This is a genomic window from Teichococcus globiformis (assembly GCF_042646265.1).
In the GTDB taxonomy this organism is placed as follows: Bacteria; Pseudomonadota; Alphaproteobacteria; order Acetobacterales; family Acetobacteraceae; genus Pseudoroseomonas; species Pseudoroseomonas globiformis.
Map to the genome: position 1 here is coordinate 220,429 of NZ_JBHRTN010000008.1, position 54,091 is coordinate 274,519.

Genomic DNA, 54,091 nt, shown 5'->3' on the forward strand with positions numbered 1-54,091 from the left:
GCGGGCGCCGGGGTTGCTGCGCATGGCGGCATCCAGCGCCTTGGCCAGCGCCTTCTTCACCGTGTAGTCCACCATGCCCTGTGCCGCCGAGGGCAGGCGCTTGCGCAGCGCCTCGATCGGCGTGCCGGCCATGTTGGCCAGCCGCACCGCGATCGAGGTCTCGTCGAGCACGCGCCGCGCCTCGGACAACTCCGCTTCCGCCTCGGCGGGCAAGGGCAGGGTGGCCGGCAGGGCGGCTGCGGGTTCGGTCTCGCTCATGGCGCGGCGGGCTCCTGGTTTGTTCGGTAGCCTGCGGATCCGCCGCAGGACGCTCAGAGGATGAAGCGGCTGAGGTCGGCGCTGGCGGCCAGCGGCGCGACCTTCTCCTTCACATAGGCCGCATCCACCGTCACGGTTTCGCCAGAACGGTCGCTGGCGGTGAAGGACACCTCCTCCAGCAGCTTCTCCAGCACCGTGGCCAGCCGCCGGGCGCCGATGTTCTCGACCCTCGCATTGATGTCGGCGGCGAGGTCGGCGATCGCCTCGATGGCGTCCTCTGTCAGCGCCAGGGTCACCCCTTCGGTGCTCAGCAGCGCAACATACTGCTTGGCCAGCGAATGCTCGGGCTCGGTCAGGATGCGGCGGAAATCGTCCCGCGTCAGCGCGCCCAGCTCCACTCGGATCGGCAGACGGCCTTGCAGCTCCGGCAGCAGGTCGGAAGGCTTGGCGATATGGAACGCACCGGAAGCGATAAACAGGACGTGGTCGGTTTTCACCGGCCCGTGCTTGGTCGCAACCGTGGTGCCTTCGATCAGCGGCAGAAGGTCGCGCTGCACGCCCTCGCGGCTCACATCGCCGCTGCGCCCGCCGCCCTCGGCCGAGCGGCCACAGACCTTGTCGATCTCGTCGATAAAGACGATGCCGTTGTTTTCGGCATTGTGGATGGCATCGCGGGTCAGCTTCTCCTGGTCCAGCAGCCTGTCGGCCTCGTCCTGGGTCAGGGCGATGCGCGCCTCGGCGACCGACATCTTCCGCGCCTTCGCCTGGCGGCCGAACATCTTGCCCATCATGTCCTGGATGCCGGCCATCTGCTGCGGCGGCATGCCTGGCACGTCCATCATGCCGATCGGGGTGGAGCCGCCCTGGTCGGACACCTGCACCTCGACTTCCTTGGATTCCAGCGAGCCCTCGCGCAGCATGCGACGGAACTTCATCCGCGTCTCGCCGGAGGCGCCCTCACCCACCAGGGCGGTGATCAACCGTTCCTCGGCCGACAGCTCGGCCTTGGCCTGGACTTCCTTGCGGCTGGCTTCCCGCGTGCGGGTGATGGAGACCTCCACCAGGTCGCGGACAATGCTTTCCACGTCGCGGCCGACATAGCCGACCTCGGTGAACTTGGTGGCTTCCACCTTCATGAAGGGAGCATCGGCCAGCTTGGCCAGCCGGCGGGCAATCTCGGTCTTGCCGCAACCGGTCGGTCCGATCATCAGGATGTTCTTCGGCACCACCTCGTCGCGCATCGCATCCGGCAGCTGCTGCCGGCGCCAGCGGTTGCGCAGGGCAATGGCGACGGCACGCTTGGCGTCGTTCTGGCCGATGATGAAGCGGTCGAGTTCGGAAACGATTTCACGCGGGGAAAGATTAACGGCGTCCATTCTCTTGTCCTGGAGGGCCCTTTCGGGCCTGTCGTTCGACCTGTCAGGTCGGGGGGCGGGAGGCAGGGTTCAATCCCCCGGCCTCGGCCAAGGCTGCGGCATTGCCCACCGGGCACGCCGCCACCCTCCCCTCAAAGCGTTTCGAGCACGTACCGGCCATTGGTGTAGACGCAGATCTCGGCAGCAATGCCCATGGATTTCCTGGCAATGTCCTCGGCCGTCATGCCGTCCACATCGATCAGCGCGCGGGCGGCGGCCAGCGCGTAATTGCCGCCCGAGCCGATGCCGATGATCTGGTCCTCGGGCTCCAGCACGTCGCCATTGCCGGTGATCAACAGGGAGCGGTCCTTGTCCGCCACCGCCAGCAGGGCTTCCAGCCGGCGCAGGTAACGATCGGTGCGCCAATCCTTCGCCAGTTCCACGGCTGCGCGCTCCAGCTGGTCGGGAAAGCGCTCCAGCTTGGCTTCCAGCCGCTCCAGCAGCGTGAAGGCGTCGGCGGTGGCACCGGCAAAGCCGGTGATCACCTTGCCATTGGCGATGCGGCGCACCTTGCGGGCATTGTTCTTGACCACGGTCTGGCCCATGGAGACCTGGCCGTCGCCGGCCATGGCCACTTGCCCGTTCTTGCGGACGCAGAGAATGGTGGTGCCGTGCCAGCCCAGCGGGTCATGGCCAGACACGGACGGGGAGAAATTCGCGTTCATGCGGCGGAGATGGCATCGCATCCGCGCCGCAACAAGCCGGGCCACCAGCCGTGACGCTGCCATATGTGGGGCCATGCTCGGTGCGGTGGCGCTCGATGCTTGACCCGTGCCCCTGCGCCCCGCCATTGATGCCCGCAGCATGAGCGAGCCCCCACGCAATCTGGATCACGACCTGCTGGCAGATCGCCGACGGATGAAGCGGCGGTTGTCGCTGTGGCGCGGCATGGCCGTGCTGCTGGCACTGGGCGGGTTGTTCCTGTTGGCAGGGCCGCGCTGGATGGGCGGCGGCGTACCCGGTGCCGGCCATGTGCTGCGCCTGTCTGTCGAGGGCACCATCAGCGACGACCGCAAGCTGACCGAGGCGATCGACGCCGCGTCCCGTGATCCCTTGGTGCGCGGCATGATCCTGTCCATCGACAGTCCCGGCGGGTCGGTGGCGGGCGGCGAGGGGCTGCACGCCTCCCTGGCCCGCTTCCGGGCCGAGAAGCCTCTCGCCGCAGTGATGCGCGGCACGGCAGCCTCCGCCGGCTACATGATCGCCATGCCGGCCGAACGTGTTTTCGCCCGCGAATCGACCCTCACCGGTTCCATCGGCGTCATCCTGCAGAGCTTCGATGTCAGCGAGCTGCTGGCGACGCTTGGCGTCCAGGCGGAGCTGCTCACCTCCGGGCCGTTGAAGGGCGTGCCGAGCCCCTTCCGCCCCCTGGAGGCGCAAGGGCGGGACGCTTTGCAGAGGGTGGTGGCCGACATGCATGCGCAGTTCATCGACATGGTGGCCGTGGGCCGTGACCTGCCGCGGGATCAGGTGGCGCAGCTGGCCGACGGGCGGGTTTACACGGGCCGGCAAGCACTGGAACTCAAGCTTGTGGACGCCATCGGCGCGGAGCCCGAGGCCCGGGCGTGGCTTGCCGCCTCGCACCAGATCCCGCAGACGGTGCCAGTGCGTGACCTGGACCCGCGCGGTGCGGCGGAGCGGTGGCTGGGCGTTTCGGTCAGGGCCGTTGTGAAAACCGTGATTTCAGAATGGCTTGCGATTGACGGCGCCCGGGCCGTTTGGCAGCTTCCGCGTTAGCGGCACAGGAAAGGCGGGGCATGACCAAATCCGAACTGATCGCGCAGCTGGCGGCCGCCAATCCGCATTTGCGCCAGCCCGATGTGGAATTGATCGTCGGCACCATCTTCGACGAGATCACCGAGGCGCTGGCGCGTGGCGACCGGGTGGAGCTGCGCGGCTTCGGCGCCTTTTCCGCCAAGCAGCGCGACCCGCGAACCGGGCGCAATCCGCGCACCGGAGAGGCGGTGCAGGTGGAGGGCAAGGCCGTGCCGTATTTCAAGCCGGGCAAGGAACTGCGGGAGCGCGTGAATGGCGGCCCGCTGCAGGCCCCGAAGCGCCAGGCGGCGGCAGCATCATGAGGCTGATCGGCCTGCTGCTGACGGCGCTGCTGCTGCTGCTTTTGGTGCTGTTCGCCATTTCCAACCCAGCGCCCGTGGCGCTGCAGCTCTGGCCCTTCGACCTCAGCTGGGAGGTGCCGCTCGCGGGCGCCGTGCTGGGTGCGGCGGCGCTGTTCTTCGCGCTGGGAGCTTTGCTGGCCTGGGGCGGCGCGCTGCGCTACCGGCTGCGGGCCCGCAAGATGCAGCGTGCCGCGCAGTTGCTGGAAGCCGAGCTGGCCGACCTGCGCAAGAAGCAGGACGCCCGCCCGGCGGCCTCGGCCTCCACCGCGCTGGCGCCCACTCCGTGACTGGGCAGTCCTGACGTGCTCGGCAAGCCGAACCGCGCCGGCATCATCGCTGCCCTGGATACGCCCGAGGTGGCTCGGGCCGAGGGCTGGGCGCGGACCGTCGCGCCGCATGTCGGCATGGTCAAGGTCGGGCTGGAGCTGTTCTGTGCCGAGGGGGGCAACGCGGTGCGCCGGGTGGCGGCGCATCGCCCGGTCTTTCTGGACCTGAAGTTCCACGACATCCCCAACACCGTGGCAGGCGCCGTGCGCTCGGTCTGCGCGCTCCGCCCGGCTATGCTCACCCTGCATGGCGGGGGCGGCTCGACAATGATCGCCGCCGCCCGCCGGGCTGCGGAGGACGCGCTGGGCGAGGCGCGTCCCGCTATCCTGGCGGTCACCGTGCTGACCAGCTTCAGCACGGAAGGGCTGGCCGAAACAGGAGTCAATGGCGGCCCGGCCCAGCAGGTACTGCGGCTCGCAAGGCTGGCGCTGGATGCAGGCGCGGACGGGCTGGTGTGCTCGCCGCACGAGGTTTCCCGGCTGCGCGACGCCTTCGGTGATGGCCCGCTGCTGGTGGTGCCGGGGGTGCGGCCCGTGGGGGCCGAGCGGGGCGACCAGGCCCGCATCGCCACGCCGGAGGATACGGTCGCTGCCGGCGCCGACTGGCTGGTGATCGGCCGCCCGATCACTGCTGCGCCCGATCCAGGCGCCGCCGCCGCCGCCATTGCCGCCAGCCTCGCCGGACGCTGAGATGCCGGGCAGTCAGAACCGCCCCCAGGTCAAGATCTGCGGCATCAATGACGGTGAAGCCTTTGATGCCGCCTGCCGCGCAGGGGCGGAGTATGTCGGCTTTGTCTTCTACCCGCCCTCGCCCCGTTCAGTGGTGCCCGAGCACGCGGCGGCACTGGCCGCGCGTGCCGGCACCGGGCGCCGGCCGCTGAATGTGGGGCTGCTGGTCGATGCCTCGGATGACGAGATCGCCACGGTGCTGGAAGGCATGCCGCTCAGCCTGCTGCAGTTGCACGGTCAGGAAAGCCCCGAACGTTGCGCGGCGATCCGGACGCGTTTTGGCCTGCCGGTGATGAAGGCGCTGGGCATCGCTTCCCAGGCGGATCTGGCCTTGCTGGACCGTTACGCCGGAGCGGTGGACCGCTTCCTTCTGGATGCCAAGCCGCCCGCCGGGGCCAGTCTTCCGGGCGGCAATGCCAGCAGCTTCGACTGGAGCCTGCTGACAGGCCGCACCATCCCGCATCCCTGGATGCTGGCGGGCGGGTTGACCACCGTGAACGTCGCCTCGGCAATTCGCACGACCGGCGCGCCGGCCGTGGATGTTTCCTCGGGCGTTGAGCGGATGCGGGGGGTCAAGGATCCGGTGCTGGTTTCCGCCTTCATTGCCGCGGCCCATGCCGCCCGCATGTGACGGGAGCGACAGGATCTTTCCGCCGCGCTCCTGATTTTGGAATGGTCGGGCCATGCAGGTCGTTCCACTCGCACGGATATTCCTCTAAGCCTCCCGGACGACCGCCTCTCGGGAAGGAAACGCCATGAACCGCCGCGCCCTGCTTGGCGCCGCCGCGACCGCGGCCCCGGCTACCCTGCTTGCCGCCCCCGCCATCGCGCAGTCCGCGCCCGAGATCCGGTGGCGCCTGACCAGCAGCTTTCCGCGCAACCTGGACATCCTGTACGGCACGCCGGAGATGATCGCCCGCCGGGTGGCGGCCATCACCGACAACCGGTTCCAGATCCGTGTCTTCCCGGCCGGCGAGATCGTGGGTGGCCTGCAGGCGCTGGACGCGGTGCAGGCCGGCACGGTGGAGTGCGCCCACTCCGCCTCCTACTACTACACCGGCAAGGATCCCTCCTTCTCCTTCTTCACCGCCCTGCCCTTTGGGCTGAACAGCCGGATGTACAATGGCTGGTACCGGCATGGCGGCGGCGCGGCCCTCGCGGCGGAACTCTTCGCCGGCTACAACACGGTGGCGATCCCGGCCGGCGACACGGGCGCGCAGATGGGCGGCTGGTTCCGCAAGGAGGTCAGGACGGTGGCCGACCTCCAGGGGCTGAAGTTCCGCATTGCAGGCCTGGCCGGGCAGGTCTTCGCCAAGATGGGCGCGGTGCCGACCCAGGTTGCGGCGGCCGACATTTACCCCTCGCTGGAGCGCGGCACTCTGGACGCGGTGGAATTCGTCGGGCCCTACGATGACGAGAAGCTGGGCTTTGCCCGCGTCGCGCCGAACTACTACTTCCCGGGCTTCTGGGAGCCCGGCGCGCGGCTGCAGTTCATGGCCAACCGGGATGCCTGGAACGCCCTTCCCACTGCCTACAAGGCGGCGATCGAGGCGGCCTGTGCAGAGGCTGAGATCGACATGACCGCCCGCTACGATGCCGGCAACCCGCAGGCGCTGCGCCGGCTGATCGCCGCCGGCGCGCAGCTTCGCCCCTGGTCGCGCGAGATCCTTTCGGCCGGGTGGAAGGCGGCGCACGAGCTCTATGACGAGATCGGCGCGCGCAACGAACGCTTCAAGGCAATCTGGGACTCCTACCGCCGCTTCCGCGAGGACGAGTTCGCCTGGTTCCGCGTCGCCGAGAATTCCTACGACAACTTCGCCTTCACCGCGGCACAAACGGTGAAGTGATGCGCGGTTGCCCCGGCCGATTTAGTTCCGGGCCGGGGCAATGACTTGGAATTCACGAGGATTCGGGCGCGAGCATGGCGGTCCAGCGGTGACAGGGCCAGCCGCGCGGGGTATCCGGGGCCGCTGATCAGCCCAGGATGTGACCATGGACTTTGCTTCCTTCTTCTCCGCCGTGCTGATGGGCATTGTGGAGGGCGTGACCGAGTTCCTCCCGATTTCTTCCACCGGCCACCTGATCCTGCTGGGCGAAGCGATCGGATTCCAGGGACCGCCGGGCAAGGCCTTCGAGATCAGCATCCAGTTCGGCGCGATCCTCGCCGTGATGTGGCTGTTCAGGGAAACGCTGATTTCCGTGCTGAAAGGCATGTGGAAAGTCGGCAGCCGGGAATTCTACTACGCGCTGAATATCCTGCTCGCCTTCATCCCCGCCATGATCTTCGGGGCCACGCTTTACGGCACCATCACCCAGTTGCTCTACACGCCCTTTGTGGTGGCGTTGGCGCTGATCCTGGGTGGCGTCGCGATCATCATCATCGAGAAGTTCCGCCCCGCCCCGACCATCCATTCCGTTCCGGAGATGGGACCCTTGGCGGCGTTGCTGGTAGGGTTCGCCCAGGCGCTGGCGATGATCCCGGGCACCAGCCGCTCGGGCGCCACGATCATCGGCGCGCTTCTGGTCGGCGTGGACCGAAAGGTCGCGGCGGAATTCTCCTTCCTGCTGGCGGTGCCCACCATGTGGGCCGCCACGGTGTTTAGCCTGTGGAAGAACTGGGATGTGCTGGATGCCTCGGCGATGGGGCAGATCGGCGTGGGCTTCGTGGTCACCTTCATTGTCGCGCTGTTTGTTGTGCGCTGGCTGATGGCGGTGATCGGGCGGATCGGCTTCACACCCTTCGCGTATTACCGCATCGTGCTGGGCGGGCTGATCCTGGTCTGGCTTGCGCTGAGCTGAGCCAGCACGAAGCGCTTGAACGGCTGGAGGAACTTCGTCATTTTGGCGAAGTTCCTCCCGGTGGATTCAGCCATGTCGTTCACGGGCCGTGCCGTTTTCCTTGCCGCCCTTCTTCTCGCCAATCCCGTGCTTGCGCAGAGCTGGCCCAATGAAACCGGGCTGGGGGGCGACCTGATGAGCAATTCCGGCCGGCAGTTCGACCGGATGCGCGCCTTGGCTCCCGCCCAGTCCACAGGCGGCTTCGCGATGGCCGCGGTTCCCGTGCCCTTGCTGGACTGGACCCCGCCGCCTTCCCTCGCTGCCCCTGCCCCGACATCCCGCCCGGCGCAGCCCCGCCGCGCAGTGCGCCGCGCCGCGTCGCGCCCGGCGGCACCCGCCGCGGCTTCTGTCACCGCCATGCCGCGGCAGGATGAGTGGGAGCGCAGCCTGGCGGAGCGCGAGCGGGAACTGGACGCGGTGCGCCGCAAGCTGGAGGAGGATCGGCGCCGCTTCGAGGCGAGCCGCCGGCCCGATGCCTCTGCGCCGGTCCGGGCCACCCCTGCCGTGGCGCCGATCAGCCCCGCAGCAGGCGCGGCGCGGTAAGCAGCCCCATGGCGGCCGGCAGTGCCGCCATCAGCAGCAGCGGTGCGGTCCAGCCGAACACCGCCGCCAGGGCCGCGAAAGCCAGTGGCGCCAGGAAGTAGCAGAGAAAGGTGATCACCGTGCTGCCGGAGGTGGCATCGGCGATCCGGTGCTGCGGCGCGTAGCGCGCGACTTCGGCGAGCGCGATGCCATTCCAGCTCGCGGCAACAAAGCCGCAGGCGGCCGCCAGGGCCCCCAGAATCGGCCCCGCCGTGCCCACGGGCATCAGCGCCAGCGAGGCCGCCAGGGCCGAACCCGCGAAAGCCTGCACCGCAAGGATCAGGCTCGGCTTTCCGCTGCGGTCGGCAAGCCAGCCCAGCGTCATTCGGGCGGTGACGCCGGCCCCCTGCATCACCGCGAAAATGGCGCCGGCCTGCGGCAGGGACAGGCCGTGCTTGCCCACCAGCCAGGTGACGATGAAAGCGAAGAGCGAGCCTTGAAGGCAGGCGAAGGCGCCGCTCAGCGCGGTAAGCGGCCAGAGCATCGGGTGCAGGCGCAGCGCGGCGAAAGGTGCGGCCAGGTTGCCAGAGCTGAATAGGACGGCCGGGTGGATCGCTCGCCCCTGATCACGCCCGGCATCGAGCACACGCCGCCAGGGCTGCACCGCCAGCGCCACGCCGCAGGCCAGAACCAGCCCGGCGAGGCACACCGCTTCCCAGCCCCACCGCAGGGCGATCGCCGGTCCGGCCAGCCCCGCCAGCACTGCGCCCAGCGGGGCGCCTGCCTGTTTGACCGAAAAGATCAGGGTGCGGTGACGTGCCGGGGCAGTGGCCGCCAGGATGCGGCTGCCGGCCGGTGGCGTCGGCCCGTAGCCGAGGCCCAGAAACAGCGCGGCCAGAAACAGCACCGGCGGCCAGCCGAGCGCCGCCAGCGCGATGGAACAGCCGGACACCAGAACGCCGAGCTGCAGCATGCGCACCGCTCCCAGCCTTTCCAGAACAGGCCCGCCGCAGGCCAGGAACAGCACCGTGCCGAGCGACGTGAAGCCGGCCAGATAGCCGATGCTTTCCGGATCCAGACCGATGGAGCCTGTCATCACCGGAGCGACCACGGGCATGGTCTGGCCCAGCGCGGCGGCGGCGGTCTGCATCGCCAGGGTGACGCCCAGGGCGGATTGCCAGCTCGGAGCCGGGAGCGGTGCAGCGGTCACGGATCAAGGGCAGAGGGCGGGGCGGGAACAAGGCGGGGATTCGGCATCAACCCAGCTTCCCGCGCCACGGGTCGGGCGACAAGCGCCGGAGCGGCGCGCTCCTGCGATGCGGACGTCGAACGGCCTGGCGGCTTTGGACCCCCGCCTGTGGGCAAGGTGCGTGCCGGCCGCCGCGATGACCCCCGGTGCCACGCCGGGTCAAAGCTCGTCAGCGTTGCAGCGCCAGGATGTCGAATCGGGATTCCTGACGTGGCAGGGGCAGTTCGAGGCGCATACGGCCTTGGGACACCGGCACCAGGTAGCCGACCTGATCCCGCGCCGGGTCCTGGCCATAGCGGCGCGGCGCCTCGTCGGCTCCCCAGGCTTCGGCACCCGCATAACCGAGCCGTGCCTCGCCAAGATCGTAAAGGGTGCCGCTGGTCCGCTGTGACCCGGTCAGCTTTTCCAGGCGCAGCCCCGCCGCGTCGTCGGTGATGCGGCAGCGGAACTCGGCATATACCACCAGCACCGGCTTGCCGCCGAGCTTAAGGGTCCGGCAGCGCCAGTTCCCGGCCATTCCGCCTGGTGGCAAGGCGGCGGCCTCGCCCTCCAGCACGCGGTCCAGCACGGCCCTGTCAGCCGCGGCCCCACCAGCGCGGGCGGCGGCGATGGTCGCGGCGCGCACCTCGTCGAAGCTTTGCAGCCGCTCCCGGTCAGCGGGCTTGAGCCCGGAGGGAAACGTGCCATCGGCCAGGGCGGCGGCGGACAGCAGGACCAGCAGCCCCGCCAGCCACCCTGCCCTGGTCACGCGTTGAGCGCCTCGGGCACCGCGAACTCCGCCTCCGTCTTCTCGCGGATTTCCTCCAGCGTCACGCCGGGGGCGATCTCCACCAGCGCCATCCGCCCCTCGGCGCGATCGATGGAAAAGACACCGAGTTCCGTCACCACCATGTCCACCACGCCCTTACCGGTCAAAGGCAGCGTGCATTCGCGCAGCAGCTTGGGTTTGCCGCCGGCGGTGTGCTCCATCAGCACCACCACCTTCTTCACGCCGGCGACGAGGTCCATCGCCCCGCCCATCCCCTTCACCATCTTGCCGGGGATCATCCAGTTGGCCAGGTCGCCGTTGCCGGCCACCTGCAGAGCGCCGAGGATGGAGATGTCCACATGCCCGCCGCGGATCATGGCGAAGCTGTCGGCGGAGGAGAAGAAGGAGGTGGTCGGCAGTTCCGTCACCGTCTGCTTGCCGGCGTTGATCAGGTCCGGGTCCTCATCCCCTTCGTAGGGGAAGGGACCCATGCCCAGCATGCCGTTCTCGGATTGCAGCTGCACCGAGACGCCGTCTGGGATGTGGTTCGCCACCAGGGTCGGGATGCCGATACCGAGATTGACGTAGAAGCCGTCCTCCAGCTCCTGCGCGGCGCGGGCAGCCATTTCGTCGCGGGTCCATGCCATGATTCTTGCCCTCCCTCAGGCGACGTTGCTGTTGGCGGGGTTCAGGTCGGTGACGCGCTTACGCGTGGTGCGCTGCTCGATCTTCTTCTCGTAGCCTTCAGGCAGCTTGACGATGCGCTGCACGTAGATCCCCGGGGTGTGGATATGGTCGGGGTCGATCTGCCCGGCTTCCACCAGATGCTCCACCTGCACCACGGTCACCTTGGCGGCGGTCGCCATCATCGGATTGAAGTTGCGCGCGGTCTTGCGGAAGACGAGGTTGCCTTCGGTGTCCGCCTTCCAGGCATGGATCAGCGCGACATCGGCGAAGAGCCCGCGCTCCATGACGTAGTGCTCGCCGTCGAATTCGCGGGTTTCCTTGCCCTCCGCCACCTGGGTGCCGAAGCCGGTCTTGGTGAAGAAGGCGGGAATGCCGGCGCCGCCGGCGCGGATCCGCTCGGCCAGAGTACCTTGCGGGTTGAACTCGATCTCCAGCTCTCCGGCGAGGAATTGCTGAGCGAAGGTCTTGTTCTCGCCGACATAGGAGGAGATCATCTTGCGGATCTGCCGCGTTTCCAACAGCAGGCCCAGGCCGGCGCCATCGATGCCGGCATTGTTCGAGACGACGGTGAGCTCCTTCACCCCCGCATCGCGCACCGCTTCGATCAGCGCGGAAGGAATGCCGCAGAGGCCGAAGCCGCCGGAATGGATCAGCATGCCGTCCTGCAACAGCCCGTCCAGCGCCGCCTTGGCGTCCGGGTAGATTTTGCGCATCGCGAGTGACGCTCCCCAATGTAAACGTTCTGGACCGAGGCTAGACGCCAGGGCGTGCGCCGAAAAGAGGGGTGCGGAGGCATGTCAAAAAACCGCCATTCCGCCGCTTGCGCGGTGCGGGCCAGACCGTTATACCGCGCCCACTCCACTGGGGGGCCATAGCTCAGTTGGGAGAGCGCTTGAATGGCATTCAAGAGGTCGTCGGTTCGATTCCGATTGGCTCCACCATTTCCCTAAGGGCCTGATCGCTGATGCGATCAGGCCCTTAGTGCATTTTGGGATAGCGCCTGGTGTCCCGAAATCGACCGCGCCCCAGAGTGTCGGGGAACCAGCGGGACACCACCAAAATGTTGTCAAGAATGGATTGGGCGTGGCTTGGCGCCGCGGAACACGGCAGCCCGGCACCACCGGCTTCCGCCATGGCATGCGCCCTGGCACGATGAGACGCCGGGCCCCGCCGCGCTAAGTTGACATGGTGGCGGGCAGGCACCGAAGCTGGACAGGATGATGCCTGCCAGTCCCATCTGCATGCGGCCGGTGCTGCGGATTGAGCGCTCCTGATCATGTCAACAAATATGGGGCGTGGGCACTCAGGACTCATGCAGGCATCCGGCTCGAGGCGGTGCGCCTGCAGACGTGCGGGAACGAGCACCGCCCTCGCTGAAGGGGTACGAGGCGGCGGTGGCTGGGTGCCCGCGCTTGGAGCCGCCTGTTAGCGTCGTCCCAGCGCCTGAGCAAAGTTGGAAACCCTGGGCTTGGTTGGGAGGGCCTTCGTGGCCACCCTGAATGCCGCGCTGGAACTCAAGCACGGTCGCGGCAGGAAACGCTTCACAAGGCTCTGTTGCCGAGTGGGCCGCGGTTGCGGCGAAGCGAAGCGGGATCGCGCTGCTGCAGGATTGAGAAGTGCCTGCGGCGCAGCGGCTGGCGAGCGAATGGCCGAAGGAGGACATGGAATGGTCGGCCAAGCTGTTCGCCGTGATCCGGGACCGCCTGGAACTGCTCCGCCGGTGAGCGATGGCCACGGAGTCCAGGGCAGACGCGCTCCGGACAACCGCCAAGCCCAGGCGACCAAATCGCGGCCAATGGTGGTGACCCAGGTCTGACCCGCCTATATCGGAGTTGCCTGAATCTGCGGATCTTCCGCCGACGTGGGTAGCAGCCGGAAGGGCGAGAGCGACATCTGGGACGCCCGATGGCTGCCCGGAGGCACACCTTTGCGAGACCGGCATTGAAAGTCAGGTAGCACGGTGCTACCTCGTGGAGGTGTCAACGGGTGAAGCCAGGTAATGACCTCGAACTGGTTCGCAGGCTTGCCGCCGATGAAAGCAGCTGCGCCTTCTTCGACGTCGTCATCGCGGAGCTGCATAGCCACAAGATGGACTCGGACGACCTCCGCGACATCATCGCCACCGAGCTCGGCGAGGCGCACTGCTACGACAGCCAGGAGACCCGAAAGCACCGCGTGCCCAGCACATCGGACTACTACTCCATATGGGTGGACGAGTGCGGTGCGCACATGTTCCTGAAGCTGTTGGTCGACGCCGAAGGCGTCCTCTGGGTTACGTCGTTCAAGAAGGACAACCGCCATGACTGACACCTGCGTCAACTGCGGTCAGGCAGCCGTCTGCGAGCGGACGGTGCCCTTCGATGTCGAGCGCGATGGCCAACGGGTTACGATCCAAGACCGCCAGACCTACTGCGCCGCCTGCGGTCAGGTGAGCTACCGCGGGAACCAGATCTCCGAACACGAGCGCGCCGTCGCGGCCGCCACCCGGCAGATGCTGGGGCTGCTCACGTCGGACGAGTTGCAGGCGATACGGAAGAAGTACTTCCTGCTGCAGCGGGAGATGGAGGAGATGCTGTCCATCGGTCCCAAGACTTGGGTCCGTTGGGAGCGCGGCAAGGTCGTCCAAAGCAAGTCGGTCGACAAGCTCATCCGGAGCATCGCTGAGGATCCTGCCCTCGCTCAGAAACTGATGCACGATGCCTGCATCGACAACCCGGAGGCCGAGGCGGCCTTCCAACGCTTCCACGAGCAGGCCCGTAGCCGAGCCGCCGAGGTCATGCAGTCGCGGCTCGGGCATGTGGCGGGGGCGGACTACGGTGCCGTTGCCGAGGACGTCATCCGCGCCATCCATCTCTCCGCTTCCGGGCGCCGCGCCGCATGAGCGAGGCGGAGGCGAACGGGAAGGTCGTTCACCTTCCCCGCAGGCGCGCCCGCCCGGCGGTTGATGCGGCGGTGCAGGAGGTGGAACTCCGCATCGTGGCGCACTTCCGGGAGCAGAATGATCTGCTCCGGCAGATGAACGCCAACTTGAGCGCGCAGGTCCAACGCCTCACCAGCGGCATCGAGCGCCTGCTCGGCGAGGTGAGCGACGTGCGGACCGGCCGCAAGGAGGAGGCGTTTGCCAAGGTCGGTCCGGCCGACGCGTCGCCGGACCTGCCGACCGTTGGGGCCGTCGACGCCGCGCTCCTCTACACCATGACTTCGGCCAAGATCGGGGTGGCCCTCGACTTCAACGCGACCGAAATCGGTCACCTTCTCGGTCCCAAGGGACTCAAGTGGTCGGGCGACAGCACGTACCAGGAGGTGGGCCGCTGGGAAGCCGGGCACATGAAGTACTGGCACCACGACGTGCCCGAGCGCCTCAAGCGCATCCTGACCGACAAGACGCCGGAGGAACTGGGCATCACCAGCAAAGTGGCCATCTCGATGTTCGCACGTTGGAAGGCCCGCATCGAGAAGGCGGCCCCTGCGGCGGAGAAGCTCGCCTCCTGAACCTCCCGGCCTGGGCTTCCGGAGCGCTGGGCCTTGGATGTCCCTTCCTCTCCGCCGCCCGCCAGGACGCTTGGACAATGCGGTTCAGCGGCGTTTGTCGAGGTCCGAGACGTTCGAGCTAGGCTTGCGGCCTGAGGAGGACTGCCCATGCTACCCTACCCTGTCGATCCAGAATACAGGGCCGTGGGATAAGCAGCTGCCGATGATCAACCCTGCAGCCATCTGTGGCGGATCAGTGAGCGGTCCTGCCGGTATGCCAGGTACGCGACACGGTACTGGTCGAAAAACGCAGCGACCTCGCGGGGGATCCGGCGCGGCGCCACAACACCAAGGTGCCGGGCAGCCTTGCAGGCGGCCACCCATTCGCGGTCGGCGGCCGGATCCACTACCCGCGGCGGCACCGCTTCCGGGTCTGCGACGTCGTGCCCGAGCAGGAGCTCGAAGGCCACCCAAGCCTCCTCGCCTTCCACAGGGATGTCCTCCAGCGCGATCTGGCGCCCCAGTTCATACAGGCGCCCGCTCCTCGTCCTGGCGCGCCCCCCAACCGCGTCGAGTTCCTCGATCTCGGTCGACGACACCCACGACAGACCACCGGTAGCCGGGTGGCGCACGGCGTAGCCGAAGAGAACCTCGGCGCCGTCTTGGAGCGGCACCGCACACCACGGATCCATCCGAGCGTCGGGCGCTCCGTCAGCTAGGCTCACGACGCCCCAAATCCGGGTTCGCTCTTCTTCAGCATCGCTTTGTTCCTCATCAGCCAGACCGGAGCTGGGACACTGCCACGAATCATCTCGGCCCGCTCGCGGAAGCTACCGAGCTGCCGACAGGCTTCGGCAAACGAGTACCTGAGCCAGCCATGAGGCTGCCGAGTAGCCACTCTCGAACAGGCGTGCTCGCCCAACAGTGAACCGCCGAGCCTGCCTCAGACATAACTTGTAAAACTGTGTCGGGCATCAGCCGCTAAACCTGCGCCGCGTGCCTGGCTTCAGGCACAGCCACTTGCCGGAAGCATGTCAGCATGGACCCCAAGAAGCATCCCAGCGCCGTACGCACCGCCACTGCCACCACCCAAGCGGAATCCGCGCGCACCCAGCGGTGGGACTTCCTGGACCAGCTCCGGGCCATCCTGATGCTGATCGGCATCCCGTACCATGTCGGCCTCGTCTACGCGGCGCATGCCGTCTGGATCGTGGAGTCGCCGGAGAATTCACTCCCGGTGACCTGGGCGCTCCAGTTCAGCCACACCTTCCGCATGCCCGTGTTCTTTCTCATCGCGGGCTTCTTTGCCGCGCTGATGATCCGCAGGCGCGGTGCGGGACACTGGCTGGCCGGGCGGGGACGGCGCATTGGCATCCCTCTGCTGACGTCCCTGGTCCTGGTCAGCCCGCTGATGGTGCTCGCCAGCGGTGTCGCCGCCGGAGGCGTGGGCAACGCCCTTCCCGCCCTGCTGGCGGAAATGAGCAGCCCCAGCGCCGCCTGGACCGTGCACCTCTGGTTCCTCATCTACCTGCTGATCTACTGCGTGCTCTTCGCGGGGCTTTGGCTCCTGGGCAGCAGGTGCGGTCTCGGCGCCGTCGTCGGCCGTGCCCAGGACCGGCTGGAACAGGATCCGTGGCTGGGCTGGCTCGGCCTTGCGGCGCTGGGTCTGGTGGTCCTTGCCTGTGCCGTGGTGGCTGCGAAGCTGGAGATGGCCTACCTGATGGGCGGCATCTTCGTGGCGGGCCAGTTCGTGGCCGACGGCGTGATGTTCCTGGTCGGCGCCCTGATAGCGTCCCGCCCGGCTTGGTTCGAAGCCTTCACACGCCCCCGTTGGCCGATTTGGGGGGCCGCCCTCGCCGCGGCCGTCACCATGGCCGTGTACCAGGACGACGAGGGCGACATGAGCCGGGCCATCACCTACTTCCTGATGCCTGTGGTGGGCGTTCTGTTCGCGCACCTGCTGCTGTCGGCCGCCCGGCTCTGGCTGGACCGCCGGACGCGGCTGTCCACGGCCATGGTCGAGGCGGCGATGACCATGTACCTGGTTCACGTCCCTATCGTCCTCTGGCTGGCCGTCGGTTTTCTGGCCGTGGGATGGCCTGCTGAAGTCGAGTTCGTGCTGATCACCGTCCTCTCGGTGGCAGGCTCCTACGGCTTCCACCGCCTGGTGACCCGCCACCCGACCCTGAGCCTCCTCTTCAACGGCCAGGCCGCCCCGGCGCGCTCCAAGGCGCCCGCCATCGGCAAGGCGGAGCCGAGCAGTACGCGGGCGTAAGCAGACGCGCTCACTGCTTTCGGAGCGGCTCCGACGGCGGAACCTGCACCTGCTAGGACTGCCCCTGAACAAGTTTCAGGAAGACTTCCTCGAGGTCAGGTTGCCGTGTCGTGATGCCGCTGATGCGGAGGTCTGCCGCGTGCATGGCGCCCAGGATCCGCCGCACGCTGTTGCCGTCCTGCGCATACCGGAACACCAACCGGTGCGGCGAGGTGAGATCCGGCCCGAAGACACGGAGCCCGTCCGGCACCGACGCCAGCGGCTCCGCGAGGTCGACGAGCAACTCCTGGTCCTCCAGCCCGCGCAGCAACGCCGCCGTCGTATCGTTCGCGACGACCTGCCCGTCGGCGAGGATGGCGATGCGGTCGCACAGCGCCTCCGCCTCCTGGAGATAATGCGTCGTGAGGAGGATGGTGGTGCCATTGCGGTTCAGGAGCCGGACGTAGTCCCAGAGTTGCTGCCGCAGCGTGACGTCGACGCCTGCCGTCGGCTCATCCAGGACGAGGACTGGCGGGTTGTGGACCAGGGCCTTGCCGACCATGAGGCGGCGCCGCATGCCTCCGGACAGGCTGCGGGCAGGAGCCGTCGCCTTATCAGCCAGCCCCAGGATCTCGAGCAGTTCATCCGTGCGCCGGGCGGCCTTGGGGATGCCAAATAGTCCGGCCTGCACCTCGAGCGCGGCACGCGCCGGAAAATAGGGGTCGAGGGTGAGTTCCTGCGGGACCACGCCCAGCACCGCACGCGCCGCCCGTGGATCGCGGTCGACATCGACACCCCAGACCCTGGCGTGGCCGCCCGACTTCCGCACCAGCCCGGCCAGGATGTTGATGAGGGTCGACTTCCCAGCGCCGTTTGGGCCCAGCAGGCCGAAGATACTGCCTCGGGGAATGGCGAGGTTCACGCCCTTGAGGGCCTGCTTGCCCCTGCGGCCGCCGGTTCCCTGGTAGATCTTCTCGAGGCCCTCGACCTCGACGGCCATCAGCGGCTCATGCTGGGTCATGGCGGGCCGCGTCACTGCCGCAGGCGCCAGCCCGAGGCGAGCAGCCGGTGGCAGAGGATGCCGAGCACGGCATTGGCGAACAGGATGACGAGCACCCCCGTCAGAAGCGGCGCCTCCGTCACGCCGGTGATGCCGTGCCGGAACCCGTCCACGATGTAGAAGACGGGGTCGACGTAGGCGATGGAGCGGAACGGCTCCGGCAGGGAGCTGACGGCGTAGAAGGTGCCGGATAGCAACGTCAGGGGGGCGATGACGAAGTTCGTGATCGCCGCCTGCTGGTCCATCTTCTGCGCCCAGAGTCCGCCCAGCACGCCGAGCAACGAGAACACCAGAGCGCCCCCGGCCGCGTAGAACAGGCAAAGCGCCGGATTGGCCAACGGCATCGGCACGACCAGCCAAGCGGCGCAAGCCGTCAACGCGCCGACCATGAGACCGCGCGTCAGGCCACCGAGTACCAGGCCCGCCAGGAACTCGCCCGGTCCGAGCGGAGCCAGCAGCAGGTCGACAATGTTGCCTTGCACCTTGGCGACCAGCAGGGAGGACGAGGTGTTGGCATAGGCATTCTGCGCGATCGCCATCATGATCAGCCCGGGGACGATGAAGGCCAGGTAGGGAACGCCTCCCGGCGCAGGCGCGTGGCGGCCCAGTGCCACGCCGAAGACGACGAGGAACAGCAAGGTACTCACGACCGGGCCGCCGACAGTCTGCGCGGCGACGGCAAGGAAGCGCTGAACCTCGCGCCGGTAGAGGGTGGCAACCCCGATCCAGTTCACGCCCTCCATGCGGCGTTTGGACATCGTCAGCTTCGTCTCCCCGGCCATGCTGCTTGCCCTGCAATGGGTACGTGGTGCACTGGCGAAGTCGTCGCGCCGGGAACATTGGTCGCGTCGGCTTCGCGGAAGGTCAAGCGGCCGGTGCCCGCGAGCACCGGCCGCAGCGGAGCGGGCGAGTCTGGCCGGAAAGCCCCCACCGGTGTCAGGCGATGGGGCCGCCGCTCTCCGGGAAGATGTACCAGGAGCCGAAGTCGCCGATGCCCTCCACGAAGCCTGGCGCCTCGGCGAACATGAAGTCGCTCTGCCGCAGGTCGTCCTTGGCCACACCTTCGAGAAGGATGGACCCCATGAAAGTGCCGTCCCCGACCATGCCCCAGCCGACCAGGGCGCCCTCGGCGGTGTCCCGCACCACGACATCCGAGGGCTGGATGCCCTCCATGAAGGCGATGTGGTCGAAGGCGCCCTGGGCATCGCCGGTCGCCTCGAAGTCCAGGACCACGTCGCGGCCGCTGTCCATCCCCACCATGAAGGCGTCGGCGCCGCTGCCGCCGACCAGGGTGTCGTCGCCCATGCCGCCGTTCAGCATGCCGTGCGCGGCGCCCTCGTCGAGGTAGTCGTCGCCATCGCCGCCCATGAGCTCGTCGGACTCCGCCCCGCCCGAGAGCCTGTCATCGCCAGCCTCACCCATCAGGCGATCCATGCCGCCGTCGCCCGTCACGGTGTCATTGCCACCGCCGCTCTGGAGATGGTCATCCCCGGCTAGGCCCAGGATGGTGTCGTTGCCAGCCAGCCCGAAGATCGTGTCCGACTCCGCCGAGCCCGTCAGGGCGTCGGCACAGGCGGTGCCACGGAGAATGGCGTTTCCTTCGATGTCGAAGCTCAAGGTGCGGCCATTGAACAGGTGGTCGGCCAGGACGTCGAACACCGCGCCAGCCTGCGGCTCACCGGCAATCTCGGGTCCTTCGACGCTGGGCGTGGGTGCCTCGTCAGCGGGGCCCGCGGGCTCCCGCAGGCCGGGCGGCAACTCGGCCGCGTCGCCGAACATGAAGTCGTCCTGGGCGAGGTCCGACCTGGACACGCCCTCCAGCAGGACGGAACCGCCGTCCCAGGTGACCTGAACCCCGTCCGCGGTGTCCGCGAAGGCGAGGTCCGTCCACTGGAGGCCGTCCATCACCGCCAGGTGGTCGAAGATGCCGGGACCGGCGGTGAAGTCCTTGATGACGTCATGGCCGTTCATGCGACCGATCATGAAAGCGTCCGGACCACCTCCGCCGATCAGGGTGTCGTCGCCCATGCCACCGTCAACGGTGCTGTGCCCGTCACCCTCATCCAGGTGGTCGTTCCCGGCCCCGCCGAGCAGCGTGTCGGCGCCCGCGCCGCCGTAGAGGGTGTCGTCGCCGTCGCCGCCCTCGGCCCCATCGTCGCCCATGTTGCCAGAGACGAGGTCGGCACCAGGACCGCCATGGAGGACGTCGTCCATGGCGCCTCCGCCGATCCGGTCGTCGCCTCCCAGGCCCCAGGTGAGGTCGGCTCCCTTGCTGCCGCCCAGGACGTCGCCGCGATCGCCGCCGAAGGTGACGTTGTGGACGTGGCCACCAGCCGTGAAGTCGAAGTGAAGTCCGTCCAGCGCGCTGTGCAGGGTGTCAGCCACCCGGTCGGTGAGGTCCGGGAGCAGGCTGCTGAAATGCTGGTTTCTGCTCATGTTGAAGCTCCATCAGAATGGTTTGGTGTACCCCGGAAGCTTTGCTCCCGATGGAGATGCTGCGAGCCGGGTTCCGCATGCCCGGCCCGCGAAGGCGCGTCAGGCGCTCATCTCGCGGCAGGACGCGGCGCATTTCCGACACTGTGCGGCGCAGTCCTCCATGCCGCCCACCGCCTCACAGCTCTTGGCGCACTCCTCGCAGATCTCTGCGCATTCGGCGCAGGTGTGCTTGTGGTGGTGCGTGCCGATCAGCATCATGTCGGCCGACGTCTGGCAGATCGTCGCGCACGCCATCATCAGCCTGAAATGCTGCGGGTCCAGATGCTTGCCGCCCGCTTCGAGGCAGTGGTTCATGGCCATGCCCAGGCAGGTGGAGTGGCAGCGCAGGCATTCCTCGATGCAGGCCTGCATGGCCGGGGTCATCTGATGCATCTTGCTTCTCCAAGGAAGGGTGTCTTCGTGGCGGGGGCGGCCTGCGCGGCAGGTCGACGTCCCGAGCCGGGCGGATCGCGATGGCGCAGCTCCGCGCACGCAGCAGCGGTCCGGCCAAGCTCCGCCTTCCGCAGGCCCTGGGGCTCTGCGGCGCCTCAGAGCGCCCTATCGGGGTGGTGGAGAAGGAAGGTCTGGGGTGATGCCCGCAGCCGATGCGGTCGGCATGGCGAAGTAGTCGCTACCACCGACCACGAGTGCGGCCTGGAGCCTCGTTGTTGGCAGCAGCGCCATACCGGTTCCGCAATGTCCCAGCGTGCAGCAGCCGGGCCGCATCGTGTCGCCGTCACAGCCAGGGCAGCACTTCTTCCCGGCGTTTCTGCCTTTCATCGCGGGACCGGCCGATCGCATGACCTGAGACGCGGGCACGCCCTGGCCTGCATCAAACGACGCTTGCGTGACGACGGATGCGGCGGACAGCACTTGAGCTCCGCCATGGGCCGATGCGGGCACGGCGAACAGGGACACACACAGGGTGAGCGCCAGAACAAGTACAGCTTGGATTGCGCTCGCCGTCAGGCGCATCGGTTCGTCCGCTTCGCTGGTCCTCCAGTAAGCCGATAATCCGGACGGGGTTGCGACCTTCGCAGCATCAGGCGGCGGGCTGGGCCACGCTTTCGCGGCTCGCACCTTCGGGTGCCGGGACGTTCGCCGGAACTCAGCCGAGTGCGGCTGACGAGATCCTCGTCAACCGCGACCGGCACTTGGCAACTAGGTCGGGCCGCGCTCCGCCCTTGGCCGCAGCTCGTCACTGGCCTCTCCATGCCCGGCGTGCCCGCCATGGCCGTGGTGCATGAACAGGTGCATCAGCGGGCAGGCCAGCAGGAGCAGGTACGGCAGTGCGCCGAAGACATGCGCGTAATGCTCCCGCAGGACGTAGAACGCGACGATCAAGGCAAAGCCGATGACGACGACGCCCATCCGGCTGCGCCACCAGGACGTTTCCGCATGGTCATGCATTCTGGTTCTCCTTCCCACGCCTGGATCGTAGACGGCCGCCACGCGCCTCGGCCTTGATGTGGCTCAAGGCGCCGGAGGTAAGCTGCTGGACCGCTCGAACGGAGCGGCGGCCCATGCATCGGCGCGCCGGGCGCCACACGGGACACCGTAGTCTATACTCCCTCGGGGCGCGGGCTGGTCGAGGTCATCTCGGCGACAGCCCAGAGCACCAGCACCATCACGACGATCTCCCACCGGATGGAAGCCGCCAGCCGTGCCCCGGACCCCGGCGCGCCTGCCGCCAGGGCCGGTGTCAACCGGAAGCGGTGCCAGGCGGCAAAGCCCAGAAGGGTGCCGACCAGCGCCACCTTGGTGAGCAGAGACCAACCGTAGGCGGTGGTCACAAGCAGGTCCAGTTGACCGACCAGCAGCCACGCCAGCGCCGCACCAGCCAGGACGAGGCCAGCGACGACCCAGGAGGCCGCCCGCGCCCACGCCTCGACCATGCTGGCGGCCCGTGGCCCCGCCCGCCGGGAGGCAATTGCGAGGGGCCACAGGCTGCCTGCCCAGAAGGCCGCCGCCAGCAGGTGCACCACCAACGCCGTGGCCAGCAGCCAGCGCGGCTGGTGCTGGGTCGTGTGGCCGACCTGCGTGAAGCTCGCGGTCACCGCCAGCACGCCGACGGCCCCCAGCACCAGTCCTGCGCGCCCGACCTGGGTTGCCACCGCAACGGCAATCAGGCCCGCCCAGGTGACCAGCACGGACGTGCCGGGACCCGAACCCAGCATGATCTCCCAGATCTCGGCATCGAACGGATCGTCGCCCGATGCCAGGGCGACCTGGGCCACCAGCCAGGCGAGGCTCGAGACCAGCCCCGCCGCCACCATGGCAAGGGTCAGGCGGCGGCAGGCGGCGGCGTCACCGGCCTCCTGCATACGCCCGAAGCCCATGGCGAAGATGGCGAGGCCAGCGGCGCTGAGGCAGGAGACGTACTGGACCAGGCGCAGCAGCACGGAGAAGGCGCGCAGCGGATCCGGCTCGGGCCCCAGGAGCTCGAGGATCACCGGGCGGCGGTCACCGCGAAGCGCACCGCCCCGCTCATGACGTGACCATCGCTGCCCAGGGCGCGCCATTCGAGCCGATAGGCGCCAGGGCGCAAGGGTCCAGCCAACGTCGCGGTCACCCGGCTGGACGCGGCCCGGCCACCCTCGCGGCGCACCTCCTGCTCGCGGCCGCCCTCGTCGAGCAGGCGCAGCGCTGTCACGCGGCACTCCTCGCTGAACGCCAGGTTGAGCGTGCGCGGGGAGGCATCCAGCGTCGCGCCGTCGGGTGGGTCAGACGAGTGCAGCATCGCGTGCGCGGAGGCGGCACCAGATACCAGGATGCCGAGGGCGGCGGCGAGGATGCCATGGCGGAGGAAGGCGGAGCGGGAAAGCATGAGACCTCCTGTTTGTGCTCGCCGCGGCCTGCCGCCGGGCGAAGGTCCAACTCCATCAGCAAGCAGGCAGTGGACACCCTGACCGCCACGGTTTCCCAGCATTTTGTCGCTGCCTGCGACTTGGGCCGGGATCCGCTTCGTGGCTATGGCCGTTCGGTTGAACCGGGTTCTCCCGGCCTCGCCATTCAGATGCGCGTGGTCCGCAGGCGCAAGGCGTTGCCGATCACCGACACCGAGCTCAGTGCCATGGCCAGCGCCGCGACGATCGGGCTGAGCAGCAGGCCAAGGAACGGGTAGAGCACGCCCGCCGCCAACGGCACCCCGGCGGCGTTGTAGACGAAGGCGAAGAACAGGTTCTGCCGGATGTTGCGCATCACCGCGTGCGACAGGCGTCGTGCCCGCGCAATGCCCGCCAGGTCACCCTTCACCAGCGTCACACCCGCGCTCTGCATGGCGACGTCAGTCCCGGTGCCCATGGCGATGCCAACATCGGCCTCCGCCAGCGCCGGGGCATCGTTGACGCCGTCCCCCGCCATGGCGACGACCTTGCCCTTGGCCCGGAGCTCCCGAACGATGCGGTGCTTGTCCTCGGGCAGCACGTCGCCCTGGAACTCGTCGATGCCGAGCTTCTTGGCCACCGCCTCCGCCGTCGTGCGGTTGTCGCCCGTCAGCATGACGATGTGGATGCCTTCGCCGCGCAGGCTCTCCAGTGCCGCAGGCGTGCTCTGCTTGACCGGGTCGGCCACCGCGATGATGCCGCCCGGCTGGCCATCCACCGCCAGGAACAACGCCGTGCCGCCTTCGCGCCGCAGTTCGTCGGCCTTGGCGGCAAGGCCGCCGAGGTCGACGCCGAGCTCCTGCATCAGCCGCGCGTTGCCCAACGCGACCTGGCGCCCGCCAACGATGCCGGTCACGCCCTTGCCGGTGACGGAGGCGAAGTCGGCAGGCTCGCCGAAGGCCACGCCGCGCTCCTTGGCCGCAGCCACGACGGCGGCCGCCAACGGATGCTCGCTGGACCGCTCCAGGCTGGCGGCGAGCGGCAGCACCACGGCCTCGGTCAGGCCCGGCGCCGGAACCACGGCCACGACCTTCGGCCTGCCCTCGGTCAGGGTGCCGGTCTTGTCCACCACCAGGGTGTCGACCTTCTCCATGTGCTCGAGCGCCTCGGCGTTCTTGATGAGCACGCCCGCGGACGCGCCCTTGCCGACGCCGACCATGATGCTCATGGGCGTGGCCAGGCCCAGCGCGCAAGGGCAGGCGATGATGAGCACCGAGACGGCGGCGATCAGCCCGTAGGAGAGTGCCGGGCTCGGACCCCAGACCGCCCAGACTACGAAGGCAGCGGCGGCAATGGCGATGACCGCCGGGACGAAGTAGCCGGACACGGTGTCGGCCATGCGCTGGATGGGCGCCCGGCTGCGCTGCGCCTCGGCGACCATGGCGACGATGCGCGACAGCATGGTGTCGGAGCCCACCTTGTCCGCCCGCATCACCAATGCGCCGGTGCCGTTCACCGTGCCACCGATGACCTTGGCGCCGGGCGCCTTCTCCACCGGCAAGGATTCCCCGGTGACCATGGACTCGTCCACGGCGCCGCTGCCTTCCAGCACCTCGCCGTCCACCGGCACGCTGTCGCCGGGCCGCACGCGCAGCCAGTCGCCGACATGCACCTCGGCCAGCGGGATCTCCTCGTCGTCGCCGTTCTTGTTGAGGCGCCGCGCCGTCTTGGGCGCCATGTTCAGCAGGGCGCGGATGGCACCGCCGGTCTGCTCGCGGGCGCGCAACTCCAGCACCTGGCCGAGCAGGACGAGCACCGTGATGACGGCCGCCGCCTCGAAGTAGACGGCGACCGTGCCGTCCATGCCGCGGAAGCCGTCCGGGAAGACCCCGGGCAGGAAGGTCGCGACCAGGCTGTAGAGGTAGGCGGCGCCGGTGCCGAGCGCGATCAGGCTGAACATGTTCAGGCTGCGGTTCACCACCGACTGCCAGCCGCGCACGAAGAACGGCCAGCCCGCCCACAGCACCACGGGCGTCCCGAAGAGGAACTGAAGCCACACGGACACCCTGGGTGGCACCAGGTGGTGCAGGTCGAGACCGGGGATGTGCGAGCCCATCTCCAGGACAAGGATGGGAAGGGTCAGCACGAGGCCGATCCAGAACCGCCGTGTCATGTCGGCGAGTTCCTCGTTGGGTGCGGCCTCGGCGGTGACCTCCAGCGGCTCCAGGGCCATGCCGCAGATGGGGCAGTTGCCCGGCCCCTGCTGGCGGACCTCCGGGTGCATCGGGCAGGTGTAGGTGGCGGCCTTCTCCGCCGCCGACGGCGGGGCCGCCTTCTCCGCCTTCAGGTACTTGCGCGGGTCGGCCTCGAACTTCGACTTGCAGCCCGCCGAGCAGAAGTGGAAGGAGGCGCCGCCGTGCTGCGCGTGGTGCGGCGTCTTGGCCGGGTCGACCGCCATCCCGCAGACAGGGTCGTGCGCCGTCGTCCGGTCATCCTTGGCTGGCGTATGGGCGCCGTGACCATGGTGGTGGTGGTGCTCGTCCATCTCGAGGGCCTTTCCGCGGTTCCAGGGCTCACCGTTCCCATGCTCTCCGAGGTAGGGCTTCCCCTTGTAGGAAGGTCAAGGCACGCAGCCGGGACGGCTCCGCCCTTGACCTTGCCATGATGGCAAACCCAACCTGTGGGGCGGTCACCGACGAGGAGAGCACGATGTACCGCTTCGACGTCCCCGGGATGAAATGCAGCGGCTGCGCCAAGAAGGTGGAGCGCGCCGTCAGGGCCAAGGATGCCTCGGCTGAGTTCAGCGCGGACATCGAGACCAAGCGGGTCACCGTGAGCTCCACGCTGCCTCAGGCCGAGCTCACCGCCGCTATCCAGGAAGCAGGGTACGCCAACCAGGCTGCGGCCGCGTAAGCGTCCTGATACGCCGGATGCTGATTTGAACGTCCGCCGGGGTGGCTGGCCCCGGCGGTGATGCTGTTGCGGCCTCCACGGCCTGCGACGCCTACATGTGGTGGCGGACATGGGGGTGGCGCATCATCTCGGCCGTTCGGGCACCGTAGTGGTGGTCAGGCTGGACGTAGGCGACGCCGCCGGACTCGCCGCCCGTCGGGACGGGAATGCCAGGTACCGGGTGCGCGGCTGCGGGATTCAGGTAGCGGATCCGCAGGTTCTCACCGCGGCCGACAATTTCCGCACGTCCACCGCCGACGACGTTCTCGTCATGGTCGGGCGGGTATGAGACAGCGAAGTTTTCCCCTTGGCCGATGACCTCGATGGGACCACTGGCTTGAGCGCCTGCGGCGAAAGCGGCAGTAGCCGCGACGAGGGAAAGGGCGAAAAGCGTGAACTGGATGCGCGGCGTCATGGCGAGCTCCTCAATCAAGGTTGCCGTTTCGGTCCGGCCCCAGGAAGATGTGCTGCCAGTGTTTCAGCCCGCTTACGGCAATCTTTCATTTGATGACAGCGCGTCCGCGCGTCCGCGGCTCTGGTAAACAGGACGAGCGGAGCGCCCTGAGGTGCTCCGCCCCGCCAGTCAGTGGTTCATCATCTGGCAGTGCTGCATCATCTGCTGCATGTCCGGCGAGAGCGTGCCTCGTTGGGCCTGGGCCCGCATCTGCTGGCAGTGCTGCATCATCTGCTGCATGTTCATGCCACCCATGTTGTGGCCCTGCATGCCCTGGCCCTGCATGCTGCCCATGTTGTGGCCTTGCATGCCGGACATGTTGTGGCCGGGCATGGACCCCATGTTGCCCTGACCAGCGGATGAGCCCGGCGGCGTGGTCGATGTCGGCGGCAAGGACATCTGCGACGAGGTCGGGGTCGCCGCCGGAGGGCCGCCGGGCTGCGCGCAGGCGGCGACGCCCAGCAGCAGCGTGGCGGCCAAGGCGACCTTGCCGATCGCCTTCGATGTGATGTGGACCATGTGTCCTCCTTGGGGTGGCAGGGGTTCCGCAGGTGCCCCGGCCTGGTGCGGCCAGCCGGGGTGACGACGCGGCACGGCGGGTCGGGGGCCAGGGGGCCTGACCGGCGCGCGGTGCGCGGCGCGGGGTGACGGCAAGCCCCCGGATGGCCTGCCGCGAACGGGGACGGCGACCGCGCTCACACGGCCTCCAGACCGCGGAACCGCATCCAGGGGCGCCAAGTTCCGTCGCGGCGGAAGGCGACGACGTCGTAGGCCGACGGCTCGGCGCCCGCCACCTCCATGCCGGGCACGCCTATCGGCATGGCGGGCACGGAGAGGCCCGCAATGTCGCCGGGCGCCTCCTTGAGCAGGCGCCGGATGGCCGTGGCGGGGACATGGCCCTCCATGGCGTAGCGACCAATCTTCCCGGCATGGCAAGAGAGCAGGTCCGAGGGTGTGCCGAGCGCCTGACGGTAGGGCGCGACCGCATCCACCACCTTGTCCTCGACTTCGAAGCCCTCGGCCCGCAGGTGCTCGACCCAGCCGCCGCAGCAGCCGCAGGTGCGGTCCCGCCACGCTTCGGCCTTGGGTGGACCACTGCACGCCGCGGGCAGCAGGGCCAACCCCAGCAGGCCGGTGGTGAGGGTTCGGCGGGTGGTGGCGGTACGCATGCTCGCGCTCCTAGGCTGGTCTGGGCAGGCGGATGCTGGCGCGCAGCCCTCCGCCCGCGAGGTTCTGGAGCGTCACCGAGCCTCCGTGGCGGCCGACCGCCTGGCGCGCGATGGCCAGCCCGAGGCCGGAGCCGCCGGTACCACGGTTGCGGGATTCCTCGAGGCGGTAGAAAGGCTGGAAGACGCTCTCGAGCTTGTCCTCCGGTACCCCTGGACCCGCATCGTCGACGTGGACCACGAGTTCCCGTCCCTTGTCAGCCAGCATCACCCGGGCCGAGGTGCCATACTTCACCGCGTTGTCGATGACGTTGGCGAAGGCACGCTTGAGCGCGATGGCCCGGCAAGGCAACCGCGCCTGCGGCGGCCCGTCATAGGACACCGCCTTGCCCATGTCCTCGGCATCGCCGCAGAGCGTCTGGAGCATCGCGGCGATGTCGGCGGAGCGGACCTCCTCCTGCTCCTCGTCACCCCGCAGGTAGGCCAGCGTGGAGCCGATCATGGCGTCCATCTCGTCGAGGTCGGCGTCGATCTGCTTCTGCGCCTCGGCGTCGTCCAGGAAGCCCGCCCGCAGGCGCAGGCGCGCCAGGGGCGTGCGGAGGTCGTGGCTGACCGCCGCCAGCGCCTGCGTCCGGTCGGCGATGAGGCGGTCGATGCGCGCCTGCATGCGGTTGAACGCCTGCGCCGCCTGCCGCACCTCGCGGGGCCCCTCCTCGGGGACGGTGACCGTCTGCCCCGGCCTGCCGATGCGGTCGGCGGCGGCGGAGAGTTCCCGCAGCGGGCGGGCGATGAGGCGCACCACCAGCAACCCCAGCACCAGAATGCCCAGCGCCATCGCTGTGGTGGAGAGCAGCGTGGCGTGTTCCGGCTGCGCTTGCAGCGGGTCGGCGTGGTACCAGAGATGGCTGCCGTCCGGCAGGCTGACCGCGCCTTCCGCCTCCACGTGGCCCGTGTGCGGGAGGTCCTGGATGCCTGTGGCCCCCGCGGCAGGGCCAGCCTGCCAGCGCACCTGGAAGCCCGGGGATGACAGGGCCTGCGCCACGGCCCCGCGGGCATCGGGCGGCACCATGCCGATGGCGCGGGCGGCGGCGGCGACCCGCTCGCCGGTCACCTTCTGCTGCGTGCTGCCCAGGAGGATGTCGCTGCCTGTCTGGTGCAGCCACAGGCTGCCGACGTGGAAGGCCATCAGGCCGACCAGCAGCACCAGGATGATGCGGCCCGCCAGGGTGCTGGGCAGCAGCCGCTTCATCGGCGGGCGACCGAGGGGACGAACATGTAGCCCGCGCCGCGGATGGTCTTGATGATGGCGGGGCTGTCGGGCAGCGGCTCCAGCTTGCGGCGGAGGCGGCTCACCATGACGTCCACCGAGCGGTCGATGCTGTCCGAGATCCGGTTGCGGGCGAGGTCCAGCAACTGGTCGCGCGACAGGACGCGCTGCGGGTGCTCGCAGAAGGCCAGCAGCAGGTCGTACTCGCCGCTCGACAGGTCGACCGCCGAGCCGTCCGGCGCCGCCAGCTCACGCCGCCGGGTGTCGAGCGTCCAGTCGGCGAACACCATGCGGTCGCCGCTGACCATGCCCGTCCGGTTCGCGCCCGCCTGCGCGCGCCGCAGCACGGCCCGGATGCGGGCCAGGAGCTCGGGGCGGCTGAAGGGCTTGGGTAGGTAGTCGTCGGCGCCGAGTTCCAGGCCCACAACCCGGTCGGTTTCCTCGCCGCGGGCCGTCACCATGATGATGGGGACCTCCGACTTCGCGCGCAGCATCCGACACAGGTCGAGCCCGGACTGGCCAGGCAGCATCACGTCCAGCAGAATGAGGTCCACCGGGGACAGCGCCATGGTGTCCCACATCTCGGCGCCGTTCCGCGCCCCGGTGACCCGGAAGCCGTTCTGGCGCAGCAGCTTGGCGATGAGCGTGCGCATCTCCCCGTCATCCTCGACGACGAGGATGTGGGCCTCAGGGGGGAGCGGACTGCTCCGCCCCTCCCGCTCGTGGTCAGGACTGACCGGCGGCACCGGCAAGGGCACCAAGCTTCGCCCGCGCCTTTGGCGCCAGCCCAGGGGCGGATGCAGCCTTCGCTGCGAACTCGGTCATATCGGCGTCTCCCACCACAATCAGCGCCACCATGCCCAACCCAGTGTGGGGCGTGCATTGCACGGGGTAAACGCCGGGCCGCTCGAAGGTCACCGTGGCGTCGCTGTTGAACGGCACGTTGAGCGGCGGCGCCCCGGCGGGCCAGAGCGACGGGATGGGGGCGACGTTGTGACCCTTGTCGGTGGGCTCGAAGCGGACGGAGCCGCCCACTGGCACCCGCACCAGGGCGGGGTCGTAGGCAAAGGTCTCCCCCGCCACGGGGCCTCGGTTCAGCTCCCGGACCGTCACCGCGGGTTCGGCGGCGGCCATCCCGGTCATCGCCAGCAGCACGGTCAGCGTGGTGCGGATCATCATGCTTGGCCTCAGAAGAACAGCCGGATGCCGGTCAGGAAGGTCCATCCGTCCACGTCCTCGCCCTCGTTGCGGGCGTAGCGCGCCGTGTCACCCAGCTTCCGCTCGTAGCTGACACCGATGTAGGGCGAGACCTCGCGGGTGAACTCGTAGCGCAGGCGCAGCCCGGCCTCGACGTCGTTGATGCCGCTGCCGATATCGAGCTCGGGCACCTTCTGGAGGGCGAAGTTGGCCTCCACATTGGGCTGGAGCACCAGGCGCTGCGTGATGTAGGCGTCGTACGACACCTCGGCGCGCGCCGACAGGTCGCCCCTCTCGCTGACGAAGCCCTGGACGTCGACCTCGAACATGCCAGGCGCCAACCCCTGCAAGCCGATGACGCCGTAGAAGCGGTCCGGCTGCGGACGGATGTCGTAGCGGACACCGGCCTGGAAGTCCCAGTAGTAGCTGAGCAGGCGGGAATAGAGCAGTTGGATCTCGGCGCTCTCGACCCGGCCGTTCCGCGCCGTCTCGCCCTCGGTTTTCAGCCAGACGCGGTTGACGTCGCCGCCGTACCAGGCCTGGCCGTCCCAGCGGCCAACATTGGGCCCGTCCAGCCCCCAGCCGTACTCCAGCTTCTCGAACAGCACCGCGCCAGTGTAGATCTCGTGGCTGAAGGGCGGCTCGGTGCTGTGGTGCATCGCCTGGGCCTGCGCGGGTGCGGCCTGGAGGGCACCCAAGGTCAGGACGGCCAGGAAGGCGGCGGCGGTCAGGATGCTCCTGGCTTTCATGGCCATCACCGCGCCGCGGCCGTACGGGGCGCGACGATTTCCACCTTGCGCATCATCCCGGTCTCCATGTGGTAGAGCATGTGGCAGTGGAAGGCCCAGCCACCAGGCGCGTCGGCCTCGATGTCCACGTCGAGCGTCGTTCCGGGCTTGATGTTGACGGTGTGGAGCAGCGGGTTCTCAGCGCCGTTGCCCACCTGGGGCATCATCCACACGCCGTGCAGGTGCATCGGGTGGTTCATCATGGTCTCGTTCGTAAAGCGGAAGCGCGCTCGCTCGCCGAGGTGAAGCTGGATGGGCTGCGCCTGGCTGAAGCTGTTGCCGTTGATGGACCAGATGTACCGCTCCATGTTGCCGGTCAGCCGGATCTCGATGGTGCGGGTCGGCTCGCGCACCGGGTAGAGCGGCTTGGCGGCGCGGAGGTCTCGGTAGGACAGCACGCGGGCGCCTGGCGGGGCGCCGACGTTGTTCACCAGGGGGTCCGGCATCGCCATGCCGCCGTGGCCCATGGCCGCATGATCCATGCCGCCTGCCGCCGCGCCGCCCGTGGGGCCGTGGTTCATGCCGGGCATGTTGCCGTGGCTCATGGCGCTGTGGTCCATGCCGCCCATGGCACCGTGGTTCATGCCAGCCATCCCGGCATGGTTCATCCCGGCCATGCCCGAGTGGTCCATCCCGGCCATGCTGCCATGGTTCATGCCGCCGGTGGAGCCGTGCTGCATGCCCTGGGAGCCTCCGGCGGGCGCCTGCATGGCGGAGTGGTCCATGCCGCCCATATCCATCGGCGCCACATGGCCGGGCGCGTCCACCTCCGGCATCGGCGTGCCGCGGTCCAAGCCCTTGGGTCCGTAGTTCATGCCCATGTCCGCCATGGTCAGCACCGGCCGCGCCCGATGCGGCGGCAGCGGCAGGGCGGGCAGGCCCTCCTGGGTGGCCAGGCTGAACTGCGCGAAGCCCTGGCGGCCCATGGTCTCGGCCAGCACCTGGTACTGGCGCCCGTCGCGCGGGCGGACCAGCACGTCGAAGGTCTCGGCCGGGGCGATGCGGAACTCGTCCACCGTAACCGGCCGGACATTGTTGCCGTGCGCCTGCACCACGGTCATCTCGAGCCCCGGGATGCGCACGTCGAAATGCGTCATGGCGCCGCTGTTGATGAAGCGCAGGCGCACCGTCTCGCCCGGCCGGAACAGCGAGGTGAAGTTCTGCGCCGGGGTGTGGCCGTTGACCAGGTAGGTGTAGCCGCCGACATCCTCGATGTCGGTGGGGTCCATCCGCATGTCGCCCCACATGATGCGGTCAGAGACGATGGCCGAACGGGCGGCGGCGTCCGGCGCGCGGCGGAGCTCACCGATCAGGCTGGCCAAGGTGCGCTTGTTGTAGTTGTAGTAGCCGGGGTCGCGCTTGAGGTTGGCGATGACGTGGCTCGGCGTCTCGTCGGTCCAGTCCGACAACTGGATGATGTAGTCGCGGTCGTAGCCGAAGGGTTCCGGCGTCGCGGGGTCGATGACGATGGACCCGTAGATGCCGGACTGCTCCTGCACGCCCGAGTGGCTGTGGTACCAGTAGGTCCCGGCCTGCACGAGTGGGAAGCGGTACTGGTGCGTCGCGCCCGCGTCGATACCCTGGAAACCGTCGCTGATGCCGGGAACGCCGTCCTGGCCGCTCGGCAGGATCAGGCCGTGCCAGTGGATGGAGGTGTGCTCGCGGAGGCGGTTGGCGACGTTGATCACCACCTCCTCGCCCTCGCGGAAGTGCAGAACCGGACCTGGGATCTGCCCGTTGATGGCCATGGCCGGGCGGCGGCGCCCGGTGATGTTGGCCGTGACATGGGACAGGGTCAGGTTGAACTCGCGTGGCATCGCCCGGCCGATGGCGGGCTGCGCCAGGGCGCCGGACGCGGCCGGGAACGCCAGGGCGGCGACACCCAGTCCCAGCGCCTGCCGCCTGCTCAGCTTGTTGCTTGTCATCGTTCCATTCCTTGGCCGCGACGCACGCGGCGTGTCCCAGCGGTCAGCGCGAGAAGGTGACGCTGCCCACCATGCCGGACTCGTAGTGACCCGGGATGTTGCAGGCGAACTCCAGCGTGGTGGCCTTGGTGAACTTGAAGACCATCTCCTCGGTCTTGCCGGGATCGACCAGGACCGCGTTCGGATCGTCGTGGCGCATCGGTGCCGACCCATGGTTCATGCTACCGTGGCTCATGCCACCGTGACCCATGGCGCCGTGGTTCATGCCGGGCATCTTGGAGTGGTCCATGCCCGCCATGGCGTCCTTGCTGGTGGCAGACATCATGCCGCTCTCGAACATGGCCTGCATCTCGCGCTGGTGCTGCTGGTGCATGGCGGCGGTGCCGATGTTGAACTCGTGCAGCAGCTCGCCCGCGTTGCGCACGCGGAAGCGGACGGTTTCGCCAGCGCGGACCTGGATGCGCTGCGGCTGGTAGCTGTTGTCCCGCATGACGATGTCGATCGTCCGCTTGACATCCTGGGCTCGGCCACGGGCGCCGAATGCCTGGTAGGCCGCGTCCGCGGCGGCGGGCTGGGGTAGTGCCGTGGCGGCGAAGAGGGCCAGGGCGGCGGCCGCGACAGAGGTGGCAAGGCGCATCGGTGAGCTTCCCCAATCGGTGCAGGCGCGGGAAGGTCCAAGCCCACGCCCAAGGTCGATGGAACCAGGATGGCGGCCGAGTGCGAGCCGAAGATTGCCCAAGTGTGACAAGATATTTCAGGTTGCGGCGCAGCATGGGAATAGGCTGTCCCCAGTTCAGCAGCGCCGCGCCGATCAGAGACCGGCCTGGGCGACCAACGGCCTGGGGCAGCGACTTGGCATGTGCGTCCACGGCGGCGAGGCCGCAGGGTTGCCCCAGCTTGGCAGCGCCTCGGAGGCGGCCCTGCGCTCCAGGATCGCAGACCTCCGCGAGATCTGCGAGATCACCTCCGTCCAGTTGCAGCGGCATCCGTCGCCCCGAATGCACACGCTGACTTCCACACGGTCGTGGGTTGACCTTCCCAGGATGGGAAACCCCACCTTCACGGCGAACGCACCACGAAGGAGATACCCATGCTGCGCTTCAGGATCCCGAACATGGCCTGTGGCGGCTGCGCCAAAGGCGTGACGGCCACCGTGCGTGAGGTGGACCCGGACGCCGTGATCCAAGTCGATCTCGAGCAACGCGAAGTTGCCGTCGAGACCAAGGCCGTGGACGCCGACACTCTGGACCGCGCCCTCCGCGAAGCGGGCTGGAAGAGCGAGCGACTGGCGGCCTGACGAGCAGGTCCGGGCCTGCGGCAGGCTCCGCAGGCCTGGCGCCGCCGCACCGTAAGCTTCCCCTCGGGGCGGCGACCAGATTCACAGAGGAAAAAATCATGGCTCCGGACACCAACGCCGCGCCGCCGGTCCGCCGGGCTGGCGCGCAGGAGGCTGGCAGTGCCTTGTCATTACCCATCGAGGGGATGACCTGCGCGTCCTGTGTCGGCCGTGTGGAGCGTGCCCTGGCCAAGGTTCCAGGGATCACCCAGGCCACGGTCAATCTTGCTACCGAACGCGCGGACCTCCGCTTCGCCGGGCGGCCCGACCTCCCGGCGGTTCTCGCGGCGGTTGACCGTGCAGGCTACGCCGTGCTCGAGGAGACGACGGAACTATCCATCGAGGGAATGACCTGCGCCTCCTGCGTCGGCCGGGTCGAGCGGGCGCTCAAGGCCGTGCCGGGCGTCCTGGAAGCCTCGGTGAACCTGGCGACCGAGCGCGCCCTCGTGCGTCATGCGCGCGGGGCCGTGGAGGCCACCAGCCTGGAAGCGGCCGCGCGCCGCGTTGGCTACGAGGCCCGCCGCACCGCCCTTGAGACCGCCGATACCCGGGTGGACCGTGAGCGCGAGGCACGCGAACGCGAACTCTCCTCCCTCTGGCGCGCCACGATGCTGGCCGCCGTGCTGACGGCACCGCTTTTCCTGCTGGAAATGGGCAGCCACTTCGTTCCCGGGGTGCACGAATGGATCGCGGCCAGCATCGGCATGGAGGCCGCCTGGTACCTCCAGTTCGGGCTGGCGACCCTGGTGGTCTTCGGCCCGGGGCTGCGCTTCCACCGGAAGGGCTGGCCCAACCTGCTGCGCGGCGGCCCCGACATGAACTCCCTGGTGGCGCTCGGCACGGGTGCCGCCTGGATCTACTCGACGGTCGCCACCTTCGCGCCCAGCCTGCTGCCAGCCGACGCGCGCAACGTCTACTACGAGGCATCGGCTGTCATCGTCACGCTCATCCTGCTCGGACGCTTCCTGGAGGCCCGCAGCAAGGGGCGCACCTCGGAGGCGATCAAGCGCCTGATGGGCCTCCAGGCCAAGACCGCGCGGGTGGAGCGCGGCGGCGAGACCGTGGAGCTTCCGGTGGCCGCAGTGGGAGCGGGCGACATTGTGCTGGTCCGGCCTGGCGAGCGGCTGCCCGTGGACGGCGAGGTGCTGGACGGCGCCTCCTTCGTGGATGAGAGCATGGTCACCGGTGAGCCGGTGCCGGTCCGGAAGGAGGCGGGCGCGTCCGTCGTCGGGGGAACCGTGAACAAGACCGGCTCCTTCCGCTTCCGTGCGACCGCGGTCGGCGCCGACACGGTGCTGGCCCAGATCGTGCGCATGGTGGAATCCGCGCAGGGCTCCAAGCTGCCGATCCAGGCCATGGTGGACCGGGTGACCATGTGGTTCGTCCCGGCCGTGATGGCGGCGGCTGCCCTCACTTTCGCGGTCTGGCTCGTCTTCGGTCCCGACCCGGCGCTGACCTTTGCCCTCGTCAATGCCGTGGCCGTGCTGATCATCGCCTGCCCCTGCGCCATGGGACTGGCCACGCCGACCTCCATCATGGTCGGGACAGGGCGGGCGGCCGAGTTGGGGGTGCTGTTCCGCAAGGGCGAGGCTTTGCAGACCCTGCGGGACGCCCAGGTCGTGGCGGTGGACAAGACGGGGACGCTGACCAAGGGCCGCCCCGAGTTGACCGACCTGGTGCCCGCTCCGGGCATCGCCGAAGCCGAGGTTCTCGCGCTGGTCGCCGCTGTCGAGGCGCGTTCCGAGCATCCGGTGGCGGAGGCCATCGTTGAGGCGGCCCGGCAGCGCGGGCTGGCTCTCCCCGTGGCAGATGCCTTCGAAGCCATCCCGGGCTATGGCGTGGCCGCAACTGTCGGCGGGCGTCGGGTCGAGGTCGGCGCCGACCGCTACATGGTCCGCCTCGGGCATGACCTGGCTGCCTTCACCGAAGCGGCGGCACGTCTCGCCGACGAGGGCAAGACGCCACTCTATGCCGCCGTGGACGGACGGCTCGCGGCGGCCATCGCCGTTGCCGACCCGATCAAGGAAACGACGCCCGCGGCCGTGGAGGCGCTGCACCGGCTCGGCCTCAAGGTGGCGATGGTCACCGGCGACAACCGGCGCACCGCGGAAGCCATCGCCCGCCGCCTCGGCATCGACGAGGTGGAGGCGGAGGTGCTGCCGGACGGCAAGGTGGCCGTGGTGGAGCGCCTGAAGGCGGGTGGACAGCGCAAGGTCGCCTTCGTGGGCGATGGCATCAATGACGCGCCCGCGCTCGCCGCCGCGGATGTGGGGCTCGCCATCGGCACGGGCACGGACATCGCGATCGAGAGCGCGGACGTGGTTCTGATGTCGGGCGACCTGCGGGGCGTGCCGAACGCGATCGCCCTCTCGCAGGCGACGATGCGCAACATCCGCCAGAACCTGTTCTGGGCCTTCGCCTACAACACGGCGCTGATCCCGGTGGCGGCCGGTGTGCTGTACCCGGTGTCCGGCGTGCTGCTGTCGCCCATGCTGGCGGCGGCGGCCATGGGTGTCTCCAGCGTCTTCGTGCTCACCAATGCGCTGCGCCTGCGGGGATTCCGCCCGCCTGCGGAGGCCGCGAGCCACCATGCTAAGCCGACCGCCACCGACGCTGCTCCCGTAGCGGCGTGATCGGCACGGCACCGAGCCATACGGAAGGTCACGGTCCCAGGGGATGTAACGGCCGCATCGGGGAGCCTTGACCTTCCCATGATGGGAAACCCCACCTTCAGGACCGGACACCGCCACAGTGAACGGTTTGGAACGGAGGCAGGCATGAACATCGGGCAGGCGTCGGCGGCCTCGGGCGTCTCAGCGAAGATGCTCCGCTACTACGAGAGCATCGGGCTCCTCCCCAAGGCGGCCCGGACGGAGGCGGGCTACCGCGTCTACTCGGCCAAGGATGTGAGCACACTCCGCTTCATCCGGCGGGCGCGCGACCTTGGCCTGTCTATCGAGCGCATCAAGCTGCTGGTCGGCCTGTGGAAGGACCGGGAGCGTTCGAGCGCGGACGTGAAGAGGGTCGCCCAACAGCACGTGGCCGAGTTGGACGCCAGGATCCTGGAACTCACGGCCATGCGGGACACCCTCCAGGAACTGGCGGACGCCTGCCACGGCGACCATCGGCCGGAGTGCCCGATCCTGCACGACCTCGAAGGTGGGGCGCAGGCAGCGGCAAGCAGGGCCGACCTGTCAAACCATGTCGGCACCCGAATGCGCGGCGCTGCTGGCTTGTGAAGTTTACCTTTTTGACGCGGGACATCTCCACGTACCTGGTCGACAGCTACAGCGAGCGCAAGGAGCGGGCCGACAAGCAGGCAGGGAGGACTTGGCCAAGGCTTCGGGCGTAGCGAGTTAGGCCATCCGCAGTATGGAGGCAGACCTCACCGACGGATGTGGTCCCAGCTTTCTCCGGCGATCAGGCGCTTCTGAATGGCATCGAGGCTGGCCGAGCCCTGTCCAGCGACGAACTCTTGGTCTCCAGCGTCAGGAGTCCGACCGCTCACTCGCAGCATGAGGAGTACCGATCGCTGGCGCTCAAGCAACGCTGCTTCATTACGCTGCTCGGTGATGAGGGCGCCCAGCACGGAGCTTTCTTCAACGCGCAATTCCACACGCAACTCCATCAACAGCCAACCGACCTTATCCGGCACAGTACGCGTAGATCCGAACCCGGTGTAGATCGAAGACAACCGTCAGCAGGGTCGCAGCGTACCTGTCACGTTTTGGGCAGGACAGGAAAGCGCCCCGAGGTTGCTGAGAACGTCAGCTCCCCGGGTGCCTAGGCCGTGGCAGCCACCTTGCGCGGGGAACTCTCCGACTTCTTCTTGCGTCCGCGTGACGCCATTGGCTTGACCGTGGTGCCGCCCGCTGACCGAACCTGCTTTGTCTCGGCCTTGGGTGAAGCTGCCGCTTTCGCTTCACCTTGCGGACGGAGAGTCTCGCGATCCGCATCCAGGCCGCGCTCGACGTAGTTCCTGATCAGGTCGCCCTTTGACGTGTTGCGGCGGTAAGCCACCTGCCGCAGGAGCTCATCCATCTGGGGATCCAGGAAGACGCTCCGAAGTACCTTTGCCTTGGCTACAGCCACCATTATAACCTCCTCCGACCTATTTATATATATAGGTCGGCCCGGCTCGCTTCAATGGCGCTGTGGCGCTTCCAGCCTCCGAAGCGCCGGGGGCTACTTCATGTAGGGAAGCAGAACACGATCCGCCATGTCTCCCAGGGCCAGTAGGCTGGCGAAGCCAGGGCCGACGAGCATGGACTGGAACGGAGCGTGCAGTCGCGGCAACGTCCATCCGTCGCCGAACGTCAGATCCTCACCCATCCCATGCATCAGTCGCTCGAGAAAAGCTCTCCGTTCACTCTCGCCGGGGGGGACGGTGCCTGGTGGGAGCAGTTTCAGGAACCACCAATTGTCGAAGCCCGTCGCGTTGATCACCAGGCTCGCCTCGGTCTCGCCGATCTCCTCCTCCCCGGAATCGAGCTCGAACTCGGTGAGGTTCCGCTGCCACTGGACAGTCAGGTTCCCGGCCTTGATGGCGGCGATGTTCGTAGCGCGCCCGTCGATGAAGTTGAGGCTCGAGAGGTGAACGAGCTCGTTCATAACAGCATCCCACACTACGCCACGGGTCAAGCGGTCGAAGAACGCCTTACGGGTGGTGTACGTCAGCAACTGCCACTGGGTGGAGTCGCTGAAGAGGCGGTTCTCGAAGACGCTGTTGCCGCGGCTGTAGAACGTGGCCTGCTCGGCCAGAAGGTGGATGGGGAGATCCTGAAAGCCTTCACGGACCAGCCACGCCAGGATGGCCGCGGCGGTGCCTCCACTCCCGATCACGACGATGGTGGCGCCTTCTGAAACGGTCTGCGTATTCAGTAGGCGAAGTACCTTGGCCCGCTCCTTCTCGAGCCAGATCCCCTGACCATCCATCATGCGCGGACTGGTCGGCCCCATCGTGCGAGCCGGTCCGTGGCCGGTTACGACCACGCCATCGAAAATCGCCTCGTGGGTTTCGGCTGGCGCGGCGGCCGCCTCCTTCCATTCGACCTGCCAGGCTCCGCACGCCTCCTCCAGACGCGTGACCTCTCCATGGTGCAGAATCGCGCCACTCCGGGCAAAGGCCCACTTCAGGTACTCGGCGAACTCGCCGTGCGAACTCCGCCCGCGACCCAGATCAACCCAATCGGCATAACCCCTGGATGCCTTGAACGTGCTCCAAGAGAACCGGGCCATCATCTTCTCGGCTGCATCGGGCGCCCCTGGCATCTCCGCGTACGGGAAGCCCAGGTCCTTCTCCGCAGGCGTGCAGAGCGCCTGCTCCCCGTCGGTGTAGCCGTGCCGACCCGTCCAGGACGCGCCGATCTCACGCGCTTCGAAGACGTGCACCTCGCAGTCGAGCAGGCCCTCTTCCCTGAGGATCTGCGCCTTCGCGGCGATGGCAACCGCCTTCGGTCCGCCACCGATGATTGCGAGTCTAGTGCCCATGAAGCCGTTTCCAGATTGCCGGTGGCCGAAGATAGATCGGCTCCCATCCAACAGGAACCTGCTGGATCGCCGTGCGACGGCGCTACTCGAGCAGCGGATCGGCGCGGTCGCCATCCCCCAGCGCCAGCTGCATCAGCACGGTGTCCAGCCATCGCCCATGCTTGCGCCCAACCCAGCGCGAGGTGCCGATGGCCTCGAAGTCTGGCGCCGCGAGCAGCCGGATCGACGCCTCGTTCGGAGGGCAGCAAGATGCCCGCCGAGCGGCCCGCCGCGGAGACCTGGCTCAGGACAGCACCCCTAGCCGGGCCTTGCGCCAGATGCGGCGCCGGAGGGCCTCGTCGCGTAGGCAAGCTAGGGACACCGGCAGCGGAGAGGTCGAGCGCAGCGCGTCCCACCGCTCGCCACGGCGGGTGATCTCGCGCCGGAGCCGGTCCGGCGGCAGGCTGAGCAGACGTTGCCATTCCCTAAAGTCACGGTGGACGCGGCCCTCGGCCTCCAGGCGAACCAGCCAGCCGCGCGCGGCGTCGAGGGCCTCACCGGCGTCGTGCGCATCGGCCATGACACGCGCGACGATGCGGTGCATGAGGAGCTTGGCCCGGTCGTTGATCGCCTCGGCATTGCCCATGGCCACTCACATGCCGGAGGAATGACGGGGATGACGGGCTTCAGCCTCCATTCGCAGACCGCGCCTGACGAAGCTCCTCCTCGGCACGGTCCAGCTCGGCGCTGCTAATGCGTGAGGCGGCTTCTTTGATGAGCGCCCTGATCGCTTCCTGATCCGTCTTGAAGCGACGTCCCACCACGATGACCGCCAGATTCCCGGCGTGCTGGAGATCTAACTCGACCTGCACCACCTTGTAGCGCTTCGCCTTCCGCTTCGAATGACGCTCGAACTTTCGGTGCTGCGCCAGCAGGAAGGCTAATGCCTTCCGAAGCAGGCGATCGTCGAGCAGCCCGTCACCGTGGGGAGCCGCAAGGATCCAACGGTCGATCCAGGCGTTCATGGCTGCAGTGTTTGGATATGTTCTCTCTTGGACAAGCTCGAGTTCCGGCATCGCGCTCCTCGTCATGCGTTCCATCGCGGCCTCGTCCAATTCGTCAGCCTTGATGCCAATCAATCTGAGAACGTGCTGCGCCGACGTTTCCGGGCTTGTGCCAATTGGCATGCTCGCGCTCAGGACGATGCGGATCGAGCTAAGTTCCTGTTCGGTAGCCCCTCGGCTCATGGCTTTCCCTCCGGCACGTGTCGCCGCGCTTCTGCAGTGGCGTGCTTCTCGATGACGGGCACCGGGTGCGCCGCGACTTGGCGCGCTCGGGCTATGGCCATGCGACTCAACGTCCTCATCTCTGCCGAACCTGCCAGTCGCGACGGGATCGATCGGCAAGCGCTTCGCACCGCTCGGAGATGTTGGCCAGTGCGTTGTCGTGGTTGAGCGGGCACGGCCCCAGGGTCTTGAGGCAGTCGATAACCTTCGCGATGGCCTGGATGTGCGTCACCGCAGCCATGTGCAGGTCATCACGGTCGGCGACTGCATCTTCACGTTCAGGCATCTCCGATCTTCTCCAAGGTCCGAAAAAACCGACTTTCGACTCGAGCCGGTCGATCGATGCTGAAGTCCCGCAGGCTGCCACGGCGCCTATCCGCGACGCGGCCACCTGGGACCGGCATCGGGCCACGCGCCGCGGCCCAGCCAGGCCAGGATCTCCTCCAGGGACCGTTCGCTCCGGATCATACGGCCACCGGGGATGAGCAGCAGGCACCCTCCCCCCTCGTCCTCGCAGATCGCAGCGATGGATGTCGCCGACAGGGCGTGCAGCCGCCCGTCCGCGTCCCGGATCATCACGAAGCGCCCGCAGCGTTCGCCCTCTTCCATCTGCGCTCATTCCTCTGGGTGGCTCGTCCGGCCGCCGCGAGGGCGCGTGCGGAGCATCTGCGCCAGCACTATCCCGGACAGCGCAAACGAGAGGACCAGGATGGCCAAGGCCGCGGGCCAGATCACCAACTTCGCCGCCAGCTCGGACACGGTCACAGCCCCGAGGAGCTCCACCGCCCAGGTCGGCGCGGGCTCTGCCCCGTGGCGGACCAGCAACCCCACGGCGCCGGGCGTGCCGGTGCCTGCCGCGATGAAGAGAAACTGGGTCAAGGTCCTCATGGTGCATCGGGCTCCCCCGGTGGCGGCTGCGGTATGGGGAAGCCCCCTGCGCCCTCACCAAGGCCGGGCTGCCGGTCGGGAGCCTGATCCCGCCCCCGCCAGCGCCTGGCGTGCGCGGCTGCGGCCGCGATCAAATCCCGCAGCGCCGCCTGCCGCTCTGCGCCGTCGAGCAGGGCGGATGGCCTGCGGCGCCGCGTTTCCCGGCCACCGGCGCCTTCGAGCCAGCGGCACGCCTCGACCCGGTGGCCGGAGAACTCCTCGACGACGTGGCGCATGTCACCCTCGGGAAGTGGGCGAACGCCGAGCCCCGCGTCCGTGCCGCCGAGGTAGCGGACGGCGGCTGCGGCGTCGCTTGCGGACAACCCCTCCAGGCCATCCACCTTGAGGGTCGCGCCCGGGACGACCTCCTCGTCGTCGAGGACGATCCAGGGGCGGGCGCGGGCACCGCCGTGCTCGTCGAGCCAGAAGGAGATGTCAGGCCCCTTCTCCGGCGTGCTGAACCGCGCCATTGGGCAGGCCCAGTCCTTGTGGAAGAGGACTTCTGGCAGGCCTTGCTCCAGAAGCTTCACCCGGGTCTGCTCGTAGCCCACGGTGTAGCGCCACGAACTGGCGATCACGACGCGCGCGCCGCTCGCCTCGCAGATCCGGCAAACCAAGGCGACGGCGCATGCGTCGAAGGCCGCGTCGCGCCCAATCAGCTCGGTCGCCTGTGACCTTGTCAACTTGGCGGCCGCGGCCTGCAGGCGCTGGTTGGTGGGCAGCAGCCAGGCGCGGCCGGAGAGCAGCACGCCGTCGATATCCAGGAACAGGATGGGCGTCATCGGGTCTGCACACGTGTACGGCTTCACAGGTCGCGCCTCCGCCAGCGCTTCGCCTTGTCGGCGGCGAGGCGCTCCTCCATCAGGGGACAACCGAGCGTCCGGTAGGGGCAGACATCGCAGCCCTCGCAGCCCGCGCAGAAGTCGGTCGCGGCCTTTGGTGCCACTGCCTCCAGGTCGTCCATGACGTCCGCCAGGAAGTTGCGCCCGAACGGGTAGATCCGCAGGTTCCGCCCGTAGAGGCGCTGGCGCGTGGCTGGCGCGCCGGGTTCGATGATGTCGCGCAGGCGCAGCGTCCGGCCGACCCACTCGGGCTGCTGGTATTCCGGGATGTCGCTGGTGCTGGACTGCCCGAAATGCTGCTCCACGAGCCGCTTCATCTCGAGGATGAGGTGGGTCGGCGAGATCTGACGGTAGCCCTGCCGCGCGAGCCCGACCGCCGCCTCCTGCAGCACCTCGGCCGGGTCGTCGGCCTCGAAGCCGGACTTCGCCGTCCGGGTCAGCGCCGCTTCGAGCGAGGCGGCGTGCTCCTTGTTCCCCGAGATCCGGGCGAGCACCCGCAGCGGCGCGGCGATCTCCTCGGCGCGCTCGGAGGCCGAGGGGCAGACCCCGGCGTAGACCTGGGCGATCCGGCCGACGTGGTCGAAGGTCCAGCAGTGCAGCTCGTCCCGCAGGCGGACGATCTCCGACGAGCTCGGGGGCTCCATGCCGCGCCGCTCATCCGCCCGCGCCTGCGGCATCTTGCGCGACTGCACCCGGATCATCCGGCTGCCCAGGATGCTGTCCACGCCGGTCGTGTTGTTGATGACCTTGATGCCGAAGCCGTTGAGGCGCTCCACCTTGAAGTTGCGGCTGGAGTCGACCCAGACCTTGGTGGCGGTGTCGCGGTTGTAGGAAACCTTCAGCCACTGCACGAGGTCGCCGAAGGCGGCGCCGTCCTTGCCGGGCTTGGCGCCGATGGCCTCCAGGTCGTCGAGGACCACCAGGCCCTTGGTCTCGTGGATGAGGCGCGCCGCCGCCGCGGCGCTGACCTGCCCCACGATGGTGCCGTTCGCCGCCAGGGTGCCCATCAGCACGCCCGCCGTCGACTTGCCCGTGTTGGACGGGCCGCAGAGCAGGATGAGCGGCACGGCCTGGAAGACCGCCTGCGAGAAGGATGCGCAGCAGGTCAGGGCGAGGACCATGTAATCCTCCTCGTAGGGCAGCCACACCGCCCGGCGGAAGAGTGTGCGGACGTCCTCGAGGATGGCGTCGAAGGGACGGTGCTGGACCGCCTCGCCACGCTTCTTCGCGTCCAGCCACCGCTGGATGGAAGGCCAGCTCCAGCTCGGGTGCGCAGGCGCCTTGGGCTCGCTGTCGATGAGTGTCCCGTCCGACAGCCGCATCACCCTGCGGTCGGGTGGTGTCCCCTTGGGCGCGGGCATCGCGACGGAGTGCAGCATCTGCCCGTCGGACCGGATCACCACCGTGTCCCGGCGCTCGCGCAACTCGGGGTTGCCGTTCTCGTCATTCTCCACCCGGGAGAACAGGGTCTCGACGGCGTAGTAGAGATGCCCGTTGTGGAAGGCACGCCCGATGTCGAGCGGGCGGAACGCCTTGCGGCCGGGCTTGCCGTCGTCCTCGACGCGCGCGCTGTCGACCATCGGCTCCGCAGCGGCTGCGGCGGCCTGGAAGTCCGCGGCAGCGGCGCCTGCCGCGAAGGCGCCACGCCAGCTTTCGCCCGGTGGCCGGAGTCGCCGCACCGGCTTGCCCGCCGACCGGTGCACCTGCACCGCCAGCGCGTCACCGCGCTCGTCGTCCGGGCTCGCCACCAGGATCTCGTCCCAGCGATCCCAGAAGCCCGGCTCGTCCCATTCCGGTGGGCAGCCCTCGGCGGAGCTGGACGCCACGATCTGCGGCGCCGTCCCACCGTCGCCCGCGTCGAGCTCCTGCCAGAGCCGCCAGAGGTCGGGCATGTCGCAGACCACCACGGTCCCCTGGCCTGTCTGCGGCGTGGCATAGAAGGTCGCATCCTCCGTCCCCGCGCTCCACCAGGCCGCGCGGGCCAGCGCCGTGACGCCGGGCACCTCGGCCTTGCAGATCAGGCCCAGCGCCGTGCCGTCGGAACCGCGCAGCGGGAAGGTGAGCGCGTCGGCGTAAACCTTGCCGGTCTTCCGGCTCTGGTAGGGCTTGTCGAGGCCGAAGCCGAAGTGATCGAGCGTGGCCCGTGTCAGCCCATTCGTCTCGGTGAGCCAAGCAACGGCCTTGGGATTGTCCTGCAGGCGCTTCCGGCGGGCCATCTGGGCCTCGTGGTTCACCGCGCGGCGCCGCGTCTCGGAGGTGGTTCCGACGCCGTCCATGTTCCGCGGAGTGCTGATGCCGTGCTCCAGCCCGGACCGGAGCGTGGCCTGGATCTCGGGTAGCGGCAGGCGGCAGGCGAGCGCCGCCCGGATGAGCTCCGCCTCCACCACACCACGCTGCAGGGTGCCCGCCCCCACGAGGCTGCCGAGCTTGACGGCGGCCGTGTTCAGCGTCGCGTTCCGTGTCCCTTCCTGCGCGCGCATCACCTTCAGGATCTCGCCGTCCAGCGCGCTGGCGGCGTAGGCGTCCTGCGCGGTGTTGGCGTCGGCGGCGGGCTGGGCAATCTGGGGCGCTGCGGGGCCGCGTGGCTCCAGCATGTCGAGGATCCAGGTCGGCGCCTCGGCGGGCTGGATTTCCCCGGGTGCGTGCCCGTCGAGCCATCGGTAGATGTTGCCCGACGCGTGCCGCGACGGCGGCGCGACGACCCCGCCACCGTCCGAACGCGTGTCGAGCCCAGGTCCGAGGCTCCGCACGGTGTTCCGGACCCGCCGTCCGGTCGGGTAGCGGAAGTAGAGGTGCCGCCCGCCGCCGCCGGTCACGGCTTCGATGGTGTCTGGCAGCGGGCCGTGGCGAGCCGCCAGTTCGGCGAGTGCTGCCTCCCCGGCGGTGCCGTCCACGTCCAGCACCCACACGCCCGCAGCGAGGCCGACGGCGACGCCGACGTTCGCGTCCCGCAGGAAGGCGCGCCGGATCACCATGGGGTCCGTGCTGGCATCGTGGTAGCCCCGCCGCGCGTTCGGATGCTTGCCCGCTTTCGTGCAGGTGGGCCGCCCGCAACTGCAGCTCCCGTTGGGCCGGACGGTGTAGACCGGCACCGCTGGCCAGCCGTGCCGCGCATATGCCAGCGCAGCTTCCGCGACGAGGCGGCTCGCCCTCTCATTGGCAACTGGCATGTCAGGCGGCACGGCGCACGGCGGACGCCCGCCACTCCGCCCAGCGGCGTAGCCCGTCTTCCGGGTTGCTCCGGTTGTAGTTGCGCAGCACAGTCTCGTGCCGGTCGTGGAGCATGTCGGCAACGGTCAGGAAGTCGCGTGGGTTGGCCCGCAGGTAGGAAGTGGCCGCGATGTGGCGGTAAGCGTGGGTCCTGAAACCCCGCGCGTCGACGATGCCCCGGATGTGCCGGTCCGTCAGGTTGAAGACGAGCTGGGAGAGGTTGACGGCATTGAACGGTGTACCGTTCCTGGACAGGAAGACCTTGTCACAATGGTTGCCGCCGAGCAGGAGTGGCCGGGCTTGGAGGAGGTAGGCTTCGATCCAAGGAGCGAGCGCGGGATCCAGCTCGACGTCATAGGGTTTGCTGGCGGCGCCCCGTTCATTCTTGAAATCCTGCGGCTCGAAACGGAGGCGCCAGCGGTTCCCCTTGCGGTAGAGGTTGCCGGTGTTGTCCACCCTCCACTCCATTTCCCGGAAGTTGCGGTTGCGGAGGGGGTTGGCTGGCAGCATCCGGAGGAGCAGCTGGTCACGGTGCCACTGTGCCAGGGAGATGCCGCCGACGCCTGGTATGAGGGGGCCTTGCGGCTTGTCCCTGCGATGCGAAGCGATGATCCAGTCCACGACGTCCATCGGGTTGGGCATGTCGAGGACTGCGGCCAGCGCGGCATGCGGGTCGCGTTCCTTGTGCTCGCGGTTGAGCGACTGGCGCATCCGCCTGAGCTGCCGGTGCCATTTCGCGCACCTCTCGGCCCAGCTGGGAAGGGCGGCATTCTCCGCCCCTCCGGCGGCGTGTTCGCGACGGATTGGCCCACCTGCGTCCGGCGCGAGTTCCGGCCGTTGCGTCAGGTAGCCGAACTCAGGCCGGACGAGCGGAATGGCGACCCGGGACAGGTACCCCCGGTGATACCCCGATTCCTTCCCGCTCTTGCTTCTCAGCGTTCGCCATTCGAGGAAGCCGCCCACCAGGTCAGGAGCGACCAGGTGGTGCGGCCAGATGTCCTCCGCCCGCATCCCCCTGCCCACGAAGTAGGGTGCCAGTGCTTCGACCGCGCCTTCTGGCAAAGGGTTGGCGCCGCCGATCCAGTTGGCGCGGACGTGCTCCCGGGCTTCAGCCAGGGTCGCCGGTAGCATCAGGTATCCCGAGAAAGCCCCGGCGAGCGCGACGAACATCTGAGCGGATGCGACGTTCCCGGCGATCACCCGCCAGCTAGCGCCAGGCGCGCGGTCAAGCGCCTCGCCAGCAAGGTTCTCGCCTGGATAGAGGCTTGTCTTGTGCTGGATGAAGCCGTGCACGAACTCTGCGATACGTGGCGGGAGCGGCGCGGGCACGTACCGGACGCGTGTGACACCGTGCTTGGGGTGCAGCTGCTGGCCTGCGCCTCGCAGAGCCTGCGCGTCGACCCGGCTCAGGTACCTCCCGAACACCACCTCCGTGAGGGCTCCGACCGGCAGTTCAAGCAGCCTCTCCAGCCGTAGAAGCCTGCGGCGGTTTGGCCTCCTGGTCGTCGCGAGTTTTCCAGCCTTCCACTCCGTCAATACAACGAAGCTGATCGAGGCCAGTGCCGCGATCTCCTTCAGGGTTCGGCCCGGGTGCTTCTCCCTGTGGGACGCGATGCCGTCCTGGAGGAGTTTGCCGAACACCTCAGCTCTCACCCCTTTGCCGGAGAGCCCGAGTGCCCAGCCATGCCACTTGCGCAGGTGGCTGCGGTAGCTGAGGAGCGTGGCATCCGAGATGGATGGCGTGTCTCGCTGCCCAGCCTTGGCCGAACGCTCGAAGGACCGGAGCTGATCCTCGAACTCGGTGGTCAGCGTCGGGTGGATCGGGGTGTTGTCCGTGTGCCCCCGTATGGCCATGAACAGCCGCAAGGCAGCCAACTGGTTGGGGGCACCAGGGCTCCGCCTGCCTTCCATCCCGATGGATCTGGCGTGCTCCGCCTTCAGGTCCGCGAATGTGAACTGGCCGGAAGGTCCGGCGTGTTTGACGTGATGATCCGCCATAATCGTGCTTCCCCATCCCGCTCACGAACGGGCGAGCGCCATCGTCTTCGGTTGACGCAAGGCGCCGAAGTTGCCTAGGAATGGGGCTCCGGGTGGACTCGGAACCCCCGCTTGTGCGGGACCTCAGCGGGCGCCAGGTGCGAACTGGCGCTCGTTGTTGTTTTTGGCCCCGCCGCTGTTGAAATCGGTCAGCTCATGGGGTCCTCCAATTTTGCGAAGGCTCGTGGCGTCGGCCGCAGGTTACGGACCGCCGCTTCGGTGCGCTGCAGGTAGCCCTTCTTCAGCAGCGGCTCCACAAGAGGCGCTGCCGTGTGGCCAGACGTTCCCATACCCTCCGCGATCTCCCGTTGAGTGGGAGCATGGCGCTGGGAGGACCAGTAACGGCAGATCCAAGCCAGCACCTCCCGTTGACGAGGCGTGAGGTGAGGAAGCTCATCGAGCGAAACCACGTCCGACATGCACCCTCCTCCAGAACACGTGCCTTACCGTGAAGTCTCTGAACCGCCCGAACACCGGTTCGGCAACTACTTCTATGACCTAGTCGGAGCGACGGAAAGATCTATCAGTTCACGATTCGTTCTTTTTTTCGAAAGAAGTCCCGCTGGCTGGCTGCGGCCTCTCGAGAGTATTTCAATCATAGATTGAGTGTTTGGGGCGTCTCCACTGCTGGGCACAGTCATTCCGACGTTTGTGTTCAGTAGCTGGTGCGAGCAGCACTTCCTGGTGCAGGGCCTGCGCCAACCCCGAAAATAATCCATCTAAAACATGATCTTAGGAAGATCTGTGCGTTGTCCGCCTGTATGTCTTCAGCATCACCAATGGCATGAACCCGCATGTTCCTTATATGTTCCAAAGGTTCCTCGAGCTGGTTCGATCAAGAGAATGGCTGGTTCATGTAAGGCCCCCGCTTTACGGGGCAAAAGAGCAGCTGGTGCAAGGCGTCTCAGGTAAATGCATTGCTAATATCCTGATTTTATTACAGACTTCTAAAGTCTGCACCAGTGACTTGGTTTGGCGGCAGTTTGGCGGGAACTATCCGGAAGTGACGATTTTTTCGGTAGTTTATTCGGTCGTAACAAGGGTTCAGGCTCAAGACTAACAAGCTGGGCTTTTATCCGGCCGCATAAGTCCCTGAAAGTGCTGGCTAATTCGATGCGCTTGGCCCATTCGGGGTTTTGCTCAGCATGTCTGGTTATACGCGCCAGTCTTGTTAAACAGCCTCTAGAACGCAGACGCAGCCGTGCCTTTTCAATAGTTTATCGGATGGCCCGTTGGCGATTATGCCCACCGAAAAATCCTGCCGCTCACAAACCGGTAACTCCGACTGACCGCAAGCCTGGGGCGCTACTCCAGGTTGTGTCACTTCGCGCGGCCGATCCCTCATCAACCCCTATGGCACTTTTTCGTGAGCACAAGTATTGGCGGGCAGAATGCAGACCATGAGCCCGTGGGTGTCACCGTTCGGTGACAGGACTACTTTCGAAGATGCCTTCAAAATGTCCGGCTCCCTCGAATTTTCGGACATTATTTTAGGATTACTGTGGGGTGGTGCCCGGCGCGCAAGACGCTCCTGCTTGGGCGGCGGTGACCCGCGGCTTCCAGGGCGCCGCCTCTGGCCAACAAGGTTTAGGTGGAATGCCGATACCAGATGTAGCTGGCTGCCACTCCAATCGGCCAGCCAGCGTCGTCGCGTTTTCAGGGTTCTGACGGTGTGATCCTGAACACCCGGTCGGAAATGGGCAGCAGCGAAGCTCCAATGGTCGGGTCGATGCGTCCGATACCGAGCAGCGGGCCCGTCCGGACTGGCGGCAGATCCGAATGCTTGGCGATCAAGCCTTGGATCCAGTCCTGCCACTTCTGCATGACGCCCCACTTGAAGTGCCTGCCGTCATGCAAGGCGTAGCGCTCCATCGTGACGTCGCCCGAGCGTCCCTCCGCATGGTCGAGGATGGCCTTGGTGTGGGCCTCGCTGATCCCGAGAACACCCTGGCCATGGGTCGCAAACGCCCGCCGTAGATCATGAGGGTCCAGGGGATCCATCGGACCCGCGACGGGATGGTAGCTGATGTGGCCGGTGCAGGCGCCGCCTTTCCGCTTGGCCCGGACCTGCGGGAACAGCCAGTTGCTGTCCGGCCAGAGCGCCATGGCGTGCTGCACGACGGCCCAGGCGGCGGGGGGCAGGGGCACGACATGCGGGCGTTTGGCCTTCATACGCTCCCAAGGAATGCTCCAGAGGCCGCCGTTGTCGGTCGCCTGGAAGTGCTGCTTCTCCGCTGTGATGACCGTGTTGATCCGCTGGACCGTCAGCAGGATGAGGAGCCCGGCCAGCCTCGCCTGCGGGCAGATGTCGGCGGCTTCGAGGCGCCGGGGCAGCTGGCCGAGTTCCTTCTCGGTTGGCACGCGGCCGAGTTCGCCCATCTGGTACCGCGTCAGCTTGCGGACGTTCACCCCAGCCACCGGCGAGAACTCGATCCCGCTGCCATGCCGGTCCGCCGCCCACTTGAGGAGAGCCTTCAGGGCCTGCAGGGACTTCCTTGCCATCTGCGGACGGCCTCGCTTGAAGATCTCATCCTGCAGCCGCTTGCCATCGGCGGGTGTGATCTGCCGCAGCACCTTCCCCTTCAGGAAGTCGAAGTGGCCGGAGCGGAGAACGTGGCCATAGGAGCGATAGGTGGCCGGGGCGACCGTCGTCGAGAACTCCTCCAGGTAGGCTTCGACCGCGGCCTCCCAGGTCCAGCCATCCGCGGCGGTGAAGCTGCGCTCCTTCGCCCCGCCGTTCTCCTCGGCCTCCAGCCACTCCTTGGGGTCGATGCCACGGGCGATCAGGCGCAACGCCTCGCGTGCCCGATCCCGAGCTGTTTCTACGTCGACGGAGAGGGCGTCACCGATCCGCCAGGTGCCCTGCTTGGGGCCCAGCCGCGAGCGTAGGCACCACGACATGGATATCTTGCGGACGCGCAGGCAGAAGCCTGGCGTGATCCGCTCGCCGATCTCCTTCTCCTCGACCCCGAGCAGCTCCCTCGCCGCTTGGACATCCTTCTGCAGTATCTGAAGCACTGAATTGCGCATGCCTATCCTCCGGGACACCACGGCCGGTCTGTTCCGCCAACGGGGCCGCGATGGGGAACCAGGATACATGCGAGAAAGCGCGCGAGAAGGTGCTCACTGCGGAGAGCGCGACCACGTTATTGCGATCCAACCGCCTGAAATTGCTTGCTTTCCTTGTCAACATTGTCCGGGCGAAGGATAGAGCTCGACCGCCAAGGCTTAGTGCGATTCGATGGCATTCAAGAGGTCGTCGGTTCGATTCCGATTGGCTCCACCAAGTTCCAGAAAGCCGGCTTCGTAAGAAGCCGGCTTTCTTGTTTGTGGCGCCGAAAAATACATCTATCGCGCGATAATCTGACCTCGCTATATCGCCTTCAGGTTTTTCGATCAGGATCGCGCTGTTGAAGCCTCTTCTTCTCGTCCCCTTACTGGCTCTGGCGTTTTCACTGATGCCCGCCGCACCTTTCGCAGCGGGGGCTGCCCATGCCGTGGAACCCAAGGCGGCCCGACCAGCGACCCCCGCGCAGTTGGCGCAACGGGAACGGATGAAGGGGTGTGCGGCGCAGGCGCGCGGCCAGTCCCTGTCAGGCCAGCCGCGCAAGGTCTTCATGAAAGGCTGCCTTTCCGGCGGCTGAGACGACGGGCGAGGTCCGCCATTAGGCGTCTGCGCGCTGGTACTGCATCTCGACGATCTGCTTCCAGGAACCGTCTGGCATCTTCATGCGGGACAGCATGCGGCGCGCATCGGCTCCCTCCAGGATGATGATGTCCTGGTAGTCCGTCAGGCCATCGCCGGTCATGGACGGGCCCTTTGTATCAAGCGTCAGCGTGTTTCCCGCGAGATGCCCCTGATAGCTCCACAGATACGTCATGGCCGAGCAGGCGAAGCTGCCGGAAAAGCATTTCCGCGATGGATCGAAACCCAGCAGCAGCAGGGATTGCTGGAGCTGGCCCTCTGGGTCGGGTCCTTCGCCTTCACACACCACGTGGGTTCCCAGGGCTCGCACCGTTTCCTGCCCACTGAAGCTGCTGGACAGCCCGTCGCCTGTGTCGCAGCGCCCTTCCATCCGCCAATGGCCAAGCATCCCCCGCAGCCACTGGTCTTCCTGGCGATCGGTGGTTTTCATCGCCCGCTCCTTTCAGTCGTGGCAGCAGGCGGGACGGGGCGCAGAGGCGCCATACTCGTCATGCCGCCGCACCCAGCCCATGGTGCCGTCCTCGTCCCGGCCTTTCGGCGTCAGGTCCATCATGAGAAACGTCGTCAGCATGTCTTCGGTGCCGCGGGCATAGGCGGAGTAGGTGTGGAAGACCCGCCCATCCTTGCCCCGGCAGAAGACGCTCAGCCCGTGCAATTCGTCATGTGCCTGGTCCGAAGGCATTTCACGGAAATTGTAGAAGACCGAGCCGCTGGCTAGCTGCTCCGGCGTGAAAGTGACATGGAAATCGGCGTTGAATTCGGTGCCATGCGAGGACACCCAGGGGAAGCGCCAGCCCATTCTCCGGCGATAGGCCTCGATCTCCCGCAAGGTGGCCCGGGAAACGGCAACAAAGCTGACATCATGGCTTTCCAGATGCGGCAGCATGCCATCGAAATGATCGGCTCCAAAAGAACAGCCGACGCAGCCAGCTTCCCATCCGGGGGCCAGCATGAAGTGGTAGACGATGAGTTGGTTGCGGCCGCCGAACAGCCCGGGCAGGTCGGTGGTGCCGGTGGAGGTCGCAAAGCTGTAGGGCTTGGTGACCTCCACCCAGGGCAGGGCCCGGCGCCGGGCAGCCACGGCGTCGCGGAGCCTCGTATATTCCTTTTCGTGCGCCAGCAGATCACGGCGGGCGTCGAGCCAGGCCTCGCGCGAGACGATGGGGTTGGTCTGCATCCTCGGCTCTCCTGCTTTGTTGGCCAGAACCACAACGGTTCTTGACAAGGTAGATTGATATCAACATATCGCTGGATGTGTCAAAACCCGCCGATATCCCCTTCGCCACCACATTGCTGGTGCGGGATGCCTGCCTCTGTCTGCACGTGCAGCGTGCTGCCCGTGCGCTGGCTCGCCGCTTCGATGAAGCTTTCCGCCCACTCGGTCTTACCAGCGGCCAGTTTTCATTGCTGATGTCGCTGAACCGTCCAGAGCCTGTGCCCATGGGTCCCGTGGCGCAATTGCTGGCGATGGACCGCACGACCCTCACTGCCGCTCTCAAGCCGCTGGAACGGCGTGGATTGGTCCGCATTCAGCCTGATCCTAGGGATCGCCGTGCCCGTCAGTTGTTGCTCACCGAGGAGGGCCGGGTGTTGCTGGCCCGCGCCGTGCCGATCTGGAAGGAGGAACATGCAGAAGCGGAACGCCTTCTGCCTGAAGGTGCTTCCGCCCTTCGGCAGGCGCTGAATGCTTTGACCTGAGGCAGGATTTTCTGCCATGGGCCTGCAACGCAAGTAATGCCCGGCTGTTTGTTAATGGAATCTGACTGGCGATACACGCCGTTGTGACTACTCGTGAGGCTAGTTGACGTTTCGTTTACACGCATGGCGTGTGCTGATCGGCTAGTCTTCGCGAGCGGACCACCCTCGCAGGAAGCGACGATAGCCATGCCCACTTATCTCGGCGGAAGCGGAAGCGACACCATCAATCTGTCCGGCCAGACGCAGGATTACCTGGTCTACGGGGATGGCTATCGCACTCCCAGCCAGAGCGCCGGCAACAACAAGATCTGGGGCGGCAGCGGCAACGACACGATCTATGCCGGCTATGGCCAGGACCAGGTTTACGGCGGCGCCGGCAACGACATCATCTACGGTGATGGCGGGGCAGGCCCGACGCCGGGCGCAACTTCCCAATACGCTCTTCTGGACAAGGCCGACACGCTGCACGGCGATGCCGGCAACGACATCATCTTCGGCGGCGGCGGCAACGACTACATTGCCGGCGGCTCGGGCAACGACATCCTGCATGGCGGTGCCGGCAATGACGCCATCTCCGGCGGCGACGGCGACGACATCATCTCCGGCGGCTACGGCGCCGACATGCTGCGCGGTGGCGCGGGGGCGGATACCTTCCTCTACGCCTACGACCCGATGGGTGATTCTGATGCAGGCGGTGGCCGCGACATCATCCGCGACTTCCAGGCAGGCATCGATACGCTGGACCTCACCGGCTACTACCTTTCGGAGGGCGATGTCAGCCTGACCCGGACCGGATCCGGCCTGCTGGTCAGCTTCCCGGCCGTGTCCGAAACCGGCGAGATCCTGCTGGAAGGCGT

58 protein-coding genes, 1 tRNA gene and 1 pseudogene (1 of these 60 cut by a window edge) are annotated in these 54,091 nt (G+C 67.7%); 20 read left to right on the forward strand and 40 right to left on the reverse strand.

Features of this window, described 5'->3' with window-relative positions:
• The 3 genes and pseudogenes from ACFOD4_RS08370 to hslV form a co-directional block, all read right to left on the reverse strand.
• A pseudogene (locus tag ACFOD4_RS08370) lies at nucleotides 1–258 on the reverse strand (EcsC family protein); the annotation flags it as partial.
• 53 nt (nucleotides 259–311) lie between these two features.
• A complete protein-coding gene (gene hslU, locus ACFOD4_RS08375; protein WP_379595536.1) occupies nucleotides 312–1,634 on the reverse strand; it encodes an ATP-dependent protease ATPase subunit HslU in 1,323 nt (440 codons plus the stop codon).
• A gap of 131 nt (nucleotides 1,635–1,765) precedes the next feature.
• The gene (gene hslV / locus ACFOD4_RS08380) at nucleotides 1,766–2,338 is read right to left on the reverse strand and encodes an ATP-dependent protease subunit HslV (RefSeq protein WP_379596060.1); all 573 of its coding nucleotides are present in this window, start codon (nucleotides 2,336–2,338) and stop codon (nucleotides 1,766–1,768) included.
• A gap of 139 nt (nucleotides 2,339–2,477) precedes the next feature.
• Here hslV and sppA point away from each other — a divergent pair, with 139 nt between their 5' ends.
• The 8 genes from sppA (at nucleotide 2,478) to ACFOD4_RS08420 (ending at nucleotide 8,226) form a co-directional block, all read left to right on the forward strand.
• On the forward strand, nucleotides 2,478–3,410 hold the full coding sequence (gene sppA / locus ACFOD4_RS08385; protein WP_379595538.1) for a signal peptide peptidase SppA: 933 nt from the start codon (nucleotides 2,478–2,480) through the stop codon (nucleotides 3,408–3,410).
• A gap of 20 nt (nucleotides 3,411–3,430) precedes the next feature.
• A complete protein-coding gene (gene ihfB, locus ACFOD4_RS08390; protein WP_379595540.1) occupies nucleotides 3,431–3,751 on the forward strand; it encodes an integration host factor subunit beta in 321 nt (106 codons plus the stop codon).
• On the forward strand, nucleotides 3,748–4,077 hold the full coding sequence (locus ACFOD4_RS08395) for a lipopolysaccharide assembly protein LapA domain-containing protein (RefSeq protein WP_379595542.1): 330 nt from the start codon (nucleotides 3,748–3,750) through the stop codon (nucleotides 4,075–4,077). The genes ihfB and ACFOD4_RS08395 overlap by 4 nt, the downstream gene beginning before the upstream one ends.
• Before the next feature lie 15 nt (nucleotides 4,078–4,092).
• Complete coding sequence (pyrF, locus tag ACFOD4_RS08400; RefSeq protein WP_379595544.1) at nucleotides 4,093–4,806, forward strand: orotidine-5'-phosphate decarboxylase; 714 nt, start codon at nucleotides 4,093–4,095, stop codon at nucleotides 4,804–4,806.
• Between the two features lies 1 nt (nucleotide 4,807).
• Nucleotides 4,808–5,476 (forward strand): phosphoribosylanthranilate isomerase, encoded by a 669-nt coding sequence (locus tag ACFOD4_RS08405; protein WP_379595546.1) that lies wholly within the window; start codon nucleotides 4,808–4,810, stop codon nucleotides 5,474–5,476.
• 124 nt (nucleotides 5,477–5,600) lie between these two features.
• The gene (locus tag ACFOD4_RS08410) at nucleotides 5,601–6,692 is read left to right on the forward strand and encodes a TRAP transporter substrate-binding protein (protein ID WP_379595547.1); all 1,092 of its coding nucleotides are present in this window, start codon (nucleotides 5,601–5,603) and stop codon (nucleotides 6,690–6,692) included.
• Between the two features lie 145 nt (nucleotides 6,693–6,837).
• Nucleotides 6,838–7,644, forward strand: a complete 807-nt coding sequence (locus ACFOD4_RS08415) for an undecaprenyl-diphosphate phosphatase (RefSeq protein WP_379595549.1) — start codon at nucleotides 6,838–6,840, stop codon at nucleotides 7,642–7,644.
• A 72-nt stretch (nucleotides 7,645–7,716) separates the two neighbouring features.
• Nucleotides 7,717–8,226: a hypothetical protein gene (locus ACFOD4_RS08420; RefSeq protein WP_379595551.1), complete on the forward strand. Its 510-nt coding sequence runs from the start codon at nucleotides 7,717–7,719 to the stop codon at nucleotides 8,224–8,226.
• Here ACFOD4_RS08420 and ACFOD4_RS08425 read toward each other — a convergent pair.
• The 4 genes from ACFOD4_RS08425 to ACFOD4_RS08440 all read right to left on the reverse strand — a co-directional run bounded on the left by ACFOD4_RS08425 (nucleotide 8,198) and on the right by ACFOD4_RS08440 (nucleotide 11,602).
• Nucleotides 8,198–9,415 carry an MFS transporter gene (locus ACFOD4_RS08425; RefSeq protein WP_379595553.1) on the reverse strand — a complete coding sequence of 406 codons (1,218 nt, stop codon included), beginning with the start codon at nucleotides 9,413–9,415 and terminating at the stop codon, nucleotides 8,198–8,200. The genes ACFOD4_RS08420 and ACFOD4_RS08425 overlap by 29 nt on opposite strands.
• Nucleotides 9,416–9,623: 208 nt before the next feature.
• The gene (locus tag ACFOD4_RS08430; protein ID WP_379595555.1) at nucleotides 9,624–10,202 is read right to left on the reverse strand and encodes a DUF4893 domain-containing protein; all 579 of its coding nucleotides are present in this window, start codon (nucleotides 10,200–10,202) and stop codon (nucleotides 9,624–9,626) included.
• Entirely contained in the window at nucleotides 10,199–10,849 is a 651-nt protein-coding gene (locus tag ACFOD4_RS08435) for a CoA transferase subunit B (protein ID WP_379595556.1), read from the reverse strand. The genes ACFOD4_RS08430 and ACFOD4_RS08435 overlap by 4 nt, the downstream gene beginning before the upstream one ends.
• Nucleotides 10,850–10,864: 15 nt before the next feature.
• Nucleotides 10,865–11,602 (reverse strand): CoA transferase subunit A, encoded by a 738-nt coding sequence (locus ACFOD4_RS08440; protein ID WP_379595557.1) that lies wholly within the window; start codon nucleotides 11,600–11,602, stop codon nucleotides 10,865–10,867.
• A 152-nt stretch (nucleotides 11,603–11,754) separates the two neighbouring features.
• On the opposite strand from ACFOD4_RS08440, the gene ACFOD4_RS08445 reads away from it, so the two are divergent.
• The 4 genes from ACFOD4_RS08445 (at nucleotide 11,755) to ACFOD4_RS08460 (ending at nucleotide 14,381) form a co-directional block, all read left to right on the forward strand.
• Nucleotides 11,755–11,830 (forward strand) — tRNA-Ala (locus tag ACFOD4_RS08445).
• Between the two features lie 1,045 nt (nucleotides 11,831–12,875).
• Complete coding sequence (locus tag ACFOD4_RS08450; protein ID WP_379595559.1) at nucleotides 12,876–13,196, forward strand: hypothetical protein; 321 nt, start codon at nucleotides 12,876–12,878, stop codon at nucleotides 13,194–13,196.
• Entirely contained in the window at nucleotides 13,189–13,770 is a 582-nt protein-coding gene (locus ACFOD4_RS08455) for a type II TA system antitoxin MqsA family protein (RefSeq protein WP_379595560.1), read from the forward strand. Before ACFOD4_RS08450 ends, ACFOD4_RS08455 begins: the two co-directional genes overlap by 8 nt.
• Nucleotides 13,767–14,381 carry a hypothetical protein gene (locus ACFOD4_RS08460; protein ID WP_379595562.1) on the forward strand — a complete coding sequence of 205 codons (615 nt, stop codon included), beginning with the start codon at nucleotides 13,767–13,769 and terminating at the stop codon, nucleotides 14,379–14,381. The genes ACFOD4_RS08455 and ACFOD4_RS08460 overlap by 4 nt, the downstream gene beginning before the upstream one ends.
• A gap of 206 nt (nucleotides 14,382–14,587) precedes the next feature.
• Here ACFOD4_RS08460 and ACFOD4_RS08465 read toward each other — a convergent pair whose 3' ends face one another.
• Nucleotides 14,588–15,034: a hypothetical protein gene (locus tag ACFOD4_RS08465; RefSeq protein WP_379595563.1), complete on the reverse strand. Its 447-nt coding sequence runs from the start codon at nucleotides 15,032–15,034 to the stop codon at nucleotides 14,588–14,590.
• Between the two features lie 365 nt (nucleotides 15,035–15,399).
• Here ACFOD4_RS08465 and ACFOD4_RS08470 point away from each other — a divergent pair, with 365 nt between their 5' ends.
• Nucleotides 15,400–16,635 (forward strand): acyltransferase family protein, encoded by a 1,236-nt coding sequence (locus tag ACFOD4_RS08470; protein ID WP_379595565.1) that lies wholly within the window; start codon nucleotides 15,400–15,402, stop codon nucleotides 16,633–16,635.
• Between the two features lie 52 nt (nucleotides 16,636–16,687).
• Here ACFOD4_RS08470 and ACFOD4_RS08475 read toward each other — a convergent pair whose 3' ends face one another.
• From ACFOD4_RS08475 to ACFOD4_RS08510, 8 genes are all read right to left on the reverse strand, one after another.
• The gene (locus tag ACFOD4_RS08475) at nucleotides 16,688–17,635 is read right to left on the reverse strand and encodes an ABC transporter ATP-binding protein (RefSeq protein WP_379595567.1); all 948 of its coding nucleotides are present in this window, start codon (nucleotides 17,633–17,635) and stop codon (nucleotides 16,688–16,690) included.
• A gap of 11 nt (nucleotides 17,636–17,646) precedes the next feature.
• Nucleotides 17,647–18,432, reverse strand: a complete 786-nt coding sequence (locus tag ACFOD4_RS08480) for an ABC transporter permease (RefSeq protein ID WP_379595568.1) — start codon at nucleotides 18,430–18,432, stop codon at nucleotides 17,647–17,649.
• Between the two features lie 178 nt (nucleotides 18,433–18,610).
• Entirely contained in the window at nucleotides 18,611–20,110 is a 1,500-nt protein-coding gene (locus ACFOD4_RS08485; RefSeq protein ID WP_379595569.1) for a calcium-binding protein, read from the reverse strand.
• A 99-nt stretch (nucleotides 20,111–20,209) separates the two neighbouring features.
• The gene (locus tag ACFOD4_RS08490) at nucleotides 20,210–20,533 is read right to left on the reverse strand and encodes a four-helix bundle copper-binding protein (RefSeq protein ID WP_379595571.1); all 324 of its coding nucleotides are present in this window, start codon (nucleotides 20,531–20,533) and stop codon (nucleotides 20,210–20,212) included.
• Between the two features lie 777 nt (nucleotides 20,534–21,310).
• Nucleotides 21,311–21,559, reverse strand: a complete 249-nt coding sequence (locus ACFOD4_RS08495) for a DUF2933 domain-containing protein (RefSeq protein ID WP_379595572.1) — start codon at nucleotides 21,557–21,559, stop codon at nucleotides 21,311–21,313.
• A gap of 152 nt (nucleotides 21,560–21,711) precedes the next feature.
• The gene (locus tag ACFOD4_RS08500) at nucleotides 21,712–22,602 is read right to left on the reverse strand and encodes a CopD family protein (protein WP_379595574.1); all 891 of its coding nucleotides are present in this window, start codon (nucleotides 22,600–22,602) and stop codon (nucleotides 21,712–21,714) included.
• On the reverse strand, nucleotides 22,599–22,976 hold the full coding sequence (locus tag ACFOD4_RS08505) for a copper resistance CopC family protein (protein WP_379595575.1): 378 nt from the start codon (nucleotides 22,974–22,976) through the stop codon (nucleotides 22,599–22,601). Before ACFOD4_RS08505 ends, ACFOD4_RS08500 begins: the two co-directional genes overlap by 4 nt.
• Before the next feature lie 185 nt (nucleotides 22,977–23,161).
• Nucleotides 23,162–25,519 carry a heavy metal translocating P-type ATPase gene (locus ACFOD4_RS08510; RefSeq protein WP_379595576.1) on the reverse strand — a complete coding sequence of 786 codons (2,358 nt, stop codon included), beginning with the start codon at nucleotides 25,517–25,519 and terminating at the stop codon, nucleotides 23,162–23,164.
• A 164-nt stretch (nucleotides 25,520–25,683) separates the two neighbouring features.
• Between ACFOD4_RS08510 and ACFOD4_RS08515 the strand changes: the two genes are divergently transcribed.
• Nucleotides 25,684–25,887, forward strand: coding sequence for a heavy-metal-associated domain-containing protein (locus ACFOD4_RS08515; RefSeq protein WP_379595577.1), 204 nt, complete (start codon nucleotides 25,684–25,686; stop codon nucleotides 25,885–25,887).
• 91 nt (nucleotides 25,888–25,978) lie between these two features.
• Here ACFOD4_RS08515 and ACFOD4_RS08520 read toward each other — a convergent pair whose 3' ends face one another.
• From ACFOD4_RS08520 to ACFOD4_RS08560, 9 genes are all read right to left on the reverse strand, one after another.
• On the reverse strand, nucleotides 25,979–26,341 hold the full coding sequence (locus tag ACFOD4_RS08520) for a hypothetical protein (protein WP_379595579.1): 363 nt from the start codon (nucleotides 26,339–26,341) through the stop codon (nucleotides 25,979–25,981).
• A 168-nt stretch (nucleotides 26,342–26,509) separates the two neighbouring features.
• Nucleotides 26,510–26,899 carry a hypothetical protein gene (locus ACFOD4_RS08525; protein WP_379595580.1) on the reverse strand — a complete coding sequence of 130 codons (390 nt, stop codon included), beginning with the start codon at nucleotides 26,897–26,899 and terminating at the stop codon, nucleotides 26,510–26,512.
• Nucleotides 26,900–27,075: 176 nt separating this feature from the next.
• A complete protein-coding gene (locus tag ACFOD4_RS08530; protein ID WP_379595582.1) occupies nucleotides 27,076–27,549 on the reverse strand; it encodes a DUF411 domain-containing protein in 474 nt (157 codons plus the stop codon).
• A 10-nt stretch (nucleotides 27,550–27,559) separates the two neighbouring features.
• A complete protein-coding gene (locus ACFOD4_RS08535) occupies nucleotides 27,560–28,795 on the reverse strand; it encodes an ATP-binding protein (protein ID WP_379595584.1) in 1,236 nt (411 codons plus the stop codon).
• Nucleotides 28,792–29,559 (reverse strand): response regulator, encoded by a 768-nt coding sequence (locus tag ACFOD4_RS08540; RefSeq protein WP_379596061.1) that lies wholly within the window; start codon nucleotides 29,557–29,559, stop codon nucleotides 28,792–28,794. Before ACFOD4_RS08540 ends, ACFOD4_RS08535 begins: the two co-directional genes overlap by 4 nt.
• Nucleotides 29,540–29,992, reverse strand: a complete 453-nt coding sequence (locus tag ACFOD4_RS08545) for a plastocyanin/azurin family copper-binding protein (protein WP_379595586.1) — start codon at nucleotides 29,990–29,992, stop codon at nucleotides 29,540–29,542. The genes ACFOD4_RS08540 and ACFOD4_RS08545 overlap by 20 nt, the downstream gene beginning before the upstream one ends.
• Nucleotides 29,993–30,000: 8 nt before the next feature.
• Complete coding sequence (locus ACFOD4_RS08550) at nucleotides 30,001–30,759, reverse strand: copper resistance protein B (RefSeq protein ID WP_379595588.1); 759 nt, start codon at nucleotides 30,757–30,759, stop codon at nucleotides 30,001–30,003.
• A gap of 5 nt (nucleotides 30,760–30,764) precedes the next feature.
• Complete coding sequence (locus ACFOD4_RS08555) at nucleotides 30,765–32,723, reverse strand: copper resistance system multicopper oxidase (RefSeq protein WP_379595589.1); 1,959 nt, start codon at nucleotides 32,721–32,723, stop codon at nucleotides 30,765–30,767.
• A 43-nt stretch (nucleotides 32,724–32,766) separates the two neighbouring features.
• Nucleotides 32,767–33,360, reverse strand: coding sequence for a cupredoxin domain-containing protein (locus tag ACFOD4_RS08560; RefSeq protein ID WP_379595590.1), 594 nt, complete (start codon nucleotides 33,358–33,360; stop codon nucleotides 32,767–32,769).
• Nucleotides 33,361–33,813: 453 nt separating this feature from the next.
• Here ACFOD4_RS08560 and ACFOD4_RS08565 point away from each other — a divergent pair, with 453 nt between their 5' ends.
• The 3 genes from ACFOD4_RS08565 to cueR all read left to right on the forward strand — a co-directional run bounded on the left by ACFOD4_RS08565 (nucleotide 33,814) and on the right by cueR (nucleotide 37,298).
• Complete coding sequence (locus tag ACFOD4_RS08565; RefSeq protein ID WP_379595592.1) at nucleotides 33,814–34,020, forward strand: heavy-metal-associated domain-containing protein; 207 nt, start codon at nucleotides 33,814–33,816, stop codon at nucleotides 34,018–34,020.
• 98 nt (nucleotides 34,021–34,118) lie between these two features.
• Nucleotides 34,119–36,692, forward strand: a complete 2,574-nt coding sequence (locus ACFOD4_RS08570) for a heavy metal translocating P-type ATPase (RefSeq protein WP_456316881.1) — start codon at nucleotides 34,119–34,121, stop codon at nucleotides 36,690–36,692.
• Nucleotides 36,693–36,836: 144 nt separating this feature from the next.
• The gene (cueR, locus tag ACFOD4_RS08575) at nucleotides 36,837–37,298 is read left to right on the forward strand and encodes a Cu(I)-responsive transcriptional regulator (RefSeq protein ID WP_379595594.1); all 462 of its coding nucleotides are present in this window, start codon (nucleotides 36,837–36,839) and stop codon (nucleotides 37,296–37,298) included.
• 146 nt (nucleotides 37,299–37,444) lie between these two features.
• Here cueR and ACFOD4_RS08580 read toward each other — a convergent pair whose 3' ends face one another.
• From ACFOD4_RS08580 to ACFOD4_RS08640, 13 genes are all read right to left on the reverse strand, one after another.
• Nucleotides 37,445–37,714 (reverse strand): hypothetical protein, encoded by a 270-nt coding sequence (locus ACFOD4_RS08580; RefSeq protein ID WP_379595596.1) that lies wholly within the window; start codon nucleotides 37,712–37,714, stop codon nucleotides 37,445–37,447.
• A gap of 128 nt (nucleotides 37,715–37,842) precedes the next feature.
• Nucleotides 37,843–38,100, reverse strand: a complete 258-nt coding sequence (locus ACFOD4_RS08585) for a hypothetical protein (RefSeq protein WP_379595598.1) — start codon at nucleotides 38,098–38,100, stop codon at nucleotides 37,843–37,845.
• Nucleotides 38,101–38,244: 144 nt separating this feature from the next.
• Nucleotides 38,245–39,549, reverse strand: coding sequence for a SidA/IucD/PvdA family monooxygenase (locus tag ACFOD4_RS08590; protein WP_379595599.1), 1,305 nt, complete (start codon nucleotides 39,547–39,549; stop codon nucleotides 38,245–38,247).
• Nucleotides 39,550–39,832: 283 nt separating this feature from the next.
• Nucleotides 39,833–40,174, reverse strand: a complete 342-nt coding sequence (locus tag ACFOD4_RS08595) for a hypothetical protein (RefSeq protein ID WP_379595600.1) — start codon at nucleotides 40,172–40,174, stop codon at nucleotides 39,833–39,835.
• Nucleotides 40,175–40,214: 40 nt separating this feature from the next.
• Nucleotides 40,215–40,775: a hypothetical protein gene (locus ACFOD4_RS08600; RefSeq protein WP_379595602.1), complete on the reverse strand. Its 561-nt coding sequence runs from the start codon at nucleotides 40,773–40,775 to the stop codon at nucleotides 40,215–40,217.
• Between the two features lie 115 nt (nucleotides 40,776–40,890).
• Nucleotides 40,891–41,100 (reverse strand): hypothetical protein, encoded by a 210-nt coding sequence (locus ACFOD4_RS08605; protein WP_379595603.1) that lies wholly within the window; start codon nucleotides 41,098–41,100, stop codon nucleotides 40,891–40,893.
• An 86-nt stretch (nucleotides 41,101–41,186) separates the two neighbouring features.
• Nucleotides 41,187–41,423: a hypothetical protein gene (locus tag ACFOD4_RS08610; RefSeq protein WP_379595605.1), complete on the reverse strand. Its 237-nt coding sequence runs from the start codon at nucleotides 41,421–41,423 to the stop codon at nucleotides 41,187–41,189.
• A gap of 6 nt (nucleotides 41,424–41,429) precedes the next feature.
• Complete coding sequence (locus ACFOD4_RS08615) at nucleotides 41,430–41,702, reverse strand: hypothetical protein (protein ID WP_379595607.1); 273 nt, start codon at nucleotides 41,700–41,702, stop codon at nucleotides 41,430–41,432.
• On the reverse strand, nucleotides 41,699–42,523 hold the full coding sequence (locus ACFOD4_RS08620; RefSeq protein ID WP_379595608.1) for an HAD domain-containing protein: 825 nt from the start codon (nucleotides 42,521–42,523) through the stop codon (nucleotides 41,699–41,701). Before ACFOD4_RS08620 ends, ACFOD4_RS08615 begins: the two co-directional genes overlap by 4 nt.
• A 23-nt stretch (nucleotides 42,524–42,546) precedes the next feature.
• Entirely contained in the window at nucleotides 42,547–45,753 is a 3,207-nt protein-coding gene (locus tag ACFOD4_RS08625; protein ID WP_379595609.1) for a bifunctional DNA primase/polymerase, read from the reverse strand.
• 1 nt (nucleotide 45,754) lies between these two features.
• On the reverse strand, nucleotides 45,755–47,791 hold the full coding sequence (locus ACFOD4_RS08630) for a hypothetical protein (protein ID WP_379595611.1): 2,037 nt from the start codon (nucleotides 47,789–47,791) through the stop codon (nucleotides 45,755–45,757).
• Nucleotides 47,792–47,979: 188 nt separating this feature from the next.
• The gene (locus ACFOD4_RS08635; protein ID WP_379595612.1) at nucleotides 47,980–48,249 is read right to left on the reverse strand and encodes a LexA family protein; all 270 of its coding nucleotides are present in this window, start codon (nucleotides 48,247–48,249) and stop codon (nucleotides 47,980–47,982) included.
• Nucleotides 48,250–49,486: 1,237 nt separating this feature from the next.
• A complete protein-coding gene (locus tag ACFOD4_RS08640) occupies nucleotides 49,487–50,860 on the reverse strand; it encodes a tyrosine-type recombinase/integrase (RefSeq protein WP_379595613.1) in 1,374 nt (457 codons plus the stop codon).
• A gap of 428 nt (nucleotides 50,861–51,288) precedes the next feature.
• Between ACFOD4_RS08640 and ACFOD4_RS08645 the strand changes: the two genes are divergently transcribed.
• On the forward strand, nucleotides 51,289–51,474 hold the full coding sequence (locus tag ACFOD4_RS08645; protein WP_379596064.1) for a PsiF family protein: 186 nt from the start codon (nucleotides 51,289–51,291) through the stop codon (nucleotides 51,472–51,474).
• Between the two features lie 21 nt (nucleotides 51,475–51,495).
• Here ACFOD4_RS08645 and ACFOD4_RS08650 read toward each other — a convergent pair whose 3' ends face one another.
• On the reverse strand, nucleotides 51,496–51,966 hold the full coding sequence (locus tag ACFOD4_RS08650; RefSeq protein ID WP_379595614.1) for a DUF1579 family protein: 471 nt from the start codon (nucleotides 51,964–51,966) through the stop codon (nucleotides 51,496–51,498).
• Nucleotides 51,967–51,978: 12 nt separating this feature from the next.
• Nucleotides 51,979–52,713 carry a DUF899 domain-containing protein gene (locus ACFOD4_RS08655; protein WP_379595615.1) on the reverse strand — a complete coding sequence of 245 codons (735 nt, stop codon included), beginning with the start codon at nucleotides 52,711–52,713 and terminating at the stop codon, nucleotides 51,979–51,981.
• A gap of 77 nt (nucleotides 52,714–52,790) precedes the next feature.
• On the opposite strand from ACFOD4_RS08655, the gene ACFOD4_RS08660 reads away from it, so the two are divergent.
• Nucleotides 52,791–53,234 carry a MarR family winged helix-turn-helix transcriptional regulator gene (locus ACFOD4_RS08660; protein ID WP_379595616.1) on the forward strand — a complete coding sequence of 148 codons (444 nt, stop codon included), beginning with the start codon at nucleotides 52,791–52,793 and terminating at the stop codon, nucleotides 53,232–53,234.
• Between the two features lie 186 nt (nucleotides 53,235–53,420).
• On the forward strand, nucleotides 53,421–54,091 hold the 5' portion of the coding sequence (locus ACFOD4_RS08665) for a calcium-binding protein (protein WP_379595618.1). It continues 37 nt past the right edge of the window; the window shows 671 of its 708 coding nt (coding positions 1–671); it begins with the start codon at nucleotides 53,421–53,423; its stop codon lies beyond the right edge, outside the window.

Coding starts and splice junctions, on each gene's coding strand:
- hslU (WP_379595536.1), bottom strand. CDS start 1,634: ATGGACGCCGTTAATCTTTCCCCGCGTGAAATCGTTTCCGAACTCGAC.
- hslV (WP_379596060.1), bottom strand. CDS start 2,338: ATGAACGCGAATTTCTCCCCGTCCGTGTCTGGCCATGACCCGCTGGGC.
- sppA (WP_379595538.1), top strand. CDS start 2,478: ATGAGCGAGCCCCCACGCAATCTGGATCACGACCTGCTGGCAGATCGC.
- ihfB (WP_379595540.1), top strand. CDS start 3,431: ATGACCAAATCCGAACTGATCGCGCAGCTGGCGGCCGCCAATCCGCAT.
- ACFOD4_RS08395 (WP_379595542.1), top strand. CDS start 3,748: ATGAGGCTGATCGGCCTGCTGCTGACGGCGCTGCTGCTGCTGCTTTTG.
- ACFOD4_RS08405 (WP_379595546.1), top strand. CDS start 4,808: ATGCCGGGCAGTCAGAACCGCCCCCAGGTCAAGATCTGCGGCATCAAT.
- ACFOD4_RS08410 (WP_379595547.1), top strand. CDS start 5,601: ATGAACCGCCGCGCCCTGCTTGGCGCCGCCGCGACCGCGGCCCCGGCT.
- ACFOD4_RS08415 (WP_379595549.1), top strand. CDS start 6,838: ATGGACTTTGCTTCCTTCTTCTCCGCCGTGCTGATGGGCATTGTGGAG.
- ACFOD4_RS08420 (WP_379595551.1), top strand. CDS start 7,717: ATGTCGTTCACGGGCCGTGCCGTTTTCCTTGCCGCCCTTCTTCTCGCC.
- ACFOD4_RS08435 (WP_379595556.1), bottom strand. CDS start 10,849: ATGGCATGGACCCGCGACGAAATGGCTGCCCGCGCCGCGCAGGAGCTG.
- ACFOD4_RS08440 (WP_379595557.1), bottom strand. CDS start 11,602: ATGCGCAAAATCTACCCGGACGCCAAGGCGGCGCTGGACGGGCTGTTG.
- ACFOD4_RS08455 (WP_379595560.1), top strand. CDS start 13,189: ATGACTGACACCTGCGTCAACTGCGGTCAGGCAGCCGTCTGCGAGCGG.
- ACFOD4_RS08460 (WP_379595562.1), top strand. CDS start 13,767: ATGAGCGAGGCGGAGGCGAACGGGAAGGTCGTTCACCTTCCCCGCAGG.
- ACFOD4_RS08470 (WP_379595565.1), top strand. CDS start 15,400: ATGGACCCCAAGAAGCATCCCAGCGCCGTACGCACCGCCACTGCCACC.
- ACFOD4_RS08475 (WP_379595567.1), bottom strand. CDS start 17,635: ATGACCCAGCATGAGCCGCTGATGGCCGTCGAGGTCGAGGGCCTCGAG.
- ACFOD4_RS08480 (WP_379595568.1), bottom strand. CDS start 18,432: ATGTCCAAACGCCGCATGGAGGGCGTGAACTGGATCGGGGTTGCCACC.
- ACFOD4_RS08485 (WP_379595569.1), bottom strand. CDS start 20,110: ATGAGCAGAAACCAGCATTTCAGCAGCCTGCTCCCGGACCTCACCGAC.
- ACFOD4_RS08490 (WP_379595571.1), bottom strand. CDS start 20,533: ATGACCCCGGCCATGCAGGCCTGCATCGAGGAATGCCTGCGCTGCCAC.
- ACFOD4_RS08495 (WP_379595572.1), bottom strand. CDS start 21,559: ATGCATGACCATGCGGAAACGTCCTGGTGGCGCAGCCGGATGGGCGTC.
- ACFOD4_RS08505 (WP_379595575.1), bottom strand. CDS start 22,976: ATGCTTTCCCGCTCCGCCTTCCTCCGCCATGGCATCCTCGCCGCCGCC.
- ACFOD4_RS08510 (WP_379595576.1), bottom strand. CDS start 25,519: ATGGACGAGCACCACCACCACCATGGTCACGGCGCCCATACGCCAGCC.
- ACFOD4_RS08515 (WP_379595577.1), top strand. CDS start 25,684: ATGTACCGCTTCGACGTCCCCGGGATGAAATGCAGCGGCTGCGCCAAG.
- ACFOD4_RS08520 (WP_379595579.1), bottom strand. CDS start 26,341: ATGACGCCGCGCATCCAGTTCACGCTTTTCGCCCTTTCCCTCGTCGCG.
- ACFOD4_RS08525 (WP_379595580.1), bottom strand. CDS start 26,899: ATGGTCCACATCACATCGAAGGCGATCGGCAAGGTCGCCTTGGCCGCC.
- ACFOD4_RS08530 (WP_379595582.1), bottom strand. CDS start 27,549: ATGCGTACCGCCACCACCCGCCGAACCCTCACCACCGGCCTGCTGGGG.
- ACFOD4_RS08535 (WP_379595584.1), bottom strand. CDS start 28,795: ATGAAGCGGCTGCTGCCCAGCACCCTGGCGGGCCGCATCATCCTGGTG.
- ACFOD4_RS08545 (WP_379595586.1), bottom strand. CDS start 29,992: ATGATGATCCGCACCACGCTGACCGTGCTGCTGGCGATGACCGGGATG.
- ACFOD4_RS08550 (WP_379595588.1), bottom strand. CDS start 30,759: ATGAAAGCCAGGAGCATCCTGACCGCCGCCGCCTTCCTGGCCGTCCTG.
- ACFOD4_RS08555 (WP_379595589.1), bottom strand. CDS start 32,723: ATGACAAGCAACAAGCTGAGCAGGCGGCAGGCGCTGGGACTGGGTGTC.
- ACFOD4_RS08560 (WP_379595590.1), bottom strand. CDS start 33,360: ATGCGCCTTGCCACCTCTGTCGCGGCCGCCGCCCTGGCCCTCTTCGCC.
- ACFOD4_RS08565 (WP_379595592.1), top strand. CDS start 33,814: ATGCTGCGCTTCAGGATCCCGAACATGGCCTGTGGCGGCTGCGCCAAA.
- ACFOD4_RS08570 (WP_456316881.1), top strand. CDS start 34,119: ATGGCTCCGGACACCAACGCCGCGCCGCCGGTCCGCCGGGCTGGCGCG.
- cueR (WP_379595594.1), top strand. CDS start 36,837: ATGAACATCGGGCAGGCGTCGGCGGCCTCGGGCGTCTCAGCGAAGATG.
- ACFOD4_RS08585 (WP_379595598.1), bottom strand. CDS start 38,100: ATGGATGAGCTCCTGCGGCAGGTGGCTTACCGCCGCAACACGTCAAAG.
- ACFOD4_RS08590 (WP_379595599.1), bottom strand. CDS start 39,549: ATGGGCACTAGACTCGCAATCATCGGTGGCGGACCGAAGGCGGTTGCC.
- ACFOD4_RS08595 (WP_379595600.1), bottom strand. CDS start 40,174: ATGGGCAATGCCGAGGCGATCAACGACCGGGCCAAGCTCCTCATGCAC.
- ACFOD4_RS08600 (WP_379595602.1), bottom strand. CDS start 40,775: ATGAGCCGAGGGGCTACCGAACAGGAACTTAGCTCGATCCGCATCGTC.
- ACFOD4_RS08605 (WP_379595603.1), bottom strand. CDS start 41,100: ATGCCTGAACGTGAAGATGCAGTCGCCGACCGTGATGACCTGCACATG.
- ACFOD4_RS08610 (WP_379595605.1), bottom strand. CDS start 41,423: ATGGAAGAGGGCGAACGCTGCGGGCGCTTCGTGATGATCCGGGACGCG.
- ACFOD4_RS08615 (WP_379595607.1), bottom strand. CDS start 41,702: ATGAGGACCTTGACCCAGTTTCTCTTCATCGCGGCAGGCACCGGCACG.
- ACFOD4_RS08620 (WP_379595608.1), bottom strand. CDS start 42,523: ATGACGCCCATCCTGTTCCTGGATATCGACGGCGTGCTGCTCTCCGGC.
- ACFOD4_RS08625 (WP_379595609.1), bottom strand. CDS start 45,753: ATGCCAGTTGCCAATGAGAGGGCGAGCCGCCTCGTCGCGGAAGCTGCG.
- ACFOD4_RS08630 (WP_379595611.1), bottom strand. CDS start 47,791: ATGGCGGATCATCACGTCAAACACGCCGGACCTTCCGGCCAGTTCACA.
- ACFOD4_RS08635 (WP_379595612.1), bottom strand. CDS start 48,249: ATGTCGGACGTGGTTTCGCTCGATGAGCTTCCTCACCTCACGCCTCGT.
- ACFOD4_RS08640 (WP_379595613.1), bottom strand. CDS start 50,860: ATGCGCAATTCAGTGCTTCAGATACTGCAGAAGGATGTCCAAGCGGCG.
- ACFOD4_RS08645 (WP_379596064.1), top strand. CDS start 51,289: ATGCCCGCCGCACCTTTCGCAGCGGGGGCTGCCCATGCCGTGGAACCC.
- ACFOD4_RS08650 (WP_379595614.1), bottom strand. CDS start 51,966: ATGAAAACCACCGATCGCCAGGAAGACCAGTGGCTGCGGGGGATGCTT.
- ACFOD4_RS08655 (WP_379595615.1), bottom strand. CDS start 52,713: ATGCAGACCAACCCCATCGTCTCGCGCGAGGCCTGGCTCGACGCCCGC.